This window comes from Pseudomonas sp. 01L34 (assembly GCF_056400265.1).
In genome coordinates, this window is record NZ_JBFTSX010000014.1 from 1 (window position 1) to 45,574 (window position 45,574).

Consider the following 45,574-nt stretch of genomic DNA (forward strand, 5'->3'; position numbering starts at 1 on the left):
GTGATCACCGTGCGTGCGACCGGTTTCGACCCGGTGGCGGCTGAAGGTGGTTCGGCCGCCGTTGAAGCTGTTGCCGCTGTTCACAACGCCGGCACTTCCAGCTTCGTCAACGAAGAACTGGCCAAGTCCGATCGTCCGGAACTGACCGCCGCCAGGATCGTCGTTTCCGGCGGTCGCGGCCTGCAGAACGGTGACAACTTCAAACACCTGTACGCCCTGGCCGACAAGCTGGGCGCCGCCGTTGGTGCTTCGCGCGCTGCGGTTGACGCAGGTTTCGTCCCCAACGACATGCAGGTCGGTCAGACCGGCAAGATCGTTGCGCCACAGCTGTACATCGCCGTCGGTATCTCCGGCGCGATCCAGCACCTGGCCGGCATGAAAGACTCCAAAGTGATCGTGGCGATCAACAAGGACGAAGAAGCGCCGATCTTCCAGGTGGCCGATTACGGCCTGGTGGCGGATTTGTTCGAAGCGATTCCAGAAATGGCCGCCCTGGCCTGATCACCGACCGACAGGAGCGACATGTATGAGCAATATCGATTTTTCAGCGTGGATCGGACGTCGTCAGGAAAGCCAGGACCGGATCAGCTTCAACCTGGTCAAACGCATTGCCGCCACCTTGAGCGAAGTTGCACCACTGCCTGGCGAAGCGCTGCCGCCGCTGTGGCACTGGGCGTTTTTTCAGGAGCCGGTTGCCGCCAGCGAACTGGGCCCGGACGGCCATCCCGCGCTCGGCGGCTTCCTGCCACCAGCCCACAACCGCAATCGCATGTGGGCCGGTAGCCGAATCGAGTTCTACCAGCCTCTGAAGGTAGAGGCGGATGTGACCTGCGTATCGACCATTCTCAACGTCGAAGAGAAGCACGGTCGCACCGGGTCGTTGCTGTTCGTCACGGTACGCCATGAGTATTTCCAGGACGGCCAACGCGCCCTGCAAGATGAGCAGGACATCGTCTACCGGGAACCGACACCGCCTAAACTGAGCGGCACCGAAGCGCTCCCTGAAGGCCAATGGCGGGACCAGGTCGAACCCTCACCGACCCTGCTGTTCCGCTATTCCGCAGTCACCTTCAATGGCCACCGGATTCACTATGACTGGCCCTACGTCACAGAGACCGAAGGCTATCCGGGGTTGGTAGTGCATGGCCCTTTGATCGCCACCCTCAACTTGCGTGCCTTCACCAGAGCGCACCCGACCGCGCGCTTGAAGCGCTTCGCGTTCCGGGGTGTCAGGCCGCTGATTTCACCGCAACCCTTCGAAGTGGGCGGGCGTCTGATCGACAGCGGCAAGGCGCAGGTTTGGGCGGGCAATCAGGACGGCACCGCACAAATCGGTGAAGTCGAGTTCAGCGAGGGAGAAACCCCATGAATCCATCGATCGTTCGCACCGCCCTGTTTGTCCCGGCCACGCGTCCAGAGCGCATCCCCAAAGCCATCGCCACCGGCGCGGACCGGGTGATTGTCGACCTGGAAGATGCCGTACAGGAAAACCTCAAGGAACAGGCCAGGGATAATCTGCAGCGCTTCTTGAGTGACCACCCGGACGCCCGGATTCTGGTTCGCGTAAATGCCCCGGATCACTGGGCACACGCTGCAGACCTGGATCTTTGCCGACGCCATGCCGGTGCGACCGCCATTCTGCTGCCCAAGGCTGAAACCTGTGCGCAAGTGCACACTGCAGGCAGCACCGGCAAACCGGTCTGGCCGATCATCGAAAGCGCCAAAGGCTTGGCTGCACTTGGCTCGATTGCCATCGCCCAAGGTGTCGAGAGGCTGTCGTTCGGCAGTCTCGATCTGGGCCTGGACCTGAACCTGACCACCGGCAGTCGCGCCGCCGATGAAGTGCTCAGCCACGCCCGTTATGCCGTATTGCTCTGGACCCGGGTTGCCGGGCTGGCGCCTGCGCTGGATGGTGTTTTCCCCTCGATCGAGGACACCACCGGCCTGCGCGCCGCCGTTGAATTTGCCCGCGACATGGGCTTCGGCGGCGCACTGTGCATCCATCCGAGCCAAGTGGCGATCATCCATCAGGCATTACAACCCACCGCTGAAGAATTGCACTGGGCGCGACGCATCATCGATGCCGCCAGCTCCGGGGAAGGCGTGTTCGTGATGGATGGGCAAATGGTCGATGCACCGGTCATTGGTCGTGCCCAAGCCATTCTGGCACGCGCGAACCAGCCATTTTGATTCTCACCCTGCAGGACGGTGTCATGACCCCAATTTCCAGTCTCACCCATGCCATTTCGATCAACCCCGCCACTGGCGAGCAGATCGGCCACTACCCTTTCGAATCCCCATCGACCCTGGACGCCGCATTGTCGCGCGCCGCTGCCGGGTTCCGCGTCTGGCGCAGCAAACCCGTTGATCAACGCTCGCAGCTGTTGATCACCCTGGCTCAGGTATTGCGCGACAACGCCGCCACGATGGCGAACATGATCACCCAGGAAATGGGCAAGCCCATCACTCAGGCACGCGGTGAAATTGAAAAGTGCGCGCAGCTTTGCCAGTGGTACGCCGAACACGGCCCTGCCATGCTGAGCGCCGAACCGACAATGGTCGAGGGTGGCAAGGCACGCATTGAATACCGCCCGCTCGGGCCGATTCTCGCCGTGATGCCATGGAATTTCCCGATCTGGCAGGTCCTGCGCGGCGCCGTTCCAGCGCTGATCGCCGGCAACACCTACGTCCTCAAACATGCCCCCAACGTGATGGGCTGCGCCTGGCTATTACGCGATGCCTTCAAACACGCTGAGTTTCCCGAAGGTGTTTTCGAGGTCATCAACGTCACGCCGGACGGCGTCTCCACGGCCATCGCCGACCCACGCATCGCCGCGGTGACACTCACCGGCAGCGTCCGGGCCGGTATTGCCATCGGCGCACAGGCCGGTGCAGCCTTGAAAAAGTGTGTGCTGGAACTGGGCGGCTCCGATCCGTTCATTGTGCTCAACGATGCCGACCTCGACGAGGCGGTCAAAGCCGCCGTCATTGGCCGCTATCAGAACACCGGCCAAGTCTGCGCAGCCGCCAAGCGCCTGATCGTCGAGCAAGGCATTGCCCAGGCATTCACCCGCAAGTTCGTCGAAGCCACCCGCCAACTGGTCGTCGGCGATCCACTTGCCCCAGACACCTACATCGGCCCCATGGCCCGCTTCGACCTGCGTGATGAACTGGATCGTCAGGTTCGCAACACCCTGGAAGAAGGCGCGACATTGCTGATGGGCGGCAAGAAAGCTGAAGGCCCCGGCAACTTTTACGAGCCCACCGTCTTCGCTGACGTCACTGACCAAATGACCTCATTCAAACAGGAACTGTTCGGTCCGGTAGCCTCGATCATCACCGCACGCGACGCCGCCCATGCGCTGGAATTGGCCAACAACAGCGAATTCGGACTCGCCTCAACTATCTACACGGGTAATGCTCAGCTGGCAGAGCAGATGGCTGGTGAACTGGAAACTGGTGGTGTGTTCATCAATGGATATTGCGCGACGGACCCGCGTGTCACGTTTGGTGGGGTGAAGAAAAGCGGTTTTGGCCGGGAGCTGTCGCATTTTGGGGTACGGGAATTTTGTAATGCGCAGACGGTTTGGTTGGATCGGCGCTGATTGCATCAATAGTAAAACTGAGACAAATAAAAAGGGTCGCGAGGTAAAATCTCGCGACCCTTTTTAATTAATTCGCGTCCTCCCTGCCGAAGGGTACTCATGTTGAAGAAACAACCGGAAAGCAAAGCGGCGACAGCTGCTGAAATTGAGCGCTCCATCCAGGCCCTGAACAAAATGGCAGAACGCCTTTGGGGTGATGGCCGGGAAGCTGAGGCGAAGGCCCTCCTTGATGCCTTGGACGCACTAAACCGGGCGCTTGACCGGATCAGGATTGGAGAAAGTCGAAGGATTGCGACTCTGCATTAAGACGCACGAGTCAATCGGCGGTTGAAGTTACTCTCCAATGCAGTGGCTTTGACTTTGCAGCCTGGTACGGGCACATTCTGGCGCTACGTGAGGATGGATGCCTCGGTGAGGCTTAAGGAGAATGCCGTGTTTCCGATCAATATCTGGCTTGCCTATACTGCCGCGTGCTTGCTATTGGTGCTCGCACCAGGCCCGGACAATCTGCTGGCCGTAGGCCGAGGACTCAGCCAGGGCAAGATCGCCGCTATCGTGTCGGGGATGGCATCCGGCGCGGGAATTCTCTTTCATGTGGCAACCGCTTCGCTAGGACTGACTTTGCTTATGCAGACGTCCGCCGTTGCCTTCTGGGTCGTCAAACTTATCGGCGCCGGTTATTTGCTTTGGCTTGGCATAAAAGTCCTGCGCTCCCGTAGCCTGATTAGCTTCCAGCCGGCGACTCGGCAATCACTACCGAGCATTTTCCTCACGGGATTACTCTCGGCAGCACTCAATCCGAAGCCTGGTTTTTTCGTCCTTGCGTTCATCCCGCAGTTCGTCGACCCGCAACGCGGCTCAGTGAGCGTGCAGATGCTGGTGTACGGCATATGGTTCGCCGCCCTTACGGCAGTGGGATTCGCACTTATGGGCGTATTTGCCACTGTACTGTCCCGTTTTTTGCGTCAGAGCCCACGGCTGGTAAATGGCCTGAACGTAGGGGCAGGACTCACCTTCGTCGCTTCGGGAGTATCGATAGCGGCGCTCAGCCAAAAATAGGATTAATGTCTTGGCGCTGCGAGGCTGGAATTCCAGCCTCGCTGGGTTTCTGCGATTATGACGCTGACGACTTTAAGGCTGATCTTTCGTAAGCGTCCGGTAGACACGCCTTGACGACCTCATTTCAATCGAATGGTGTTCGTCATCTCCAGGCAATCGTCGTTACTGCGACCGTGAATCCACACAACCCTTAGCCCTTCAAAACCTCGTTCACGTCAAAAGCCTCGGATAAGCTTTGGCAGAAACGGGGATGCGTCCAGCCAATACACTTTAGCTGTCAGGTTCAAACGAATATTCAAATGACACTTGTGCCGGCTCACCATGACCAGCAACGTAGTTACCATTACCGCTAAGATTGATTAGATCCCCCGTGCCTGCCCCCTTCACGACACTCCAAGTGCTGCGTGCCTTTCCCTCCGAAAATGATCCCGAATGCCGAACAACAAATGTTCCGCTCTTACCTGCTACCACACCACAAATCCGCTCAAAACCAACAAAGCTAGCTGTGCCGTCGACGCTATAAGACATGAGGTATTCGACGCTACTTGTTCCCTCGATGGCGCCAGCATAGGACTGCGTGACTTTGGCGTGTGAGAGTTTCGGAGTGCCCTCAAGTTCTTGAGACGGTTTCTCGTCCCAGCCAGTTATCTGAAACGTGCAGCTATCAGTCATTTTCATGGGGATTTAGCTCTTTCGTCGTAGTAAGGGAATGTGGTGGTCTGATGTGCCGGGAACACCGTTCTGCCTAATGATACCCGTTGCCACCTATGCGGCGGCAGTTGCTGAATATTACCAGCCTGGTGCGTAGGCAGGCCGTAGCTCTGTATATCCCCTCGCCTCACCCTAGATGTTTAGCTACGTGTTTAAGTACATCCGGTGTTACTTCATCGAGGCTACAACGCCTTGCGTCGTTGCCTACGCCTACGCCAGAATCCGCCGGCTTGTGCGCTTTGGGCTCGGGTTTTATCGTTTCCCGGTCACTGAAAAACAGTGATCGGGTTTGGTAGCCCGTTCGTATCACGGCGCACGGCATCACCTATTATGGTGGCCATGCGCGGGGCTCTTTCGAGGGCGCCGGGTTCCTGATGCGACCGGTCTACCAACCCGCGTATGGCCATCACCCTAATTCGTTTGGTAGCGAATGTGATGGCTCCCATTTAAATAAACTCGCATCAGGAGTTTCATCCATGTTCAAACCTACACCCAATCCGCCTGCCACAGACCCGACATCCCCCTACGAATCCCTCGATTCAAAAAAGCTCCACGAAGCCGCCGAACGCGCCCTCGACCACTACCTCAACCCGGCCGCCCAGATCATGGCCTCCACCAACGAACCCGAGCCTATGTACTTCGCCAATCCGAAGTACAACACTGAATCCTTGCTGGCCAACGCAAGCGAAACACTCGGCTCGGCCACCCTCATGCTCACCAATTTCGCGGCGCTGCTGGAAACCTCACATCGCAAGACCCTGCTGGGCATTGCGCAAGTGGTCATGCTCGGTGAACTGGCGGTGAACCAGGCACTGGATCACGTCGAATTGAAGGAGTAATCGTCGTGCCCTGTGGCGAGGGTGCATACCATCGCCACAGAAACGGCACAAAGGCAGATTGAATAAATAGCCTCTGTTTATCGTTGAAGACTACAGAATGCTCGGCCTCCGCCTACAGTACAGTAATGAATTTCAGCAATGGGCCTATCTGACTTCACACCGCATACACAGGACTTGACTGCAGTCGAAATTCTCCGCTCTGTGCGTGCGATCGACTCACTCGTAAATGGCGACATTAACGATGCAATACGCAAAGCATCTGGACAATGGGAATCTTTACCGATGGGCCCCGGCCAAGCGAATCGCCCACTTAATGGACATCCATCCGGTCAACCGTATATGCCGTATGACGATGTCTTAACCACCTACAAGAAATTTGGCGGCACTACAAAATGAAACTACACCCTATTGCTTGCATTCTGCTTTGTTGCGTTAGCGTTCTTGCGAACGCAACAGATGTGCCGATTAAAAAAGGAATGTCCTTCTTAAATGCACGGAAAGCATTGATCAAACATGGCTGGAAGCCAAGTTTACCGAATGAGATGCAGCCGGTTGGCACCGCAGTAATACTTAAAAACATGGGTATTATTGAAGTCGAAAGATGCACCCAAGGGGTGCAATATTGCGAGTTCAATTATAAGAAAAACAAAACTTGTCTAGTCGTCAGCACCACTGGTGAAGAAGTAAAAGACATGATAATTGATGGCTGGGGTTTCAAGTGTCCCGAGACAGATTAGGGGCATCAATATCAGTCCGCTATTTTCGGGCCTTGCTAAGGGAGGATTCTGTGTATTCAGAGTTTTTGGCGAGCTACAAATCGGCTGAAGGGATTGTCAAATAAAGGCTTCGATCCTCGCGCTCGTCGTACTTTATTGCATTGGCACCAGCGCAACGTTTGCGGATGGCTCGCAGGCGACAAATGACAGGCGCGGACCGGCAGGCATCGCCGTCGGTGAGCCCCTGGTCGCGGCCAGGGCCAAGCTCGTCAAACAAGGCTGGAAGCCGACGCGGATGCATACCACCGATGGCTATGAATACAGTGGCGTGGAGCGGGAGCTGGCTGCACGCAAGCTCTTCGAGGTCGATACCTGCTCTTTTGATAGCTCGCGTTGCATCTTGTTCTACTCAAAGAACGGCGCTTGCCTGCACGTCGACACCATGGGGGAGCAATTCAATGACATGACGGTTACGCGATGGGCCGATGAGTGTCCTGACGCGCCTCCAAAACCAAGCAAGCGCGGCGCGGGATAGCAATCGACCATTTTGCGAGGCCTCACCCTGATCATCGCCCAGCGCCACACCGACATTCTCGATATGCGCTTTGATGGCGTTCGGGAGGGATACCTCTATCTGGTGCAGAAGAAGACGGCGAAGCCCAGTGACGCAGTGTGGATTCGCTTTCGAGTGACGCTCGAGTTGCAGGCAGTTATCAGTCGCTGCCGTGATGACACTGCGTCACCGCACCTGATGCACCGGAAGCCCGATCGCCCGAAACAGAAACAGGCGCAGACCAAGGACCACTGGACGAAGGTTGAGGATCGGTATTTGACGCGAGCGCTCAAGGAGGCCAGGGAGGCGGCGAACTGCTACGCGGGATGGAAGAAAGAGGAGATGCCAGGCTTTCACGAAGTGCGAGCGCTGTCACTGCACCTGTACAAGAAAGCCGGAAAGGACGGGCGGAAAATTGCAGGGCATGCGAGCGTGGGGATGACCAAAAACTACCAACGGGACCACGAAAAAATCGTCTGGTCTGAGGCAATTCCAGACCTGAATATCAGCGAAATCACCGGGTAGTTTTGCGCGTTTTTTGCGCAGGCACAAAAAAGCCGATCTAGCTGATCGGCTTAACTATCTGATTGTACTCATGAAATATGGTCTTGACGGAGTGATTCGAACACTCGACCCGTAAATACAGATGACGTGACTAATGGTGGAGGAAATTACTACCCGTCCCGCTGTGTGAAAGTCATAAGCCCAAATACCGTGTCAAACCTGCTCAGGTAAAACCCTTGCTGGGAATGCTTCCACTTTTAGCTTCTCCATCACCAGTCCTATAAAGGCTGATACCGCCAACGGCAAATGTTGCCGACTGGGATAAAGCACATGCAGGCCGTATCCAGTGCGATGGTAATGCGGTAGCACAGGCACAAGGCGGCCAGCCCGAAGATCGAAATCAACTATCGTGGGCGGCAGCAACGCAATACCCAAGCCAGCCACCGTGGCCTTACGCAATGCCTGAGCCGTGTTTCCATTGAAACGGCTGGTAATCTGCACGTCTTCCTCAACACCGTTCGGCCCATTAAGACGCCACGTGGTGACGCCGCTAGGATGGCCGAAACTCACACAGTCGTGATTGACCAGATCCTCTAGCGTAGCGGGCACACCTCGGTTATTGAGGTACTTGGGGCTGGCGACCAAACCTTCATTGCCTGCTCCAATGAGTTGGCGACCGACGTATCCCGAATCCTGCAAAGTGCCCCCTCGAAACGCAATGTCGATCCGATCAGCGATCAAATCGGCGCGCGCATCACTTAGCACGAAGTCAAGCTGAACCCGTGGATGCAAGGCTAGAAAATCGGCCACCCATTCCATAGGGAAGAAGTCGAAGAAATCAGCCATCGCCGCAATGCGCACGATGCCACTCGGCTCCTGGTTTCCCGTCATTAATTGCTGTCCGGCATCGATCAGGCCTTCTACCGCGCCAGAGCAGCGGTCATGAAAAGCCTGACCTGAATGGGTAAGTGTGAGCTTGCGCGTGGAGCGCTGCAGCAGCCGTGTGCCGAGCTGCGCCTCGAGTTGTTGAACGCGCCTGCTTAAGGTGTTGGGCGGCATTCCAAGCTGCCGCGCCGCTTCGGCAAAGCTGCCGTTGCGTACCACTTGTACAAACAAGGCGACGTCATTCAGGTCAATCACTTTATCGCCACCCCTTCGTTAAATGGATTGGTTCAATCCAATTATGCCATCTAATAAAGCAATCCGAAGACGCATATCCTTCAGGCATTGCTGCATTTGACCTCCCAGACAGCCAAAGCGCTGCTCGATGACATTGTCTGGTGGGCCCAGGCGCTCAAACCCCCGAGAGAAAACATATGACCGCCACCGTCGCTGTTCTGCAACGCGCCATTGTCCATCGCACTAAAGGCAGCACCCATGGCCCTATAACGCGGCTTATGAGCCCGGGCGATCTGGGCGAGCTTTTAAAGCCTTTCATTTTCCTTGATATTTTCAGTTTGAACGCCAGTCGCGGTAAGTCCAATTTCGGCATGCACCCGCACTCAGGGATCGCGACGGTTACCTTCATGACCAAAGGCGACGTCGCCTATGAAGACACCACTGGCGCGACGGGTGTGTTGCTTGCCGGTGGTGTTGAGTGGATGCGCGCCGGCAATGGGGTTTGGCACGACGCTACGCTAGCCAACGAGTCCTCAATGCAGGGATTCCAGCTCTGGGTGGCACTACCGCCGTCGTTGGAAAACGCCCCCGCGCTGAGTGTCTATCTTGCGCCCTCCCAAGTTCCGCAATCAGGCCCGGCGCGCGTGCTCCTGGGCCGCTACGGTAATGCGCAGAGCCTGATTGAAGCGCCGAGTGACATGAACTATCTCGCCGTGAATTTGAAAGACGGCGAGCGCTGGCGGTATACCCCGCCGTCCGGACACACCGTGGCCTGGCTCGCGGTTAATGCAGGACGGCTGGACACAGGGGGCCTGATCAATGCCGGCGAACTCGCCGTATTCGAGGAGTCCGAGCAATACATCGATTTCGTGGCTCAAGGCGAATGCTCATTCGTACTGGGCTCAGCAGTGAAGCATCCGCACGAACTGGTGACGGGCTACTACTCGGTACACACGAGCAGGGCAGCTCTGGCACAGGGCGAAACTGAGATACAGCGCATCGGCGAACGCCTGCGGCAGGAGGGACGACTGAGCTAGCCCCTGAGGCGCGCCTTCAGTCGATACGACTCCCCGCTAAACATCCCACCAATCCCGAATTATTAATCCTCACCTACTGAGATACATCATGACCACGAGCAATCTCGACCTGCTGTTGTCCCCTGCACAAATCGGCTCCCTCCCTCTGAAAAACCACATGGTCATGGCGCCTTTGACGCGAAGCCGCGCCGGTGAAGGTGATGCTCCGACGCCCACCGTGGTTGAGTATTACCGGCAACGTGCCGGTGCCGGACTCATCATCACCGAGGGTTCTCAGGTCTCGGCACAAGGCAAAGGCTATATGAGAACGCCGGGCATCTTCACCTCCGAACAAATCGCCGGCTGGAGACAAGTGACCGACGCTGTTCATGCAGAAGGTGGACGGATATTCCTGCAACTCTGGCATGTCGGACGGCTCTCACATCCATTGGTGCAGATCAACAGCGCCCTGCCAGTAGCACCTTCAGCGATCAAGGCTGATGGCGAGATCTATACGCCTGAGGGACTGAAGTCTTACGAATTGCCACGAGCTCTGGATCTCGATGAGGTTCCTGACGTGATCGCTGATTTTCGCCAAGGTGCTGAAAACGCAAAACGTGCTGGATTCGACGGCGTTGAAATCCATGGTGCAAACGGTTATTTGATCGACCAGTTCCTACGCGATGGCACCAATACCCGAACCGATACCTACGGCGGATCTGTAGAGAATCGCGCTCGATTTCTCAAGGAAGTAGTCGAGTCCGTCATCGAGGTCTTCGGGGCCAGCCGCGTAGGCGTTCGCCTGTCGCCAATCTTCAATTATTTCTCCATGAGCGACAGCGATCCCCAAGCAACTTTCAACTACGCGGCGAAGATGCTCAGTCGCTATGGGTTGGCCTACCTTCACGTGGTTGAACTCGGTGCAGGGCCATTTGATTTCAGAGAACTAAAGCGTCGTTTCGGTGGCACCTACATCGCCAATGGTGGCTATGACGCAGAGCGAGCCGGAACGGCGCTCAACTTAGGCGATGCTGATCTGGTGTCGTTTGGCACCGCGTTCCTGGCCAACCCGGATTTGGTAGAGCGAGTCAAACACAATAGAGCCCTGAACGAAGCCGACCCGACGACGTTCTACCAAGGTGAGGATCGCGGTTACACGGACTATCCGACCATGGCGCAATCCCGATAGGCACTATGAGCAAATCACTGGATTAGACGTCAGTCAGCGTAATGTCTCACGGCGACCGCGAGCCATTCGCTGGCGCTTACTGGGCTGCTTAGTAAAAGCTCCAACTAATCAGCCCTGGACTCGCCGTCCGCTATCCCAGCGCCGTGACGCGGTGCGACGCCTGGAAGCCAGGCTAGGTGTGAGGCTGCTCAATCGCACCACCCGGAGCGTGGCTCCGACTGAAGCTGGCGCAATGCTGATGGAACGCATCGTGCCCGCATTGGGCGAAGTCGAGTCGGCTCTTGATGTGGTGAACAACTTCCGCGACCGCCCCTCAGGCACCCTCAAGCTGAATGTTCCTGCCAGCGCCGCAAGACTTGTGCTGCCGTCGATCATTACCCCCTTCCTGCAAACCTATCCCGACATCAGCCTGGAAGTGACGATCGAGGAGAACTTCGTCGACATGCTTGCGGCAGGTTGTGACGCAGGTATTCGTTACGATGAACGCCTTGAGCAGGACATGATTGCAGTCCCCATCGGCCCACGACTTCAACGCTTCGCGACGGCCGCATCACCGGCTTGTCTCGATGCCAGAGGTCGACCAGAGCACCCACGAGATCTGTTGAAACACGCATGCCTGCGGGGCAGATTTCCCAGTGGCGCGATGCCGCTCTGGGAGTACGAACGTCATGGCGAAACCGTGAGCGTGGACCCGACTGGGCCGTTGATTGTCAGGGTGGGAGGCGCCGTGGACCTGACTGTTCAGGCTGCGATTGATGGGCTGGGTATCGTCTACCTGTTTGAGGACTGGCTTGAGCCCTATCTGGAAAGTGGGGCACTTGAACCGGTGCTGGAACCATGGTGGCAGAGCTTTACCGGACCGTTTCTCTATTACCCTGGTAGACGCTATCTGCCCTCGCCTTTGAGGGCATTTATAGACTTTATCAATGCCCAGCGAACGTAGTTCATCAATAACCATTCGACGAATGTTAAACGCGGAAATGCCTTGAGTCTGAGGTATCACCGGCTCAATGAACGCCGAAACCGCCATAGGCAATGTCACCGACTTAAATAAAGCAGATGCAGGCCTCTATTGGTGCGCTGATAGTGCGACAGAACACCAACCAGCTCCTTGATATCCGCTGAGATTCCAGCCAGAGCCAGTGGTTTTGTGGGGGGAAAACGACTTTAAATAAAAAGGGGTCGCGAGATAAAATCTCGCGACCCCTTGAATTATATGGTCGGGACGGAGTGATTCGAACACTCGACCCCTAGCACCCCATGCTAGTGCGCTACCGGACTGCGCTACGCCCCGACTAGGCGTTGACTCTGTCCCTCATCTCGAGGAACGCTCAAGAATATATCGCAAGCTTTTGAAAACTGGAAGTATTTAAAAGCAGGAATTTATTTCTTGAGGACCACCAGAACATCTTCCAGCTCGGCGATCATCTGGCGGATCATTTGTTTGTATTGGGTGGTGTCGTCTTTGGCTTCATCGCCGGACAAACGCAAGCGTGCGCCGCCGATGGTGAACCCCTGATCGTAAAGAAGCGCGCGGATCTGCCGGATCATCAGCACATCCTGGCGCTGATAATACCGGCGGTTTCCGCGGCGTTTGACGGGGTTGAGTTGAGGAAACTCCTGCTCCCAGTAGCGCAGCACGTGTGGTTTTACCGCACACAGCTCGCTGACTTCACCAATGGTGAAGTAGCGTTTGCCCGGGATGACGGGTAGTTCGTCGTTATGACTTGGTTCCAGCATAAGCCTCAACTCGGGCCTTCAACTTCTGCCCTGGACGAAAGGTGACCACACGGCGAGCCGTGATCGGGATTTCTTCTCCCGTTTTCGGATTGCGGCCAGGCCGCTGGCGTTTGTCCCGAAGGTCGAAATTGCCGAAACCGGACAATTTGACTTGTTCGTTGTCTTCGAGCGCGTGCCTGATTTCTTCGAAAAACAGTTCGACCAATTCCTTGGCCTCCCGCTTGTTCAGGCCCAGCTCTTCGTACAGACGTTCCGCCATCTCAGCTTTCGTCAAAGCCCCCATACGTCACTTCCTTAACGTGGCGTTCAACCTTTGTTCGAGCGAGGTGAGGATGTTTTGCGTTGCGGTATTCACCTCATCGTCATTAAGAGTGCGCGATGGATGCTGCCAGGTCAAGCCGACCGCAAGGCTTTTTCTATCAGGATCAATGCCTTTACCCTGATACACGTCAAATAGCCTGAGGTCCGTGAGCCATTCGCCTGCATTTTCACGGATTACATCCAGCACAGCAGTGGCCGGCACGTCCGTGGCCGCAATCAATGCCAAGTCACGACGCACTTCAGGAAAGCGCGACAACTCGCTGTATTTTGGCATTTTGCCCAAAGCCACTTCGGCCAGAACCAGCTCGAAAACGAAGACCGGACGGTCGAGACCGAGGGTTTTCGACAATTCAGGGTGGATAGCACCGACATAGCCGACCAGGCGACCATCACGCTCGACGCGCGCGGTTTGACCCGGGTGCAACGCAGGGTGTTTACCCGGCACAAACGTGAACGCATCCAGTGCACCGGCGAAGCCCAGCACCGCTTCCACATCGGCTTTGACGTCGAAGAAATCCACGACATCGCGACCTTGCGCCCAGCCTTCCGGCAGACGGCTACCGCACACCACACCAGCCAGCATCGGCTCTTGCTTCAGGCCTTCCAGCTGACCAACGAAACGCAGACCGCTTTCGAACAGGCGGACGCGATCCTGCTGGCGGTTCAGGTTGTGCTGAAGCGCCTTGACCAGGCCCGGCCACAGGGACGAACGCATGGCAGCCATGTCGTTGGAAATCGGGTTGGCCAGCAGTAGCGGCTCGACACCCGGATTAAACAACTCGAACTGTTTCGGATCGATGAAGCTGTAGGTGATCGCTTCCTGATAACCACGGGCCACCAGCAGACGACGCAGCTCAGGCAGATCGCTACGCGCTTCAGCCTTGGCTTGTGGTGCCAGACGGGCTTGCGGGTAGCGAACCGGCAGGCGGTTGTAACCGTACAGACGGGCCAGCTCTTCGATCAGGTCGACTTCCAGGCTGATATCGAAACGGAAACTTGGCACTTCAACGCGCCACTGCCCTGCCCCTTCGGCAGTAATGGACAGGCCCAAAGCACTGAGCAGACGCTCGACTTCGGCCGAATCCATTTCCATGCCCAGCATCTGGGTGATGCGTTGGGCACGCAGGGTGATCGGTGCGATCGACGGCAGATGCTGCTCGCTGACGGTTTCGACGATCGGGCCGGCTTCGCCACCGGTGATGTCCAGCAGCAGGCCAGTAGCGCGCTCCATGGCTTCACGGGCCAGCTTCCAGTCCACGCCACGCTCGTAGCGGTGCGAAGCGTCGGTGTGCAGGCCGTAGGAACGCGCCTTGCCAGCGACGGCAATCTGGTCGAAGAACGCGCTTTCCAGGAAAATATCGCGGGTGGTCGCGGTGTTGACGCCGCTGTGCTCGCCCCCCATGACGCCGGCGATAGCCAAGGCACGGGTGTGGTCGGCGATCACCAGCGTATCGCTACGCAGGCTGACTTCCTGACCGTCGAGCAGCACCAGCTTCTCGCCATCTTCAGCCATGCGCACGCGGATGCCGCCATTGATTTCGGCGAGATCGAATGCGTGCAGCGGTTGGCCCAGTTCCAGCATCACGTAGTTGGTGATGTCGACGGCGGCGTCGATGCTGCGCACGTCGGCGCGACGCAGGCGCTCGACCATCCACAGTGGTGTAGGCTTGGACAGGTCAACGTTACGGATCACGCGACCCAGGTAACGCGGGCAAGCGTTCGGCGCCAGTACTTCGATCGAACGCACTTCGTCGTGCACGGCAGGAACGCTGGCAATGGCCGGGCGCACCACCGGGGCAGCATAAAGCGCACCAACTTCGCGGGCCAGACCGGCCAGAGACAGGCAGTCACCGCGGTTCGGGGTCAGGTCGACCTCGATGCTGGCGTCTTCCAGGTTCAGGTATTCACGAATGTCCTGACCGACCGGCGCATCGGCCGGCAATTCCATCAGGCCGTCGTTGCCTTCGCCAATTTGCAGCTCAGCCTGGGAGCACAGCATGCCGTTGGATTCAACGCCACGCAGCTTGGCTTTCTTGATTTTGAAATCGCCTGGCAGTTCGGCACCGATCATGGCGAACGGGATCTTCAGGCCCGGGCGCACGTTTGGCGCACCGCACACAACCTGGAAGGTCTCCGCGCCGCTGCTGACCTGGCAAACGCGCAGCTTGTCGGCGTCCGGGTGTTGCTCGGTGCTCAGCACCTCGCCCACTACCACGCCACTGAACTCACCGGCGGCCGGCGTAACGCTATCGACCTCAAGACCGGCCATCGACAGACGAGCAACCAGCTCGTCGCGATTTACCTGCGGGCTTACCCAGCCACGCAGCCATTGTTCACTGAATTTCATCCTGCTCTCCTAAGAATTCGTTACGACTAGCGAAATTGCGCGAGGAACCGCAAGTCGTTGTCGAAGAACAGACGCAAGTCGTTCACGCCGTAACGCAGCATGGCCAGACGCTCAACGCCCATGCCGAAGGCAAAGCCCGAAAACTCTTCCGGGTCGATCCCGGACATACGCAGCACGTTCGGGTGAACCATGCCGCAGCCCATGACTTCCAGCCAGCCAGTCTGCTTGCAGACACGGCAGCCTTTACCGCTGCACATCACGCATTCCATGTCGACTTCAGCGGATGGCTCGGTGAACGGGAAGTACGAAGGACGGAAACGCACGGCCAGTTCTTTTTCGAAGAACACGCGCAGGAACTCTTCGATGGTCCCTTTCAGGTCGGCGAAGTTGATATCGCGGTCGACCAGCAGGCCTTCGACCTGGTGGAACATCGGCGAGTGGGTGATATCGGAGTCGCTGCGGTACACACGGCCTGGGCAGACGATGCGGATCGGCGGCTGTTTCGATTCCATGGTGCGGACCTGTACCGGCGAGGTATGGGTGCGCAGCAACATGTTGGCATTGAAATAGAAGGTGTCATGCATCGACCGGGCCGGGTGATGGCCTGGGATGTTGAGCGCTTCGAAGTTGTGGTAATCGTCTTCGACCTCAGGGCCTTCGGCGATGCCGTAGCCAATGTGGGTGAAGAACTGCTCGATACGTTCCAGAGTCCGGGTAACCGGATGCAGACCGCCTGAGGTCTGGCCGCGGCCAGGCAGGGTCACGTCAATGGATTCGGCGGCGAGCTTGGCCGCAAGATCGGCCTCCTCGAACAACGCCTTGCGCGCATTGAGAACCTCTGTGACACGCTCCTTGGCAACGTTGATCAGCGCACCGACTTGCGGACGCTCTTCTGCCGGCAAATTCCCCAGGGTCTTCATCACCTGAGTCAATTCACCCTTTTTGCCAAGGTAGTGAACCCGGATTTGCTCCAGGGCATTGATATCTTCAGCGCTTTGCACAGCCTCTAGTGCTTGAGAGACGAGCGCATCCAGGTTTTCCATGTACAGACTCCAGATACAAAATAGGGGAAGAGCTTGAAGGCTCTTCCCCTATTTATGACGTTTAACACCTGGCCCCACAGAGGTGAGACCGGGTGACTGTCGGGGGTACTTAAGCCAAGGTGGCTTTAGCTTTCTCGACAATCGCAGCAAACGCCGCTTTTTCGTTCACTGCCAGATCAGCCAGAACCTTACGGTCGATCTCGATGGACGCTTTTTTCAGGCCGGCGATGAAACGGCTGTAGGACAGACCGTTGATACGTGCACCAGCGTTGATACGAGCGATCCACAGAGCGCGGAACTGACGTTTTTTCTGACGACGGTCACGGTAGGCGTATTGGCCTGCCTTGATTACCGCTTGCTTGGCAACACGGAATACGCGCGAGCGAGCGCCGTAGTAGCCTTTAGCAAGTTTCAGAATTTTTTTGTGACGTTTACGGGCAATGACGCCACGCTTTACACGAGCCATGAGTTACTTCCTCTATTCTTGACTAAAATTAACGAAGGCGCAGCATGCGCTCGACTTTTGCCACGTCAGACGGATGCAGCAAGCTGCTACCGCGCAGTTGACGCTTACGCTTGGTCGACATTTTAGTCAGGATGTGGCTCTTGAAAGCGTGCTTGTGCTTGATACCGTTAGCAGTTTTCAAAAACCGCTTAGCAGCACCACTTTTCGTTTTCATTTTTGGCATGTTCGGATACTCCGCATTCAGTTGATAAACATAATCAGAAGGCCTGCCGTGCCCTGTTGATTACTTCTTCTTTTTCGGGGCGATGACCATGATCAGCTGGCGTCCTTCCATCTTAGGATGCTGTTCGACCGAACCGTACTCGAGCAAGTCACCTTCAACTCGCTTGAGGAGTTCCATCCCCAGCTCCTGGTGGGCCATCTCACGGCCGCGGAATCGCAAGGATACCTTGGCCCTGTCCCCGTCACTCAGGAAACGTACCAGGTTGCGCAGTTTTACCTGGTAATCCCCTTCCTCCGTCCCTGGACGAAACTTGATTTCTTTAACCTGAATCTGCTTCTGGTTTTTCTTGGCCGCGGCAATCTGCTTCTTCTTTTCGAAGATCGATTTGCCGTAGTCCATCAGTTTGCAAACAGGGGGTACTGCATCGGCGGAAATTTCCACCAAATCCAGTTTGGCCTCTTCAGCCTTAAGAAGCGCGTCTTCAATTGACACAATCCCAAGCTGTTCACCTTCAGCCCCAATTAACCGAACCTCGCGTGCCGAGATATTCTCGTTGATCGGGGCTTTCGGTGCAGCTCGTTTATCTTGTCTCATTTCACGCTTAATAATAATTACTCCGAATCTGGGCGACCACGCCGGGAAACCGCTTGCGCGAGAAACTCAGCGAACTGGGCGACGGGCATCGAGCCCAGGTCAGCACCTTCACGAGTACGCACAGCGACAGTCTGCATCTCGACTTCCCGATCTCCGATAACCAAGAGATAGGGAACCTTGAGCAAAGTATGCTCGCGGATTTTAAAGCCGATCTTTTCATTTCTCAAGTCAGACTTGGCACGAAATCCGCTTTCGTTGAGAGTTTTTTCAACCTCTGCGGCAAAATCGGCTTGTTTATCAGTGATATTCATAATCACTGCCTGGGTCGGCGCCAGCCACGCGGGGAATGCACCCTCGTAGTGCTCGATCAGAATTCCGACGAAGCGCTCGAAGGAACCCAGGATCGCCCGGTGCAACATCACCGGGTGCTTGCGACTGTTGTCTTCGGAGACGTATTCGGCTCCCAGACGGACAGGCAGGTTAAAATCGAGCTGAAGGGTACCACACTGCCAGACACGGCCGAGGCAATCTTTCAGCGAGAACTCGATCTTCGGACCGTAGAACGCACCCTCGCCCGGCTGCAGATCGTACGGCAGGCCCGCACTATCAAGGGCTGCGGCCAATGCCGCTTCGGCGCGATCCCACAACTCGTCGGAACCGACGCGTTTTTCCGGACGAGTGGACAGTTTCATTTCGACTTCTTTAAAGCCGAAGTCGGCATAGACGTCCATGGTCAGCTTGATGAACGCGGCGGATTCGGCCTGCATCTGCTCTTCAGTACAGAAGATGTGAGCATCGTCCTGAGTGAAGGCGCGAACACGCATGATGCCGTGCAGTGCACCCGACGGCTCGTTACGGTGGCAGGCACCGAACTCGGCCAAACGCATCGGCAGCTCGCGGTAGCTTTTCAGGCCCTGATTGAACACCTGCACGTGGCACGGGCAGTTCATCGGCTTGATGGCGTAGTCGCGGTTTTCCGACTGCGTGGTGAACATGTTGTCGGCGTAGTTGGCCCAGTGCCCGGATTTCTCCCACAGGCTGCGGTCAACGACTTGTGGAGTCTTGATCTCCAGGTAACCGTTGTCGCGCTGAACCTTGCGCATGTACTGCTCGAGCACCTGGTACAGCGTCCAGCCGTTCGGGTGCCAGAACACCATGCCCGGCGACTCTTCCTGGGTGTGGAACAGGCCCAGACGCTTGCCGATCTTGCGGTGATCGCGCTTTTCAGCTTCTTCGATGCGCTGGATGTAAGCCGCCAGCTGCTTCTTGTCCGCCCATGCGGTGCCGTAAACGCGCTGTAATTGCTCGTTCTTGGCATCGCCACGCCAGTAGGCGCCGGACAGCTTGGTCAGCTTGAAGGATTTCAGGAAGCGCGTGTTCGGCACGTGCGGACCGCGGCACATGTCGACGTATTCTTCGTGATAGTACAGACCCATGGCCTGCTCGTTCGGCATGTCTTCGACCAGACGCAGTTTGTAGTCTTCGCCGCGAGCCTTGAACACTTCGATCACTTCGGCGCGCGGAGTGACTTTCTTGATCACGTCGTAATCTTTCTCGATCAGCTGCTGCATGCGCTGTTCGATGGCGGCCAGGTCGTCAGGCGTGAAAGGACGCTCGAAGGCGATATCGTAATAGAAGCCTTCTTCGATGACCGGACCGATGACCATCTTGGCCGTCGGGTACAGCTGCTTGACCGCGTGGCCAACCAGGTGGGCGCAAGAGTGGCGAATGATCTCCAGCCCCTCTTCATCCTTTGGCGTAATGATTTGCAGCGAAGAATCGCTGTCGATGATGTCGCTGGCGTCGACCAGCTTGCCATTGACCTTGCCGGCTACGGTGGCCTTGGCCAGGCCTGCACCGATGGATGCGGCGACCTCGGCTACGGAAACCGGGTGATCGAATGAACGTTGACTGCCGTCGGGAAGAGTAATAGTTGGCATGGCGCCTCCTCTCCTAGTGGTGACCCCTACCAAAGGTCACGTGGGTTGGGATGAGCCAGTACAAGATCCGATCCAGGCCATTCAATGACGAACGCCTGCCTTACAGCGGCAGGAGCCTTGCGGCCAACCGGAAAACCGAACCAGAGTGACTGGGATTCAAATCAGGGTTATTCGCGCATTTGCCGCTGCCGGGACGGAAGGTCATCCGGAGCCTGCAAACACCCGAGCCAGGCATGCTAGCACAGATGAACGGTCATCGATGCACTGAGGTTTTCTGCTGGGGCAAATCAGGCTTTTTTGTGCCAGAGTGCTGAACTTGAACCCCGTGTCACCCATCAGATAAAAGACATTGACCCGAAAGGAGCATCTCAGCATGCGTCTGAATCGTTTATTCGCAGTAGTCGCACCCGTCGTCCTGTTGCTGCCGCTGGCGGCCCACGCCGACTGGCCAAAGGGTGAGCGCGAGAAGTACATGGCTCAGTGCACACAGGCGGCTTCCCCTCAGATTGGCGCTGCTGCGGCAAAATCCCACTGCGCTTGTGGCGCCGACGCGATCAAATCCTACCCGGCCAGCGATATTCAGTCGCTGATGGACAACAAGGCCACCCCGGAACTGCAACAAAAGGCACTGGGCGAGATCGCCAAATGCAAGGCCAATGCACCGGCGAAAAAGTGAGGAAAAAGTACTTTTGACTCGGCCCAACGCTGATAAAAAGTGATGGATTTCAGCTTTTTCGTACGATTTATGCAGGTTTTACAGCTTTTTTTATTGTCTTTACTTTCGGCTGAAAGCCTTTTAAAACGGGGCTTTCAGCCATACAGAGCAACAAAGAGAACGCGACTGTAGGGCAAACAGCACGTCCGGGGGGCTCCCAAAGCGAACATTTCGACTATGATACTCCGGTGTGCCCAGTTGGCCTGAGCAGCACAGTACTACTGAAAATATATGTTTCTTGGAGATACACCATGTCTAATCGCCAAACCGGCACCGTTAAATGGTTCAACGATGAAAAAGGCTTCGGCTTCATCACTCCTCAAGGTGGCGGTGACGACCTGTTCGTACACTTCAAAGCTATCGAAAGCGACGGTTTCAAAAGCCTGAAAGAAGGCCAAACCGTTTCCTTCGTGGCTGAGAAAGGCCAAAAGGGTATGCAAGCTGCACAAGTTCGCCCAGAGTAATTTTCTGGCGCACTAAAAAAACCCCGTCCATGTGACGGGGTTTTTTATGGGTGAAACAAAAACAATCAGCCGCAGTTGACGCGGGTGACCACCAGATTGCTGTCGGTGCTCAGGTTCAGGCGATCGGAGCGGTACTCCAGAGTCACCATGTCATCAGGCTTGAGAAACCGGGCATTCTGCGCGCCTGCACGGGTACGCGCCTGCTCCAGCAATTCGGGCGAAGCCTTTTTGCCAATGGTGAATTCGGCAGCCTTTGCTTCACAACGGCTGTGGCCGGTATCGGTCGCCACAGGGTCCTTTGCCGACTCGGTGGACGTACTGCTGCAACCGGCCAGCAGAGTGGCGGCCAACAACGTACCCAATGATGCGAGCTTCCAAGGCATGAAGCCTCCTTTCTTTCAAAAATTAAGCAGAGATCGTGCGACCGCCATTTTGGTGTTTGGTTTCAAGGCGGGCGCTATCGCCCTGCCCTCGATCTGGACAAGTGGCGAGTTTGCCTGAGCATCGCCCTGGCGTTCATCCCGCAATCGTCACTGAATATGAACAGCCTTCAATAGACGTCGATGTAGTCGTACGGCGGATTCGGCCAGTTGTCTTTCAGCGCGTTGAAGATCTGCATGACCCACACCTCATCGCTGGCTGCGACCCGTCCGACATAACCCGAGCCCTTGGCCCATGTTTCCAGGCGAAACCGCAGCCCGTCGATATCAGTACCACCCACGACACCCGACGAAATGTAAGCGATGCCGCCCTTGGTGACTCGCAACTGAGTGTGCTCATCGTCGCTGGCAGAGGCCAGTAGCTGACGCACTGCTTCGAGGGTCAAGCCGTCAGGAGTGTTCAAATCGATCTGCACAGCACAATCCTTGAAAATTCGTCAAAGACCAAGTGTCGCATAGCCCTCTCCTGATGCCTAAGTCGGAGTGCCAAACGTCCTGCAAAATGGTTAACTCGACACTCAGACTTTCCCGACTTCACGAGCGCCATCATGACCACCGTAAGCATCGACGCCAATATCACAATCAAGTGGCCACAGGGCCACAGCTCTTACAGCCCGGGCAGTCCGGAAGAGCTGGCAATCATTGGTATCGATTTGCTGGTCAAGGAATTGGGGACACAGGCCGCCCAGACCTTCATAACCCAGGTTCTCGAGAAGTACTCCGACGACTATAAGGGCATGAGCGCAACGGATACCGAGTAGCGGAAAACCCCGCAGGCTGTCACCTGCAGGCCTATGGATTACTTCAAGCGAGCCAGGCGCTGGGTCAGCAGATCGAAGAAGCCCTGGGCGTCGCCATTTTCAACCCAGAAGGCATTCTTCGGTGCCTTCAGGCCGTCATACCAGTCGACAACGGTCTGACCGAAGGTCGGCCCTTCGCGACTGTCGACCACCACGTTTACCGAGCGACCGGTAAACAGTTCCGGCTTGAGCAGGTAAGCGATGACCGTGGCGTCATGCACCGGGCCACCCGGAATGCCGTAGTGCTCCATGTCACCTTTGACGTATTCGTTGAGAATATCGCCCACCAGCTTGCTGGCATTGTTGTCCAATGCGGCGATCTGCTTCAGGCGCGCTTCACTGGTGAGGATCTTGTGGGTCACGTCCAGCGGCAGATACGTCAGCTTGACGCCACTCTTCAGCACCACCTCCGCCGCCTGCGGGTCAGCGAACAGATTGAACTCGGCCACCGGGGTGATGTTGCCACCATTGAAGTGCGCACCGCCCATGATCACCACTTCCTTGATGCCCTCAACGATTTCAGGCTCCTGGATCAGCGCCAAGGCCAGGTTGGTCTGCGGGCCGAGCAAGGCGATGGTGATGCTATGGGGTTTGGCGGCCTTCAGGGTATCGATCAGGTAGTTGACTGCATTGCCTTCGGCCAGGCCTTTCTTCGGCTCATGCACGGTGACACCGGACAGACCTTCCTTGCCGTGGATGTTTTCGGCATAGATCGGCGTGCGCATCAGCGGTTTCGGCGCCCCCGCGTACACCGGCACCTCCTCACGCCCTGCCCATTCACGGGCCAGACGCGCATTACGCGAGGTCTTGTCCAGACGCACGTTGCCAGCGACGGTGGTCAGCGCACGAATGTTCAACTCTTCCGGCGAGGCCAGGGCAAACAGCAAGGCGACCACGTCGTCGGCACCTGGATCGGTGTCGATGATCAAGTCGATCTTTTCCGCCGCGTAGGCGCTTGTTGCGGTAATCAGGGACAAAAGCAGCAGACTCCGAAGCAGGTGATGCAGCTTCTGAGCATAGCGAGGCATAGCGCACTCCTTGTGCGTGGGAAGAACGGAAAGTTAGAACGTTACGCCAGCCACTAAAATGATGTTGCAGTACGGCTGACATTCGCCTGTACGAACAATCGCCCGTGCCTGTCGGCTGAGCGCCTTGAATTGGTCATGGCTGAGCAGTTCGCGACGGCCCAGCGCGCCGTCGGCATTCAGTTCATCCAGCGCGCTCAAGGCCGATGGCTTTTTGTCCAGAATCTCATGGGCCAGTACATGGCTTTCGACCTGCATTTCGCTGAGCACGACCTTCAAGGTACTGATGAAATCCGGAATGCCATGGGTCAAGGCCAGGTCAATCAACTCGACGCCGGGCGGTACTGGCAAGCCGGCATCGCCGATCACAACGGTGTCGCCATGACCCAGGGATGCGATCAGCCGCGACAACGCGACGTTGAGCAAAGGTGTCTTTTTCATGGTGCTTTAAACGCCTGTACGTCGGACAAGGTAGGAATCGAAGGTTGCGCGCCAGCCCGGGTGACCGACAGCGCAGCGGCGACCTGACCGAAACGGATCGCCTCGGCCTCGCTTTTGCCGGCCGCCAGGGCCGCTGCGAAACCACCGACAAACGTGTCGCCGGCCGCGGTGGTATCGACTGCTTTCACTTTCGGTGCCGGGAAATGCTCGAAGGTGATGCCATTGGCGAACAGCGATCCCTGAGCGCCAAGGGTGATGATCACCTTACCGGCGCCCATGGCGATCAAGCGGGTCGCGGCGGCTTCGGCAGTGCTCAGGGAATCCACCGGCAAACCGCTCAAGGCCGACGCTTCGCTTTCGTTGGGGATCAGGTAATCGATGGCCGCATACCAATCCGCCGGCAGCGGGCGACTGGCCGGCGCCGGATTGAGGATCACGGTCTTGCCCAGCTCACGACCGCGTTTCAAAGCATGGCCGACCGTGGCATCCGGCACTTCCAGCTGGCAGATGATGACATCCGCCTTCTGCAATACGTTGTCGAAACGGTCGATCACCTCAGGGGTCAGCGCGCCGTTGGCACCGGCAACAATCACGATCGCGTTCTGACTGTTGTCATCGACCACGATCAACGCCACGCCGCTGGAATCCTCGACCGTACTGACGGCCTGGCAATCGATCCGCTCGGCCAATAGCGCTCCGCGCAGCGCTTCGCCATAAGCATCGCTGCCGACACAACCGACCATCGACACCTGCGCTCCCAGCCGCGCCGCGGCCACGGCCTGGTTCGCACCCTTGCCGCCGGAAACCGTGGCAAATGACTCGCCGATCAGCGTTTCACCACCACGGGGCAGCCGTGGCGCCCGAGTCACCAGGTCCATGTTCAGGCTGCCTATTACCACTACTTTTGCTGGCATACATCTTTACTCATCAATTCGATTTCAGCGGTGCTTTTTTTGTTTAGCGGTGCTTTCGGCTCAGCGATATTGGGCAAACACACCGGCCAGCGGCGCGGTCGATTCCCGCAGGACAATACTGGGCGTCACGATGCGCTGATCGGTCGCCAGATCCGGCGCGGCGATCCGACGCAGCAACACCTCGGCCGCCATCTCGCCAAGTTGCAGGATTGACTGGCCCACGGTGGTCAACGCCGGATAGACGTAACGGCTCATCTGGATATCGTCGAAGCCGATCACCGATAGCTCGGTGGGCACCCGAATATTGCGTTCGGCAGCGGCGCGCAACACACCGATGCCGATCATGTCGTTGCCGGCGAAGATCGCGCTGGGCGGGTTCTTTTCCAGCAGGATTGCGGCGGCGTTGTAACCGCCGGTGCTGGTGAAGTCGCTTTCCAGCATGCGCTCACGCGGCACCTCGACGCCCGCCTCTTTCAGCGCCCGGCAATAGCCGGCCAGACGCATCTGCGCCACGCTGGTACTCGCCGGGCCGCCAATCGTGGCGATGTCCCGATGCCCCAACTCCAGTAAGTGCCGGGTCGCCAGATAGGCGCCGTATTCGTGATCGATGCGCACCAGGTCCGCATCGACGCCTTCCAGGTCACGGTCGATGATCACCATCGGCGTACGCACGCCCGTCAGGCCTTCAGCCAGGCTGCTATCCCCGCCGGCAGACGCAACGATTAACCCGTCGATACGTTTTTCCAGTAGCACGCGAAGGTAGCTGCGCTGTTTGTCCGGGTTGTCGTCGGAGTTGCAGAGAATGACGCAGTAGCCATTGCGCTCGCAGTAATCCTCGATGCCACGGGCCAGCTCGGCGAAGTACGGGTTGAGGCTGTTGGGCACCAGCAGGCCGATGGTCGCGGTGGTTTTCGCTTTCAACGAGCGAGCCACAGCGCTGGGCACGTAGTCGAGGCTTTTGATCGCCGCCTCTACCTTGATCCGTACTTCCTCACTGACTGGCCGCGTCTTGTTCACCACATGGGAAACCGTGGTGTAGGAAATGCCCGCGAGTGCCGCTACATCCTTGATCGTTGCCATGACTCAGGTCCGCCGGCTTGCGCGCTGACTGCGATAGGTATCGAGCACCACCGCCACCACGATAACCGCACCGGTAATGATGCGTTTGGTTGGCTCGGTCGCACCAATCTGCGCCAGACCAGCCGCCAGTACCGAGATGATCAATACACCGAAGAAGGTGCTGATCACCGAACCGCGCCCGCCCATCAGGCTGGTGCCGCCGATCACCACCGCGGCGATCACTTGCAGTTCCAGACCGGAGCCGGCATTCGGGTCCGCCGCTTCCAGGCGAGAAATCTGAAACAGCGCAGCGATACCGGCCAGCAGCCCCATCAGGCTGAATACCAGGATCTTGTAGGGCTTCGGATTGATCCCCGCCAGACGTACCGCTTCTTCATTGGTGCCGATGCCGATCAGGTAACGACCGAACACCGTACGCGTCAGCACAGCCTGGGCGATGAAGATAATCAGCAAGGCAATGATGAACGACGGCGAGATGCCGAACGCGATCGGATTGGACAGCCAGGCGAAGGCATCACCGATATAAGCGGTGCGCGAACCGGTCATCTGGTATGCCAGGCCCCGCGCCATTTCCAGCACACCGAGGGACACGATGAACGACGGAATCCGCCAGGCCACGGTAATCGAACCGGTGATGGTGCCCGCCAGTGCCGCGGCACCCATTCCCAGCAACGCCGCCGGCAGCACGCTCCAGCCCCAGCCGAGAATCGCCACGCTGACTGTCGACGCCGCCAGCGCCAGCACCGAACCCACCGACAAATCGATTCCGCCGATAATCAATACGAAGGTCATGCCGACCGCCAGCACCATCAGATCGGGAATCTGGTTGGCCAGGGTGCTGAAGGTGTCGTAAGACAGGAAATGGCTGCTCAACACAGAGAACAGCGCGACCATCGCCAGCAAGGCACCGGCCAGGCCCAGGTAAGTGCCGAGGCCGTAAAAATTGCCACTACGTTTGCCGACCAGAGTTGCAGTATTCATGGAAGATCCCTAGGCGCTGCTTCGTTGAGCAACGCATCACGTTTTTGGTAGCCGGCGAACGCGGCGGCAAGCAAATCATCCTGGGTCCAGCTGTCACGCTCGAAGGTGTCGATCAGACGCCCTGCCGACAGCACGCCAATGCGGTCACAGATCAGCATCAGTTCGCGCAGGTCGCTGGACACCACCACCAGTGCTTTGCCCTGACGGGTCAACTCACCGAGCAATGTATAGATGTCGAACTTGGCGCCGACGTCGATGCCTCGGGTCGGCTCGTCGAACAGCATCACCGTGCAGTCGCGTTCGAGCCAACGGCCGATCACCACTTTCTGCTGATTGCCGCCGGACAATTCCGAGACCAATTGCGTCGGACTGGAACTGCGAATGCGCATGGCATCGATCTGACGCTGGGCCAGCGACATCTCGTCACCGTTGTTGACGAAGCCGCCGCTGGAAATCACCGGCATATTGCCCAGGGCAATATTGGCGCTGATCGATTGCGTCAGCAGCAGGCCCTCGCCCTTGCGATCTTCGGTGATCAGCGCGATGCCATGACCGACCGCGTCGGCTGGCGAACGAATATCCACCACCTGAGCCGGCGAACCCAGCGCGACGGTGCCGCTGTCGGCTGTATCGGCACCGAAGATCAGGCGCAGCAATTCGGTGCGCCCTGCCCCGATCAAACCGGAGATCCCGAAGATCTCGCCGGCGCGCACTTCGAAAGACACATCGCGAACCTTGTCGGAGCGAGTCAGCCCTTTGACCGTCAAGGCCGGAGCACCGATATTGCGCGGGCCCATGTCGATGTGCTCGCCCAGCTCACGTCCGACCATCAGGGTGACCAGTTGCTCGCTGTTGTAATTGGCCATCGGCTCGACGCACACCAGGTTGCCGTCGCGCAATACCGCGATGCGCTGGGCCACCCGTGCCAGTTCTTCGAGACGGTGGGAAATGTAGATGATCGACACGCCGCGCGCCTGCAGACGAGTGATCTGCTCGAACAGCATTTCGACTTCACGGGCCGTCAGCATCGCGGTCGGCTCGTCGAGGATCAGCACATGGCAATCGCCGATCAGGTTGCGGGCGATTTCCACCATTTGCTGGTGACCGATACCCAGCTCACCGACCAGGGTGTCCGGATCGATGGCATCGAGGCCGACCTGAGCCATGGCCTCGATCGCCGCCCTGCGCAGTTGCTTGCGACTGATCCAGCCACCGAGGCTGGGCAGGTTGTCGAGGAACAGGTTTTCCGCCACCGACAATGTCGGCAACAGATTGAGTTCTTGCATGACCATGCGTACGCCCAGCTTTTCGGCCTGGCTGCGGCTGCCGGGACAGTAATCCTGACCCTGGAATCGCATCTGGCCGGTGGTCGGAGTGACCAGCCCGCCAATGATTTTCGACAGCGTACTTTTGCCGGCACCATTCTCGCCGGTCAGCGCCAGCACTTCGCCGCGCATCAGCGTCAGGTCGATGCCGGTCAGGACAGGTTGAGCGTAGGTCTTACCGATACCGCTGACCGAGAGGACAGCGTTCGGGGCGGAAACTGACATAAAAACTCTCCATGCGCTCGCCCCTGGAGGCGAGCACCGTTGTGTCGCCAGAAAGACTACTTGGTAACCAGCTCTACCGGAGTTTCGATGACGCCGTTGGCGCCGCTATCGACTTTCTCGCCCTTGATGATTTTCAGCGCGGTCTCGATGCCGAACACTGCTTGCCGGGCAGCAAACTGGTCGGCGGTGGCCAGGACACGGCCATCCTTGAGCATTGGCTTGATCGCATTGATGTTGTCGTAACCGACCACTTGCACCTTGCCGGCCTTGCCGGCGGCACGTACGGCAGAGACCGCGCCGACCGCCATGCTGTCGTTGCCGGCAAGCAGGGCCTTGATGTTCGGGTATTCGCTGAGCATCGACGAGGCCACTTTGCCGCCCTTGTCGATTTCCCAATCGCCGGACTGCAGGGACACGACTTTGATCTGCGCCGCTTCCATCGCATCCTTGAAGCCGGCCGTGCGCTGCTGGGCGTTGGTGGTGGTGGAAACGCCTTCGATGATGCCGACTTCGTCACCGGCCTTCAGTTGCTTGGCCAGGTATTCACCCACCAGGCGCGCACCTTTGCGGTTGTCCGGGCCTACGAATGGAACGGTGATGTTTTTGCTTTTGACGACAGCCGGATCCAGCTGATTATCGATGTTGATCACGGTGATGCCGGCATCGACTGCTTTCTTGATGACCGGGACCATGGCCTTGGAGTCTGCCGGAGCGATAACCAGTGCGTTGACCTTGGACAGGATCATTTGCTCGACGATGCGCGTCTGGCCGGCCGTGTCCGTTTCGTCCTTGATGCCGTTGGAGATCAGCTCGAAGTCGCCGGAGTGGTCTTTCTGGTAGGCCTTGGCGCCGTCTTCCATGGTCAGGAAGAACTCGTTGGCCAGGGATTTCATGACCAGCGCGACTTTAGGTTTTTCAGGGGTTGCGGCGAATGCCGAAGAGACAGGCAACGCGGCGGATGCGGCAGCCAGCATAGCGACAGCGAGAAGACGTCCAGCGAATGGCAGCTTCATGGGTTCACTCCGATCTTATGATTATTCTTAGCAACGCTTGCGCTGGATCATCAATGGATCAACCCATCGACGGCGACCGCGCAAACGTTTGCGTAGACCGAACTATGCGAACCCTGCCGAGATTTGTCAACGCCCCGTTCCATGTCTCGGTTGGCAAAAGCCAACCCCGTTTTGCCTCACGCCGTGGTGTTGACCAGACCGCCGCCGCTGGAATCCTTGGCCAGCTCCTTGACCAGATTGCCGGTCACTTGCGCCAGCGCAGCGCTGGTACTGGCGATTTGCCCCTGGATTGTCATGACTGCGCTGGCCTTGGCTTCCGGGGTCGAATAATTCGCCGCCTGAGCGGCCGCCAGTTGCTGTTGCTGTTCGCGCAGTTGCTGCTGCAGTTCCTGCATGCGCTTGAGCAATACCTGCACCGCAATACTCTGACTGCTGGTTTTCTCGGATTTGCTTTCGCTCTGAGCCGCCGCGCCGCCAGCGGTTCTGACCTGCTTATCGTCGCCCTGCTCTTCGCCCAGCGCCTGGGCCGAGGCGTCGGATGCTGCTTCACTCAAGTCGTTGATGGTCGCCGGGGATTTACCCCCGATAGTGATTGCGCCTGCATTTGCAAAACCGACAGTAAACGACATGTGAACTCCTGAAAAAATAGATCCTTTAAAGGAGCATCGACCTGTGCGGGGTTTTCTTTAGCACCGATTTTCGATTTTGCAAGGCGACCTTCTCAATGAAGGTCGGTGAGCCGAACATAAAAGCTGAACATATTCGGAAACCCGGACAGCCAGGCGCGAAGTATCGCCAGCCACGGCAACAATATTGATAAAAATCATCAGGTTAAAAGATCACCTTCTCCAGCGTCCGACTGGTACAGATCCTGCTCTTCCTCTACACCCCCGGCGTTCAGATCTGCTTGGGGCGCTTCTAGATGAACTTGCATCTGCACCGCCTCACTACTAGAGAAAACAATAATGAAATCTGCCTTCAACACTTTTATTCCGGGCGCCTTGGCCCTGCTTATGCTTCTGCCTACAGCCCTTCAGGCAAAAGAAATCGAAACCCAACAGAAACTGGCGAACGTGGTGATCCTGGCCACCGGCGGCACCATTGCCGGCGCGGGCGCCAGCGCCGCCAACAGCGCCACCTACCAAGCGGCGAAAGTCGGCATCGAACAATTGATCGCAGGAGTTCCGGAACTGAGCCAATTGGCCAACGTTCGCGGCGAACAAGTCATGCAGATCGCATCCGAAAGCATCACCAACGACAACCTGCTGCAACTGGGACGTCGCGTGGCTGAACTGGCCGACAGCAAAGACGTCGATGGCATTGTCATCACCCACGGCACCGACACCCTGGAAGAAACTGCTTACTTCCTGAACCTGGTGGAGAAAACCGACAAGCCGATTATCGTCGTCGGCTCCATGCGCCCTGGCACCGCCATGTCGGCCGACGGCATGCTGAACCTGTACAACGCCGTCGCCGTGGCCAGCAGCAAAGACGCGCGCGGCAAAGGCGTGTTGGTGACCATGAACGATGAAATCCAGTCGGGTCGCGATGTCAGCAAAATGATCAACATCAAGACCGAGGCGTTCAAAAGTGCCTGGGGCCCGTTGGGCATGGTGGTCGAAGGCAAATCCTACTGGTTCCGCCTGCCGGCCAAGCGTCACACCATGGACTCGGAATTCGACATCAAAACCATCAAGAGTCTGCCTGACGTCGAAATTGCCTACTCCTATGGCAACGTCAGCGACACCGCCTACAAAGCCCTTGCGCAGTCGGGCGCCAAAGCCATCATCCACGCCGGCACCGGCAATGGCTCGGTATCGTCCCGCGTGGTTCCCGCCCTGCAGGCCTTGCGCAAAGACGGCGTACAAATCATTCGCTCTTCTCACGTCAATGCCGGCGGTTTCGTGCTGCGTAACGCTGAACAGCCTGACGACAAGTACGACTGGGTTGTTGCTCACGACCTGAACCCGCAAAAAGCCCGCATCCTGGCCATGGTCGCGCTGACCAAGACCAACGACAGCAAAGAGCTGCAACGGATGTTCTGGGAATACTGATTCACCCTCGCCCGACCCGTTCGCGGTCGGGCACCGCTGTCACCACTCGCCAGTCCTGGCGAGTGGTTCACGACCTCTTTCCGATAAAAAATCTCCCTTCGCCCTACACCAAACGGAAAAAACCACTGTCAGAGGATTTTCTTGAATTTTAAGCAGTTGCGAAAATGCCTACAGTTAAATACTGTATGCACGTACAGCTTAATAAGGATAACTCCGTGGCCACTACCTCCGCCTCTCCTGACGCTTACGAACGCCTGGGTATGCGCATTCAGAAAATCATCAATTCCCCCACCGCCCAGAAAGCCAAAGCTGCACTGATCTTCCGTCTTCCGGACGAACCCGTGGATGAGTGGGAGCGTTTGCTCGAAGAAATCGACGAGAACGACAACGTCACCCTCGCCCATCGCGACGATGGCGGCGTGCAGATTTTCTGGGTTGTGCCGAAGGAAGATTGAGTCAATGAGCGTCCGCTGGCTTGCTTTGCTGTTTCTGCTCATCACCCTTGGCGCCCAGGCTGGCGCCCCACGCACCTTCAACGAAGCCAAGAAAGTCGCCTGGAAGTTGTACGCTCCGCAATCCACCGAGTTCTATTGCGGCTGCAAATACACGGGCGACCGCGTGAACCTCGCCGCCTGTGGTTATGTGCCACGCAAAAACGCCAAGCGCGCCTCGCGCATCGAGTGGGAACACATTGTCCCGGCCTGGCAGATCGGCCATCAGCGTCAATGCTGGCAACAAGGAGGTCGCAAGAACTGCACGCGCTACGATCCGACCTATCAAAAAGCTGAGGCCGACCTGCACAATCTGGTACCCAGCATCGGCGAGGTAAATGGCGATCGGAGCAATTTCAGTTTCGGCTGGCTACCCGTGCAATCGGGTCAATATGGCTCGTGCCTGACTCAGATCGACTTCAAGGCGAAGAAGGTCATGCCCCGCCCTTCCATTCGCGGCATGATCGCCCGAACCTATTTCTACATGAGCAAGCAGTACGGCTTACGCCTGTCGAAACAGGATCGGCAATTGTACGAAGCCTGGAACAAGACCTACCCGGTTCAGGCATGGGAACGTCAGCGCAACCAGAGCGTGGCGTGCGTGATGGGCCGCGGCAACGAGTTTGTCGGCCCCGTAGACATGAAGGCTTGCGGCTAACCGGCTGCCAGCACTTTCTCCCGGCAGATTGCGCCCCGCACAAAAAAAACGCCCCGACCGAAGTCGGGGCGTTTTCATGTGCGGCTAAGGCTTAGCGCGGGAATGCTGGCGGGTTTACACCGGCCATGTCTTCCATCACGCGAACTACCTGGCAGCTGTAACCGAATTCGTTGTCGTACCAGACGTACAGAACAACGCGGTTGTCGTTGCAGATGGTCGCTTCAGCGTCCACTACGCCTGCGTGGCGCGAGCCCACGAAGTCGGTGGAAACCACTTCCTGCGAGTTGACGAAGTCGATTTGCTTATGCAGATCGGAGTGCAGCGCCATGTAGCGCAGGTACTCGTTCATCTCTTCACGGGTGGTGGCTTTCTCAAGGTTCAGGTTGAGAATGGCCATCGACACGTTTGGCGTCGGAACGCGAATCGCGTTACCGGTCAGCTTGCCGGCCAGTTCAGGCAGCGCCTTGGCGGCAGCAGTGGCAGCACCGGTCTCGGTGATCACCATGTTCAACGCGGCGCTACGGCCACGACGATTGCCTTTGTGGAAGTTGTCGATCAGGTTCTGGTCGTTGGTGTACGAGTGAACCGTTTCAACGTGACCGTTGACGATGCCGAACTTGTCGTTGACAGCTTTCAGCACCGGCACGATGGCGTTGGTGGTGCAGGAAGCGGCAGAAACGATCTTGTCGTCAGCGGTGATTTCACCGTGGTTGATACCGTGAACGATGTTCTTCAGCTTGCCTTTGCCAGGCGCGGTCAGAACAACGCGGTCGATACCCGGGCAGGCCAGGTGCTGGCCCAGGCCGTCGGCGTCACGCCATACACCGGTGTTGTCCACCAGCAGCGCGTTTTTGATGCCGTACTGGGTGTAGTCCACTTCAGTCGGGTTCTTCGCGTAGATAACCTGGATCAGGTTGCCGTTGGCGGTGATGGTGTTGTTGGCCTCATCAATGGTGATGGTGCCGTTGAACGAGCCGTGCACCGAGTCGCGACGCAGCAGGCTGGCACGCTTGACCAGATCGTTCTCGGCGCCCTTGCGGACAACGATGGCGCGCAGACGCAGGCCGTCGCCACCACCGGTTTTCTCGATCAGGATGCGCGCCAGCAGACGACCGATACGACCGAAGCCGTACAGGACAACGTCGGTTCCGGTACGGCCGGAACCATTCTGCTTGCCGACCACATCAGCCAGTTCGTCACGGACGAACGCTTCGGCGGTACGGCCATTGCCTTCGGCCTTGAACTTGACGGCCAACTTGCCCAGATCTACCGAAGCAGCGCCGAGCTTGAGCTCGCTCATTGCCTTGAGCAGCGGGAATGTTTCGTGGACGGACAATTCGCTGTCATCGGACTGGCGATGGCGAGCAAAGCGGTGAGCTTTGAGAATCGCGATGACAGACTGGTTGATCAGACTGCGGCCATAGATCGAGCTCACCACGTTGTTATTGCGGTAGAGCTGACCGATAAGCGGAATCATCGCTTCTGCGAGTGCTTCACGGTCGATCCATTCACCAAGACACTGGTCGGGCTTCTGAGTCACGGGAACCTTCCACATGTAGGGGCAGAAAAAAGGGGCTACATTATGCCGCCGAGTGCCTCCCGTAGCAATGCGCGCCTGTCGCACGAGCGGTAACAAAATTCCGTTCAAAAAAATCACGCCCCGCGCCAGCCCAGTAAATACGGGGCTTTCAGCAGAGTCAATTTTTCGACGATAACGCCACAGTGTCCGTAACCATCCGTAACACCGAGCGGTTTTAGCACTACATTTCCAGTATTAAATCGCCAGTTTTTGTCATTACCACTACATTTTGCTCACCCTGTGTATATAGACACAGTCTGCAACTGACAGCCGGCACCCGAGACCGTTACAATTACCGACTTTGTCGCAACGCTTGGAGCTCAACCTTCCGTGCCCGTTCTGCGTCTACCGCTTCTCCCTGCCGCGGCAGGTAAACAGCACTGGGGCAACCTGCCCGGTGCCGCCCTGAGCCTGGCCATCGCCGAGGCCGCCAGCGCTGCCAAGCGCTTTACCTTGCTACTGACCGCCGACAGCCAGAGTGCCGAACGGCTGGAACAGGAGCTGAGTTTCTTCGCCCCGGATTTGCCTGTTCTGCACTTCCCCGACTGGGAAACCCTGCCCTACGACCTGTTCTCGCCACACCAGGACATCATCTCGCAGCGTATCGCCAGCCTGTATCGGTTGCCGGAGCTGGCGCATGGCGTTCTGGTGGTGCCGATCACCACTGCCCTGCACCGTCTGGCGCCGACCAAATTCCTGCTCGGCAGCAGCCTGGTGCTGGATGTCGGCCAGAAACTCGATGTCGAGCAGATGCGCACCCGGCTTGAAGCCACCGGATATCGATACGTCGATACCGTGTACGAGCATGGCGAATTTACTGTGCGTGGCTCGCTGATCGACCTGTTCCCGATGGGCAGCAAGTTGCCTTATCGCATCGACCTGTTCGACGACGAAATCGAAACCCTGCGCACTTTCGACCCGGAAAACCAGCGTTCCATCGACAAGGTCGACTCGGTCAAACTGTTACCGGCCAAGGAATTCCCGCTGCAGAAAGAAGCCGTGACCCGCTTCAAGGCGCGGTTTCGCGAGCGCTTCGATGTCGACTTCCGTCGCTGCCCGATTTTCCAGGATTTGAGCAGCGGGATTACGCCGGCGGGCATCGAGTACTACCTGCCACTGTTCTTCGAGGAAACCTCCACTCTGTTCGATTACCTGCCCCAGGACACGCAAGTGTTTTCCCTGCCGGGCATCGAACAGGCTGCGGAAAATTTCTGGAACGATGTGCGCAACCGCTATGAAGAGCGCCGCGTCGATCCGTCCCGTCCTTTACTGCCACCGGCCGAGTTGTTCCTGCCGGTGGAAGACTGCTTTGCGCGCCTGAAGAGCTGGCCCCGTGTGGTGGCCAGTCAACAAGACGTCGAAAACGGTGTCGGCCGCGAGCGCTTCCCGGCTCAGGCGCTGCCGAACCTGGCCATCGAAGCCAAGGCCACTCAGCCGTTGGCGGCGCTGGCCAGTTTCCTCGACGAATTCCCCGGCCGCGTGCTGTTTACCGCCGAGTCCGCGGGCCGTCGCGAAGTGCTGCTGGAATTGCTCGAACGCTTGAAGCTGCGACCGAAAACCGTCGACAGCTGGCCAGACTTTGTCGCCAGCAAAGAGCGCCTGGCGATCACCATTGCACCGCTCGACGAAGGCCTGTTGCTGGACGACCCAGCGCTGGCACTGGTTGCCGAAAGCCCATTGTTCGGTCAGCGCGTAATGCAGCGCCGTCGCCGCGAAAAACGCGCCGACGCGAACAACGATGCGGTGATCAAAAACCTCACCGAGCTGCGCGAAGGTGCGCCGGTGGTGCACATCGATCATGGTGTCGGCCGCTATCTGGGGCTGACGATCCTGGAAATCGACAACCAGGCCGCCGAGTTCCTGACCCTCGAGTACGCCGAAGGCGCCAAGCTGTACGTGCCGGTGGCCAACCTGCACCTGATCGCCCGCTACACCGGCAGTGACGATGCCTTGGCCCCGCTGCACCGCCTTGGCTCCGAGACCTGGCAGAAAGCCAAGCGCAAGGCCGCCGAACAGGTGCGCGACGTGGCCGCCGAGTTGCTCGACATCTATGCCCGCCGCGCCGCTCGCGAGGGTTATGCCTTCGCCGACCCGAAAGCCGATTACGCGACCTTCAGCGCCGGTTTCCCGTTCGAAGAAACCCCGGACCAGCAAACCACCATCGAAGCTGTGCGCGAAGACATGCTCGCGCCCAAACCGATGGATCGGCTGGTCTGCGGCGACGTCGGTTTCGGCAAGACCGAAGTGGCCATGCGCGCGGCGTTCATCGCGGTGCACGGCGGTCGTCAGGTGGCGATTCTGGTGCCGACCACCCTGCTCGCCCAGCAACACTACAACAGCTTCCGCGACCGCTTTGCCGACTGGCCGGTGACGGTGGAAGTGATGAGCCGTTTCAAATCGGCCAAGGAAGTGAACGCCGCGGTTGCGGATCTGGCCGAAGGCAAGATCGACATCGTTATCGGCACACACAAGCTGCTGCAAGATGACGTAAAAATCAAAAACCTGGGGCTGGTGATCATCGACGAAGAGCACCGTTTCGGTGTCCGTCAGAAAGAACAGCTCAAGGCACTGCGCAGTGAAGTCGACATCCTGACACTGACCGCAACGCCGATTCCGCGGACGCTGAACATGGCGGTGTCGGGCATGCGCGACCTGTCGATCATCGCCACACCGCCGGCCCGTCGCTTGTCGGTGCGTACCTTCGTCATGGAGCAGAACAAGAGCACGGTCAAAGAGGCCCTGCTGCGTGAGTTGCTACGTGGCGGCCAGGTCTACTACCTGCATAACGATGTGAAGACCATCGAGAAATGCGCCGCCGACCTCGCCGAACTGGTGCCGGAAGCGCGGATCGGCATCGGCCACGGGCAGATGCGCGAACGTGAACTCGAACAGGTGATGAGCGACTTCTATCACAAGCGCTTCAATGTGCTGATCGCCTCGACCATCATCGAGACCGGCATCGACGTGCCGAGCGCCAACACCATCATCATCGAACGCGCCGACAAGTTCGGCCTGGCCCAGTTGCACCAGTTGCGTGGCCGGGTAGGTCGCAGTCACCACCAGGCGTATGCTTACCTGCTGACACCGCCACGCCAGCAAATCACTCCCGACGCGGAAAAGCGTCTGGAAGCGATCGCCAACACCCAGGACCTCGGCGCGGGCTTCGTGCTCGCCACCAACGACCTGGAAATCCGTGGCGCCGGCGAACTGCTGGGCGACGGCCAGAGCGGGCAGATCCAGGCCGTGGGTTTCACGCTGTACATGGAAATGCTCGAGCGTGCGGTGAAGTCGATCCGCAAGGGCGAACAGCCGAACCTCGATCAACCGCTGGGCGGCGGTCCGGAAGTCAATCTGCGTGTACCGGCGTTGATTCCTGAAGACTACCTGCCGGACGTTCATGCTCGACTGATTCTCTACAAACGCATTGCCTCGGCCACCGATGAGGAAGGCCTCAAGGACCTGCAAGTGGAGATGATCGACCGCTTCGGCCTGTTGCCGGAACCGACCAAGAACCTGGTGCGGATCACGGCGCTGAAATTGCAAGCCGAACAGCTGGGCATCAAGAAAGTCGACGGCGGCCCGCAAGGCGGTCGGATCGAATTCGCGGCACAGACCCCGGTCGACCCGCTGACACTGATCAAACTGATCCAGAGCCAGCCCAAACGCTACAAATTCGAAGGCGCCACGATGTTCAAGTTCCTCGTGCCGATGGAGCGCCCCGAAGAACGCTTTAATACTGTAGAGGCGCTATTCGAGCGCCTCATTCCGACCACTGCTTGAAGGACGCCGCATGCGCCTGTTTCGCTCACTGACCTTGCTGATGACGTTGTTGATGTCGCTGCTCGCCTCGACCGCGTTTGCCGCTGATCTGTATCAGGTTGAAATGATTCTGGTACGGCAAAACGCCGTGCCTGCCATCGTCAGCCGAGCCGCGCCAGAAGACTGGGCTGCCGGTGCCCAACGCATCAGCCCCGACAGCTTTCGCACGCCAAGCCTGAATGCCGAAGTGGAAAAACTCACTGCCAGCAACGAGTACACGGTGTTGCTGCACAAGGCCTGGCAACAGAACCTGGGTGAAGAAGCCAGCAAAATCGCGATCAGCGAAGGCAAGGAACAGTTCGGCCAATTCCCGATCGAGGGCACGTTGAACCTGAAACTGGGGCGTTTCACTGACGTCGACGCCGACTTCTGGGTCAATCAGATTGACGCCAACGGCATGGTCACCGCCAGCGAACGCCTGAAGCAGGAAAGCCACACCAAGAACGGCCTGCTGAACTTCCTCGACAATGGTCACCTGGGCCTGTTGATCAAAATCACCTCGCTGACCGCCCCTGCACCTCGGCCAGTCCCTGATGAAATTCCGGACTGATTGAAGCCCTTATGTCCTCCGCGACCCTGAGCAAACCCCTGGCAACATCCTGGGTCAGCCGATTCAAGGAACAGAGCCTGGAACGTGGCCGCCGCTACGCACTGGAGAACCGCGTCAGGATCGTCGAAGTCGGCGACGCCACCATCACCGCCAGTTGCGAAGGCTCTGGCGGTAACGTTTACCGTCAGACCATTCGCCTGCGCGAGTCGGCCAAAGGCACCTTGCTGATGATCGACGCCACGTGCACCTGCCCGGTTCACAGCAACTGCAAACATTGCGCAGCGGTGTTGCTGCAAGTGCAGGAAACCCTCGCGTATCCGGCAGCCGCGAAAGACGCCGAACTGCTGGAAAAACTTCAGGCCGTATTGGAAAACCGTAGCCCGAAAGCGCCGCCGCAAGTGCTGGTGGACAACGTGCAACCGGTGCCGCGCCTGTGGCTGGCGAGCATCGAGTTCAGCGCCTTCGAACCGCGCAACGGAAAAATGCAGCGTTACATTCAGCATCGCGCGGCGCTGTCCTTCAGCTATCTGGACGAATACGTCAGCGGACAGAAAAACGCTGACATCCTGATTCGTCAGGAGACACAGACGCTGCGGATAAAACGTCACCCGGAAGTCGAACAGACCTACAGGGAGCAGCTGCGGATCCTCGGTTTCAAAGTCGCCACCCGACAAAGTAAGGCCTTGCCAGAAAGTGCCGGCGAACTCTACGAGATGGTCAACGACAGCGCCTGGCTGACCTTCACCCTCAATGAGCTGCCGAAGTTGCGCCCCCAAGGCTGGGAATTGCAGATCGACGAGGATTTCGGCTTCGACCTGACCGCCGTGGACGACTGGTACGCCACCGTCGAGCAGGCACCTGAGCGCGACTGGTTCGACCTGGAACTGGGGATCATCGTCAACGGCGAACGCCTGAGCCTGCTGCCGATCCTGTTGAACCTGATGCGCTCCCACACCGAAATCCTCAATCCGGAACGGCTCGCCCGACGTCGCGACGACGAACTGATCCTGGTGAACATTCCACAACGTCGCAGCACCGACCAGGGCCCGTTGCAGGTCGCCCTGCCCTTCGGCCGCCTGAAACCAGTGCTGGCCACCCTTGGCGAGTTTTACCTGCAAGAGCCCGGCGAAACCACGCTGCGCCTGAGCAAGGCCGACGCCACGCGACTGAACCCGCTGGAAGGCCTGCCGCTGCTCTGGGAAGGTGGCGAGCAGATCCGCACCTTTGCCCAGCGCCTGCGCGACATCAAGGACCACACCGCCGCAGCGCCCGAAGGCTTGAATGCCACCTTGCGCCCGTATCAGCTGGAAGGCCTGAGCTGGATGCAGTCGTTGCGACAACTGGAAGTCGGCGGGATTCTCGCGGACGACATGGGCCTGGGCAAAACCCTACAGACCCTGGCACACATTCTCAGCGAGAAGAATGCCGGGCGCCTCGATCGGCCGTGCATGGTGGTCATGCCCACCAGCCTGATTCCGAACTGGCTCGACGAAGCGGCGCATTTCACGCCGCAACTCAAAGTGCTGGCGCTGTACGGCGTCAGTCGCAAAAAGCATTTCGATAACCTGGCCGATTACGACCTGATCCTGACCACCTATGCACTGCTGCCCAAGGACGTCGAACGTCTGGCCGCGCAGCCGTTGCACGTACTGGTGCTGGATGAAGCGCAGTACATCAAGAACCCCAACAGCAAGGCCGCCCATGCGGCCCGTGAACTGAATGCTCGCCAACGCCTGTGCCTGAGTGGCACGCCGCTGGAAAACCACTTGGGCGAGCTGTGGTCGCTGTTCCACTTCCTGCTGCCGGGTTGGCTCGGTGACGTGAAAAACTTCAACCGTGATTACCGCGTGCCGATAGAAAAACGTGCCAGTGAAGTACGACTTCAACACCTGAACGGTCGGATCAAACCGTTCCTGCTGCGCCGGACCAAGGAACAAGTGGCCACCGAACTGCCGCCGAAAACCGAAATCGTCCATTGGGTCGAGCTCAATGAAGCCCAGCGCGATGTTTACGAAACCATGCGCCTGGCCATGGACAAAAAAGTCCGCGACGAGATCACCCGCAAAGGCGTGGCACGCAGCCAGATCATCATTCTTGAGGCACTGCTGAAGCTGCGTCAGGTGTGCTGTGATTTGCGCCTGGTCAACGATGCTGCCCTGCCCGCTCGCGGCAGTACCTCCGGCAAACTCGATAGCCTGATGGAAATGCTTGAAGAGCTGTTCGAGGAAGGTCGGCGGATTTTGCTGTTCTCGCAGTTCACTTCAATGCTGTCGCTGATCGAGGACGAGCTGAACAAACGTGGCGTGGCGTATGCAATCCTGACCGGCCAGACCCGTGACCGACGCACGCCAGTCAAGGAATTCCAGAGCGGCAAGCGTCAGATCTTTCTGATCAGCTTGAAGGCTGGCGGTGTAGGCCTGAACCTGACCGAAGCCGATACGGTGATTCACTACGACCCTTGGTGGAACCCGGCGACGGAAAATCAGGCGACGGATCGTGCGTATCGCATTGGTCAGGAGAAGCCGGTGTTCGTCTACAAGATGATTGCCAGGGGCACGGTGGAAGAGAAGATTCAGCATCTGCAGAAGGAAAAATCCGATCTGGCCGCAGGCGTGCTGGATGGACGCAAGACCGGGGACTGGAAGTTGCAGAGCGATGATATCGAGGCGTTGTTTGCGCCGTTGCCGGAAAAAATCGATAAGTAACAGGGATAGTCAGATCGCGATTGCGAGCAGACTTGCCCCCACGGGGTGAGCATCAATCCTGCGGGAACTTGCTCGCGAAAGGGCTCTTCTGAAATCGGACATGTCCTCCTGTAGGAGCGAGCGATGCGGCGACCCGACTTGCCCGCGAAGGCGGTGTGTCAGTCAACGTCGATGTTGAATGTGCTGACGCCTTGCGGGACAGCAAAACCATCGTGTCGCTGACAGAGTTTACGATATGTAGGACTCGCGCTGGGATTCGATCAGGGTCAGAGCAGCCTCCCAGGCCAGGTCGATGATGTTGTCCTGTTCATCGCGGTCAAACTGTTCGGCGGTGTGCGCACAGACTTCCGGAGACGGGTAATGCAGCGCCGAACCACCGGCCAGCGCTTGAACCTGTGCCTGACAGGCACGCTCCAGGAAGTGAATTTCCTGAAATGCCTGGGCCACGCCGGAGCCACCGACCAGCAGTCCGTGATTACGCAGGATCATCGCCCGATGCGGCCCCAGATCGGCAATCAGACGCTCTCGCTCATCCAGCGAAAGGGCAATGCCTTCATAGGTGTGATACGCCAACTTGCCGTAAAACTTCAACGCATGCTGACTGATCGGCAACAAGCCGTGCTTCTGCGCGGCGACGGCCATGCCGGCGGCGGTGTGAGTGTGAATCACACAGTTTAGATCCGGGCGAGCCATGTGGATTGCCGAGTGGATCACAAAGCCTGCGGCATTGACCCGATGACCTTTGTAGGCCGGATCGACCACTCGCCCTTCCTGATCGATGCGCACCAGATCCGAGGCGCGCATGCGGTCGAAAATAACCCCGTAGCGGTTGATCAGAAAGTGATGCTCAGGCCCTGGAATCCGCAGGGTAATGTGGGTGTCGATCAGGTCGGTCATGCGAAAGTGCGCGACCAGGCGATACAGCGCGGCCAGTTCGCAACGGGCTTGCCATTCAACCGTGCCGATGTGTTCAGGTTTACTCACGAATACACCTCTTTAGCAGCGCACTCTGTGGCGCTTGTGGGCTTTATCGCTGCCATGACAGGATTAGTCAATTTTCATAATCTTATATTTACTATTAGTACTGCTACTACATGGAATCCTTATGCCCTCCACTTCGAACCCGTGGGTTGGTCGCCGCTTTCTGAATGACCGTCTCGACTGGAACCTGCTGCGCACTTATCTGGTGATCGGTCAGGAAGGCAGCATGAGTCGGGCCGCCGCGCGGCTGCACATCACCCAGTCGGCGGTCAGCCAGGCTTTGAAGCGTCTGGAAGAACAACTGGAATGTGTGTTGATCGCCCGCAGTGGAAGGCGGTTCGATCTGACGGAAACCGGGGAAGAAGTCCTGCGCATTGCAACGGACATTTACGGCGATATTTCGCGCCTGGGAACGGTGCTAGAGAGTCGGCACGAGGACGTGGTCGGCAAGATTCGCATCCTCACCGTCAGCGGCGTGCAAGCACGGCACTATGATGAGTTCCTCGCCGATTTCCACGAAACCCACCCGAAAATCGAGCTGGAAGTCGAGGTGATGGGCAGCTCGAACATCATCAGTTCTCTGCTGCAAAAAACCGCGACCATCGGCGTCGGATTGTGTCGTTTACCACAGCCGCGGCTAGAACAGCGAGTGCTGCTTCGCGAGCGCTATGCGTACTTTTGCGGACAGCGTCATCGACTTTTCGGACAAAGGAATCTGACCCTGGATCAACTTGCTACGGAGAACTTCGTCAGCTTCACCAGCGATCAGCTCGGCGGCAACCTTTCACCCCTGACACTGTTTCGCGACCAACAAGGCTTTACCGGCAAGATCGTTGCCTCATCCACCAGTTTCGAAGAGATTTACCGCTTGACTTGCGCAGGGTTTGGTATCGGGTGTCTACCGACTCATCTGGTGCGCGGGGATGTCGAGCAAGGTTTGCTGTGGCGTTTGCCGCCGGAAGATGGCGTGGTGGATTTCGATATCCAGCTGTTGTGGAATCGCGAGCAGAAGATGAGTCAGGCCGAAACCGTGTTCCTGGAAAGCTTCCAGCACATGCTCAGTATTCGTGAGCCTGTGCTGTGAAGCCTTGATCCTTAAACGTGAGGGTCGCCCGGGGCTTTGCTCGGCGCGGCGTATTGCGGCTTCAGGTGGCCGTCCTGATCAAGTAGCCAGGCATCCATGATCTGCCGCACCACAGGGCCGGCGACGCGACCACCGGCCTCGCCGTTTTCGATCATCACCGAGATGACAATCTGCGGATGTTCGGCCGGAGCAAATCCGACGAACAAGGCGTTGTCGCGGTTGCGCTCCAGGGTTTTCGCCCGGTTGTAGCGTTCACCCTGCTTGATCGCCACCACTTGCGCGGTGCCACTTTTGCCGGCGATGCGGTACTGCGCGCCCTGCGCCGCCGCTCGGGCAATCCCGCGGGCGTCGTGCATTACCATCTGCATGCCGTGATTGACCTGCTCCCAGTCACGCGGATCCTTGAGCAGGATGTTCGGCATCGGATGCTCGTCCACCGGCGCGACGCCATCCACGGTCTTGGCCAGGTGCGGCCGGTTCCATACACCTTTGTTGGCGATCAGCGCGGTGGCCTGGGCCAATTGCAGAGGGGTGACCTGCATGTAGCCCTGGCCAATGCCAAGGATCACTGTCTCGCCGGGGAACCACGCCTGTCGCCGCGTGGCTCGCTTCCAGGCCTGAGACGGCATCAACCCGGGAGACTCTTCGAACATGTCCAGCGAGACCTTCTCGCCCAGGCCGAACATCGCCATGTAGTCGTGCAGACGATCAATGCCCAGCTTGTGGGCCAAATCGTAGAAGTAGGTGTCGTTGGAGCGCATGATCGCCGTGTCCATGTTCACCCAGCCATCACCGCTGTGATTCCAGTTACGGTACTTATGATCGAAATCCGGTAACTGGTAATAGCCCGGATCGAAGACGCGGGTCTGCGGGGTTACGACTCCGGCGTCAAGGCCGGCGATCGCCACTTCCGGCTTGATGGTCGAACCTGGTGCGTAGAGCCCGCGCAGCACGCGGTTGAACAGCGGCCGGTCGATGGAGTCGTGCAGTGCCGCGTATTCCTTGAAGCTGATGCCCGTCACAAACAGGTTCGGGTCGAAGCTTGGCTTGCTGACCATGGCCAATACTTCGCCGGTCGACGGATCGAGAGCGACCACCGAGCCACGCCGATCGCCCAATGCCTCCTCGGCGGCTTCCTGAAGCTTGACGTCGAGGCTCAGGACGATGTTTTTGCCGGGGATCGGGTCGGTGTGCTTGAGCACTCGCAGCACGCGGCCCTGGGCATTGGTTTCGACTTCTTCGTACCCCACATGGCCGTGCAATTCTGATTCGTAGAATTTCTCGATACCGGTTTTGCCAATGGATTGGGTGCCACGGTATTCCACCGTGTCCAGGGCTTTGGATTCTTTTTCGTTAATGCGATCGACGTAGCCGATCGAATGCGCAAAGTGCGCGCCCATGGGGTAGTGGCGAACGAACTGCGGCTCTACATCGATTCCGGGCAGACGGAACTCGTTGACCGCGAGTACGGCGATCTGTTCTTCGCTGAGCTCATAGAACAGCGTGACCGGGACGAAGGGGTGCCTGGCCTGCTTCATCGCCTTGTCGAACAGTGTACGGTCCTCGGCCGGCAGGTGCAGGAGGTTGACCACTTCATCCAGCTCGCGTTTGACATCGGAAGCGCGTTCGCGGGTGATGGTCAGGTTGAAGCTGGGCCGGTTGTCTGCCAGGACCACACCATTGCGGTCGTAGATCAGCCCACGAGTTGGAGTGATCGGCAGGACATGGACGCGGTTGTTTTCGGAGATTGTCGAGTGATAGTCGAACTCGACAACCTGCAGGACGTACATGCGCACCACCAGCGCGCAAGTAATGGCGGCGACGAACAAGGCGCAGGCCATTAGTCTTTTGTTGACCAGGAGCGTCTCTTTCTCGTGGTCCTTGATTGGTATCGGTCCGGGCATTTCTGCAGCAACTCTTTGACTATAAACGGGAGTACCGATCCGTAGGCTTGCAGTCAGTCCGTTGAAACGAGCTGCACCATACCAAAAACGGCGTGGTTTTTAGCGCGCTCTGCCGAAGTTTCACGAACGATGCGACCGTTGTCAGGGATGGCCATCCGCTAGCCCTTTGCTGCCAAAGCACTTTCCTGCGGACAAAACAAAACCCCTACCTGCATACGCAGATAGGGGTTTCGGAATTTAATCTTGACGATGACCTACTCTCACATGGGGAAACCCCACACTACCATCGGCGATGCATCGTTTCACTTCTGAGTTCGGGATGGGATCAGGTGGTTCCAATG

Annotated in this window: 44 protein-coding genes, 1 tRNA gene, 1 rRNA gene and 2 pseudogenes; 23 read left to right on the forward strand and 25 right to left on the reverse strand. The window is 58.0% G+C overall.

Translation table 11 applies throughout. The features are described from left to right. The 6 genes from AC1DQM_RS29360 to AC1DQM_RS29385 all read left to right on the forward strand — a co-directional run. The coding region (locus AC1DQM_RS29360) for an electron transfer flavoprotein subunit alpha/FixB family protein (protein ID WP_477747223.1) at positions 1–501 on the forward strand (501 nt) is incomplete at its 5' end. Positions 502–526: 25 nt separating this feature from the next. Continuing rightward, positions 527–1,369, forward strand: a complete 843-nt coding sequence (locus AC1DQM_RS29365; RefSeq protein ID WP_477747224.1) for an HTD2 family dehydratase — start codon at positions 527–529, stop codon at positions 1,367–1,369. Beyond that, positions 1,366–2,190, forward strand: a complete 825-nt coding sequence (locus AC1DQM_RS29370) for an HpcH/HpaI aldolase/citrate lyase family protein (RefSeq protein WP_477747225.1) — start codon at positions 1,366–1,368, stop codon at positions 2,188–2,190. The genes AC1DQM_RS29365 and AC1DQM_RS29370 overlap by 4 nt, the downstream gene beginning before the upstream one ends. A gap of 23 nt (positions 2,191–2,213) precedes the next feature. After that, the gene (locus AC1DQM_RS29375) at positions 2,214–3,605 is read left to right on the forward strand and encodes an aldehyde dehydrogenase family protein (RefSeq protein ID WP_477747226.1); all 1,392 of its coding nucleotides are present in this window, start codon (positions 2,214–2,216) and stop codon (positions 3,603–3,605) included. A 99-nt stretch (positions 3,606–3,704) separates the two neighbouring features. Continuing rightward, positions 3,705–3,911 (forward strand): hypothetical protein, encoded by a 207-nt coding sequence (locus AC1DQM_RS29380; protein WP_192379283.1) that lies wholly within the window; start codon positions 3,705–3,707, stop codon positions 3,909–3,911. A 126-nt stretch (positions 3,912–4,037) separates the two neighbouring features. Next, positions 4,038–4,664 (forward strand): LysE family translocator, encoded by a 627-nt coding sequence (locus AC1DQM_RS29385; RefSeq protein ID WP_026331974.1) that lies wholly within the window; start codon positions 4,038–4,040, stop codon positions 4,662–4,664. Positions 4,665–4,934: 270 nt separating this feature from the next. Here AC1DQM_RS29385 and AC1DQM_RS29390 read toward each other — a convergent pair whose 3' ends face one another. Beyond that, entirely contained in the window at positions 4,935–5,342 is a 408-nt protein-coding gene (locus AC1DQM_RS29390) for a DUF3224 domain-containing protein (protein WP_477747227.1), read from the reverse strand. Positions 5,343–5,851: 509 nt separating this feature from the next. Here AC1DQM_RS29390 and AC1DQM_RS29395 point away from each other — a divergent pair. The 4 genes and pseudogenes from AC1DQM_RS29395 to AC1DQM_RS29410 form a co-directional block, all read left to right on the forward strand. After that, positions 5,852–6,214 carry a DUF6124 family protein gene (locus tag AC1DQM_RS29395; RefSeq protein ID WP_230138938.1) on the forward strand — a complete coding sequence of 121 codons (363 nt, stop codon included), beginning with the start codon at positions 5,852–5,854 and terminating at the stop codon, positions 6,212–6,214. Positions 6,215–6,606: 392 nt separating this feature from the next. Next, positions 6,607–6,951 carry a hypothetical protein gene (locus tag AC1DQM_RS29400; RefSeq protein WP_230138936.1) on the forward strand — a complete coding sequence of 115 codons (345 nt, stop codon included), beginning with the start codon at positions 6,607–6,609 and terminating at the stop codon, positions 6,949–6,951. Positions 6,952–7,225: 274 nt separating this feature from the next. Then, entirely contained in the window at positions 7,226–7,465 is a 240-nt protein-coding gene (locus AC1DQM_RS29405; RefSeq protein ID WP_237229584.1) for a hypothetical protein, read from the forward strand. A 21-nt stretch (positions 7,466–7,486) separates the two neighbouring features. After that, positions 7,487–8,008, forward strand: a pseudogene (locus AC1DQM_RS29410) (site-specific integrase); the annotation flags it as partial. Between the two features lie 192 nt (positions 8,009–8,200). Here AC1DQM_RS29410 and AC1DQM_RS29415 read toward each other — a convergent pair. Beyond that, positions 8,201–9,127 carry a LysR family transcriptional regulator gene (locus tag AC1DQM_RS29415; RefSeq protein WP_064616817.1) on the reverse strand — a complete coding sequence of 309 codons (927 nt, stop codon included), beginning with the start codon at positions 9,125–9,127 and terminating at the stop codon, positions 8,201–8,203. A gap of 176 nt (positions 9,128–9,303) precedes the next feature. On the opposite strand from AC1DQM_RS29415, the gene AC1DQM_RS29420 reads away from it, so the two are divergent. From AC1DQM_RS29420 to AC1DQM_RS29430, 3 genes and pseudogenes are all read left to right on the forward strand, one after another. Continuing rightward, the gene (locus tag AC1DQM_RS29420) at positions 9,304–10,143 is read left to right on the forward strand and encodes a pirin family protein (RefSeq protein ID WP_064616816.1); all 840 of its coding nucleotides are present in this window, start codon (positions 9,304–9,306) and stop codon (positions 10,141–10,143) included. A gap of 88 nt (positions 10,144–10,231) precedes the next feature. Continuing rightward, complete coding sequence (locus tag AC1DQM_RS29425) at positions 10,232–11,311, forward strand: alkene reductase (protein ID WP_477747228.1); 1,080 nt, start codon at positions 10,232–10,234, stop codon at positions 11,309–11,311. 133 nt (positions 11,312–11,444) lie between these two features. After that, a pseudogene (locus AC1DQM_RS29430) lies at positions 11,445–12,254 on the forward strand (LysR family transcriptional regulator); the annotation flags it as partial. Between the two features lie 274 nt (positions 12,255–12,528). Here the strand turns inward: AC1DQM_RS29430 and AC1DQM_RS29435 are convergent. From AC1DQM_RS29435 to thrS, 9 genes are all read right to left on the reverse strand, one after another. Next, positions 12,529–12,605: transfer RNA gene (locus AC1DQM_RS29435), tRNA-Pro, on the reverse strand. A gap of 89 nt (positions 12,606–12,694) precedes the next feature. Then, positions 12,695–13,051, reverse strand: coding sequence for a MerR family transcriptional regulator (locus AC1DQM_RS29440; protein WP_003179985.1), 357 nt, complete (start codon positions 13,049–13,051; stop codon positions 12,695–12,697). After that, a complete protein-coding gene (gene ihfA, locus AC1DQM_RS29445; protein ID WP_002553164.1) occupies positions 13,032–13,334 on the reverse strand; it encodes an integration host factor subunit alpha in 303 nt (100 codons plus the stop codon). The genes AC1DQM_RS29440 and ihfA overlap by 20 nt, the downstream gene beginning before the upstream one ends. Before the next feature lie 3 nt (positions 13,335–13,337). Further along, on the reverse strand, positions 13,338–15,719 hold the full coding sequence (gene pheT, locus AC1DQM_RS29450; protein WP_477747229.1) for a phenylalanine--tRNA ligase subunit beta: 2,382 nt from the start codon (positions 15,717–15,719) through the stop codon (positions 13,338–13,340). Positions 15,720–15,745: 26 nt separating this feature from the next. Next, positions 15,746–16,762 (reverse strand): phenylalanine--tRNA ligase subunit alpha, encoded by a 1,017-nt coding sequence (pheS, locus tag AC1DQM_RS29455; RefSeq protein WP_007940232.1) that lies wholly within the window; start codon positions 16,760–16,762, stop codon positions 15,746–15,748. A gap of 109 nt (positions 16,763–16,871) precedes the next feature. Continuing rightward, positions 16,872–17,228, reverse strand: coding sequence for a 50S ribosomal protein L20 (gene rplT / locus AC1DQM_RS29460; RefSeq protein ID WP_007905879.1), 357 nt, complete (start codon positions 17,226–17,228; stop codon positions 16,872–16,874). A 28-nt stretch (positions 17,229–17,256) separates the two neighbouring features. Further along, positions 17,257–17,451 (reverse strand): 50S ribosomal protein L35, encoded by a 195-nt coding sequence (gene rpmI, locus AC1DQM_RS29465; RefSeq protein ID WP_002553160.1) that lies wholly within the window; start codon positions 17,449–17,451, stop codon positions 17,257–17,259. A 60-nt stretch (positions 17,452–17,511) separates the two neighbouring features. Then, positions 17,512–18,063 carry a translation initiation factor IF-3 gene (gene infC / locus AC1DQM_RS29470; protein WP_172435341.1) on the reverse strand — a complete coding sequence of 184 codons (552 nt, stop codon included), beginning with the start codon at positions 18,061–18,063 and terminating at the stop codon, positions 17,512–17,514. Then, positions 18,063–19,985, reverse strand: a complete 1,923-nt coding sequence (gene thrS / locus AC1DQM_RS29475) for a threonine--tRNA ligase (RefSeq protein WP_007940231.1) — start codon at positions 19,983–19,985, stop codon at positions 18,063–18,065. Before thrS ends, infC begins: the two co-directional genes overlap by 1 nt. A gap of 373 nt (positions 19,986–20,358) precedes the next feature. On the opposite strand from thrS, the gene AC1DQM_RS29480 reads away from it, so the two are divergent. Beyond that, on the forward strand, positions 20,359–20,661 hold the full coding sequence (locus tag AC1DQM_RS29480) for a hypothetical protein (RefSeq protein ID WP_018930277.1): 303 nt from the start codon (positions 20,359–20,361) through the stop codon (positions 20,659–20,661). A gap of 290 nt (positions 20,662–20,951) precedes the next feature. Then, positions 20,952–21,164 carry a cold-shock protein gene (locus AC1DQM_RS29485; protein WP_003179963.1) on the forward strand — a complete coding sequence of 71 codons (213 nt, stop codon included), beginning with the start codon at positions 20,952–20,954 and terminating at the stop codon, positions 21,162–21,164. Between the two features lie 65 nt (positions 21,165–21,229). On the opposite strand, the gene AC1DQM_RS29490 is transcribed toward AC1DQM_RS29485, so the two are convergent. Together AC1DQM_RS29490 and AC1DQM_RS29495 are read right to left on the reverse strand one after the other, a co-directional pair. Continuing rightward, complete coding sequence (locus AC1DQM_RS29490) at positions 21,230–21,547, reverse strand: I78 family peptidase inhibitor (protein WP_018930278.1); 318 nt, start codon at positions 21,545–21,547, stop codon at positions 21,230–21,232. Positions 21,548–21,714: 167 nt separating this feature from the next. Then, the gene (locus tag AC1DQM_RS29495) at positions 21,715–22,020 is read right to left on the reverse strand and encodes a hypothetical protein (protein WP_018930280.1); all 306 of its coding nucleotides are present in this window, start codon (positions 22,018–22,020) and stop codon (positions 21,715–21,717) included. Between the two features lie 132 nt (positions 22,021–22,152). On the opposite strand from AC1DQM_RS29495, the gene AC1DQM_RS29500 reads away from it, so the two are divergent. Further along, positions 22,153–22,365, forward strand: a complete 213-nt coding sequence (locus AC1DQM_RS29500; RefSeq protein ID WP_018930281.1) for a hypothetical protein — start codon at positions 22,153–22,155, stop codon at positions 22,363–22,365. Between the two features lie 38 nt (positions 22,366–22,403). On the opposite strand, the gene AC1DQM_RS29505 is transcribed toward AC1DQM_RS29500, so the two are convergent. From AC1DQM_RS29505 to AC1DQM_RS29540, 8 genes are all read right to left on the reverse strand, one after another. Beyond that, positions 22,404–23,432 carry a nucleoside hydrolase gene (locus AC1DQM_RS29505; RefSeq protein ID WP_477747230.1) on the reverse strand — a complete coding sequence of 343 codons (1,029 nt, stop codon included), beginning with the start codon at positions 23,430–23,432 and terminating at the stop codon, positions 22,404–22,406. A 33-nt stretch (positions 23,433–23,465) separates the two neighbouring features. After that, on the reverse strand, positions 23,466–23,870 hold the full coding sequence (rbsD, locus tag AC1DQM_RS29510) for a D-ribose pyranase (protein ID WP_349746750.1): 405 nt from the start codon (positions 23,868–23,870) through the stop codon (positions 23,466–23,468). Next, positions 23,867–24,784, reverse strand: coding sequence for a ribokinase (rbsK, locus tag AC1DQM_RS29515; protein WP_258613355.1), 918 nt, complete (start codon positions 24,782–24,784; stop codon positions 23,867–23,869). Before rbsK ends, rbsD begins: the two co-directional genes overlap by 4 nt. A gap of 60 nt (positions 24,785–24,844) precedes the next feature. Continuing rightward, positions 24,845–25,864, reverse strand: a complete 1,020-nt coding sequence (locus AC1DQM_RS29520; RefSeq protein ID WP_477747231.1) for a LacI family DNA-binding transcriptional regulator — start codon at positions 25,862–25,864, stop codon at positions 24,845–24,847. A 3-nt stretch (positions 25,865–25,867) separates the two neighbouring features. Next, the gene (locus AC1DQM_RS29525) at positions 25,868–26,845 is read right to left on the reverse strand and encodes an ABC transporter permease (protein ID WP_007940220.1); all 978 of its coding nucleotides are present in this window, start codon (positions 26,843–26,845) and stop codon (positions 25,868–25,870) included. Then, positions 26,842–28,395, reverse strand: a complete 1,554-nt coding sequence (locus tag AC1DQM_RS29530) for a sugar ABC transporter ATP-binding protein (RefSeq protein WP_192351495.1) — start codon at positions 28,393–28,395, stop codon at positions 26,842–26,844. The genes AC1DQM_RS29525 and AC1DQM_RS29530 overlap by 4 nt, the downstream gene beginning before the upstream one ends. A 56-nt stretch (positions 28,396–28,451) precedes the next feature. Then, a complete protein-coding gene (locus AC1DQM_RS29535; RefSeq protein ID WP_019582837.1) occupies positions 28,452–29,408 on the reverse strand; it encodes a sugar ABC transporter substrate-binding protein in 957 nt (318 codons plus the stop codon). Positions 29,409–29,584: 176 nt separating this feature from the next. Continuing rightward, positions 29,585–30,037 carry a hypothetical protein gene (locus AC1DQM_RS29540; RefSeq protein WP_064616811.1) on the reverse strand — a complete coding sequence of 151 codons (453 nt, stop codon included), beginning with the start codon at positions 30,035–30,037 and terminating at the stop codon, positions 29,585–29,587. Positions 30,038–30,373: 336 nt separating this feature from the next. Here AC1DQM_RS29540 and AC1DQM_RS29545 point away from each other — a divergent pair, with 336 nt between their 5' ends. The 3 genes from AC1DQM_RS29545 (at position 30,374) to AC1DQM_RS29555 (ending at position 32,611) form a co-directional block, all read left to right on the forward strand. Beyond that, positions 30,374–31,462 carry an asparaginase gene (locus AC1DQM_RS29545; protein ID WP_018930289.1) on the forward strand — a complete coding sequence of 363 codons (1,089 nt, stop codon included), beginning with the start codon at positions 30,374–30,376 and terminating at the stop codon, positions 31,460–31,462. Between the two features lie 164 nt (positions 31,463–31,626). Next, positions 31,627–31,917 carry a DUF1654 domain-containing protein gene (locus AC1DQM_RS29550; RefSeq protein WP_064616810.1) on the forward strand — a complete coding sequence of 97 codons (291 nt, stop codon included), beginning with the start codon at positions 31,627–31,629 and terminating at the stop codon, positions 31,915–31,917. A gap of 4 nt (positions 31,918–31,921) precedes the next feature. After that, entirely contained in the window at positions 31,922–32,611 is a 690-nt protein-coding gene (locus AC1DQM_RS29555) for an endonuclease (protein WP_477744350.1), read from the forward strand. A 91-nt stretch (positions 32,612–32,702) separates the two neighbouring features. Here AC1DQM_RS29555 and AC1DQM_RS29560 read toward each other — a convergent pair whose 3' ends face one another. Beyond that, positions 32,703–34,166: a glyceraldehyde-3-phosphate dehydrogenase gene (locus tag AC1DQM_RS29560; RefSeq protein ID WP_026286742.1), complete on the reverse strand. Its 1,464-nt coding sequence runs from the start codon at positions 34,164–34,166 to the stop codon at positions 32,703–32,705. A gap of 354 nt (positions 34,167–34,520) precedes the next feature. Between AC1DQM_RS29560 and mfd the strand changes: the two genes are divergently transcribed. The 3 genes from mfd to AC1DQM_RS29575 are packed head-to-tail and all read left to right on the forward strand — an operon-like array spanning position 34,521 to position 41,264. Next, positions 34,521–37,970: a transcription-repair coupling factor gene (gene mfd, locus AC1DQM_RS29565; protein WP_477747232.1), complete on the forward strand. Its 3,450-nt coding sequence runs from the start codon at positions 34,521–34,523 to the stop codon at positions 37,968–37,970. A gap of 10 nt (positions 37,971–37,980) precedes the next feature. Beyond that, entirely contained in the window at positions 37,981–38,559 is a 579-nt protein-coding gene (locus tag AC1DQM_RS29570) for a CsiV family protein (protein ID WP_018930294.1), read from the forward strand. 11 nt (positions 38,560–38,570) lie between these two features. Further along, on the forward strand, positions 38,571–41,264 hold the full coding sequence (locus AC1DQM_RS29575; protein ID WP_477747233.1) for an SNF2-related protein: 2,694 nt from the start codon (positions 38,571–38,573) through the stop codon (positions 41,262–41,264). Between the two features lie 228 nt (positions 41,265–41,492). On the opposite strand, the gene AC1DQM_RS29580 is transcribed toward AC1DQM_RS29575, so the two are convergent. Further along, a complete protein-coding gene (locus tag AC1DQM_RS29580; protein WP_477747234.1) occupies positions 41,493–42,248 on the reverse strand; it encodes a class II aldolase/adducin family protein in 756 nt (251 codons plus the stop codon). A 121-nt stretch (positions 42,249–42,369) separates the two neighbouring features. On the opposite strand from AC1DQM_RS29580, the gene AC1DQM_RS29585 reads away from it, so the two are divergent. Next, positions 42,370–43,329, forward strand: a complete 960-nt coding sequence (locus AC1DQM_RS29585) for a LysR family transcriptional regulator (RefSeq protein WP_477747235.1) — start codon at positions 42,370–42,372, stop codon at positions 43,327–43,329. A gap of 11 nt (positions 43,330–43,340) precedes the next feature. On the opposite strand, the gene mrdA is transcribed toward AC1DQM_RS29585, so the two are convergent. Together mrdA and rrf are read right to left on the reverse strand one after the other, a co-directional pair. Beyond that, positions 43,341–45,233 carry a penicillin-binding protein 2 gene (mrdA, locus tag AC1DQM_RS29590; RefSeq protein WP_477747236.1) on the reverse strand — a complete coding sequence of 631 codons (1,893 nt, stop codon included), beginning with the start codon at positions 45,231–45,233 and terminating at the stop codon, positions 43,341–43,343. Positions 45,234–45,474: 241 nt separating this feature from the next. Further along, positions 45,475–45,574: ribosomal RNA gene (rrf, locus tag AC1DQM_RS29595) — 5S ribosomal RNA — on the reverse strand; the annotation flags it as partial.

Excerpts from the sequence above, each read along its gene's own strand:
- AC1DQM_RS29365 (WP_477747224.1), top strand. The coding sequence starts at position 527 with ATGAGCAATATCGATTTTTCAGCGTGGATCGGACGTCGTCAGGAAAGC.
- AC1DQM_RS29370 (WP_477747225.1), top strand. The coding sequence starts at position 1,366 with ATGAATCCATCGATCGTTCGCACCGCCCTGTTTGTCCCGGCCACGCGT.
- AC1DQM_RS29375 (WP_477747226.1), top strand. The coding sequence starts at position 2,214 with ATGACCCCAATTTCCAGTCTCACCCATGCCATTTCGATCAACCCCGCC.
- AC1DQM_RS29380 (WP_192379283.1), top strand. The coding sequence starts at position 3,705 with ATGTTGAAGAAACAACCGGAAAGCAAAGCGGCGACAGCTGCTGAAATT.
- AC1DQM_RS29390 (WP_477747227.1), bottom strand. The coding sequence starts at position 5,342 with ATGAAAATGACTGATAGCTGCACGTTTCAGATAACTGGCTGGGACGAG.
- AC1DQM_RS29395 (WP_230138938.1), top strand. The coding sequence starts at position 5,852 with ATGTTCAAACCTACACCCAATCCGCCTGCCACAGACCCGACATCCCCC.
- AC1DQM_RS29400 (WP_230138936.1), top strand. The coding sequence starts at position 6,607 with ATGAAACTACACCCTATTGCTTGCATTCTGCTTTGTTGCGTTAGCGTT.
- AC1DQM_RS29405 (WP_237229584.1), top strand. The coding sequence starts at position 7,226 with ATGCATACCACCGATGGCTATGAATACAGTGGCGTGGAGCGGGAGCTG.
- AC1DQM_RS29420 (WP_064616816.1), top strand. The coding sequence starts at position 9,304 with ATGACCGCCACCGTCGCTGTTCTGCAACGCGCCATTGTCCATCGCACT.
- AC1DQM_RS29425 (WP_477747228.1), top strand. The coding sequence starts at position 10,232 with ATGACCACGAGCAATCTCGACCTGCTGTTGTCCCCTGCACAAATCGGC.
- AC1DQM_RS29440 (WP_003179985.1), bottom strand. The coding sequence starts at position 13,051 with ATGCTGGAACCAAGTCATAACGACGAACTACCCGTCATCCCGGGCAAA.
- ihfA (WP_002553164.1), bottom strand. The coding sequence starts at position 13,334 with ATGGGGGCTTTGACGAAAGCTGAGATGGCGGAACGTCTGTACGAAGAG.
- pheT (WP_477747229.1), bottom strand. The coding sequence starts at position 15,719 with ATGAAATTCAGTGAACAATGGCTGCGTGGCTGGGTAAGCCCGCAGGTA.
- pheS (WP_007940232.1), bottom strand. The coding sequence starts at position 16,762 with ATGGAAAACCTGGATGCGCTCGTCTCTCAAGCACTAGAGGCTGTGCAA.
- rplT (WP_007905879.1), bottom strand. The coding sequence starts at position 17,228 with ATGGCTCGTGTAAAGCGTGGCGTCATTGCCCGTAAACGTCACAAAAAA.
- rpmI (WP_002553160.1), bottom strand. The coding sequence starts at position 17,451 with ATGCCAAAAATGAAAACGAAAAGTGGTGCTGCTAAGCGGTTTTTGAAA.
- thrS (WP_007940231.1), bottom strand. The coding sequence starts at position 19,985 with ATGCCAACTATTACTCTTCCCGACGGCAGTCAACGTTCATTCGATCAC.
- AC1DQM_RS29480 (WP_018930277.1), top strand. The coding sequence starts at position 20,359 with ATGCGTCTGAATCGTTTATTCGCAGTAGTCGCACCCGTCGTCCTGTTG.
- AC1DQM_RS29485 (WP_003179963.1), top strand. The coding sequence starts at position 20,952 with ATGTCTAATCGCCAAACCGGCACCGTTAAATGGTTCAACGATGAAAAA.
- AC1DQM_RS29490 (WP_018930278.1), bottom strand. The coding sequence starts at position 21,547 with ATGCCTTGGAAGCTCGCATCATTGGGTACGTTGTTGGCCGCCACTCTG.
- AC1DQM_RS29500 (WP_018930281.1), top strand. The coding sequence starts at position 22,153 with ATGACCACCGTAAGCATCGACGCCAATATCACAATCAAGTGGCCACAG.
- AC1DQM_RS29505 (WP_477747230.1), bottom strand. The coding sequence starts at position 23,432 with ATGCCTCGCTATGCTCAGAAGCTGCATCACCTGCTTCGGAGTCTGCTG.
- rbsD (WP_349746750.1), bottom strand. The coding sequence starts at position 23,870 with ATGAAAAAGACACCTTTGCTCAACGTCGCGTTGTCGCGGCTGATCGCA.
- rbsK (WP_258613355.1), bottom strand. The coding sequence starts at position 24,784 with ATGCCAGCAAAAGTAGTGGTAATAGGCAGCCTGAACATGGACCTGGTG.
- AC1DQM_RS29520 (WP_477747231.1), bottom strand. The coding sequence starts at position 25,864 with ATGGCAACGATCAAGGATGTAGCGGCACTCGCGGGCATTTCCTACACC.
- AC1DQM_RS29525 (WP_007940220.1), bottom strand. The coding sequence starts at position 26,845 with ATGAATACTGCAACTCTGGTCGGCAAACGTAGTGGCAATTTTTACGGC.
- AC1DQM_RS29530 (WP_192351495.1), bottom strand. The coding sequence starts at position 28,395 with ATGTCAGTTTCCGCCCCGAACGCTGTCCTCTCGGTCAGCGGTATCGGT.
- AC1DQM_RS29535 (WP_019582837.1), bottom strand. The coding sequence starts at position 29,408 with ATGAAGCTGCCATTCGCTGGACGTCTTCTCGCTGTCGCTATGCTGGCT.
- AC1DQM_RS29540 (WP_064616811.1), bottom strand. The coding sequence starts at position 30,037 with ATGTCGTTTACTGTCGGTTTTGCAAATGCAGGCGCAATCACTATCGGG.
- AC1DQM_RS29545 (WP_018930289.1), top strand. The coding sequence starts at position 30,374 with ATGAAATCTGCCTTCAACACTTTTATTCCGGGCGCCTTGGCCCTGCTT.
- AC1DQM_RS29550 (WP_064616810.1), top strand. The coding sequence starts at position 31,627 with ATGCCTACAGTTAAATACTGTATGCACGTACAGCTTAATAAGGATAAC.
- AC1DQM_RS29555 (WP_477744350.1), top strand. The coding sequence starts at position 31,922 with ATGAGCGTCCGCTGGCTTGCTTTGCTGTTTCTGCTCATCACCCTTGGC.
- AC1DQM_RS29560 (WP_026286742.1), bottom strand. The coding sequence starts at position 34,166 with ATGTGGAAGGTTCCCGTGACTCAGAAGCCCGACCAGTGTCTTGGTGAA.
- AC1DQM_RS29570 (WP_018930294.1), top strand. The coding sequence starts at position 37,981 with ATGCGCCTGTTTCGCTCACTGACCTTGCTGATGACGTTGTTGATGTCG.
- AC1DQM_RS29575 (WP_477747233.1), top strand. The coding sequence starts at position 38,571 with ATGTCCTCCGCGACCCTGAGCAAACCCCTGGCAACATCCTGGGTCAGC.
- AC1DQM_RS29585 (WP_477747235.1), top strand. The coding sequence starts at position 42,370 with ATGCCCTCCACTTCGAACCCGTGGGTTGGTCGCCGCTTTCTGAATGAC.
- mrdA (WP_477747236.1), bottom strand. The coding sequence starts at position 45,233 with ATGCCCGGACCGATACCAATCAAGGACCACGAGAAAGAGACGCTCCTG.